The following is a 42,182-nucleotide window of genomic DNA, read 5'->3' as shown; positions in this document are numbered from 1 at the left end:
ATCGGACGAGCGCGCCGCAGCCATCAAACCCTGGACCGAAAACTACAACCTGCGCCGACCACACTCCGGAATCAAAGGCCTCACCCCTTGGTCAAGGGTGAACAACCTTCTTGGAAACGACACCTAGCCGACGGGCTGTTCGGCGAACTGGCCGCCCCTGCGGTAGCGCCACAGATAGTTGGGCACCACGGCGGCCATGCCGGTCGGCTCAATCCCCAGGTCGCCCAGACCCGTGGCACCTTCGGCCACCACATTGTCGGTCTGCATCAACAGGATCTGGTCGCGCGTCAGCACCGGCGGAATCCCGACCAGCGTCGTCAGCTGGGCCACCGAACCGATGGCCCGCGCGACGGGGAAGGGCAGGGGCAGCAACAGCCGATGCCGGCCTGTCTCGCGCGCGATCATCTTCAGCACCTCTTCAAAGGTGACGACTGTCGGCCCGCCCAGCTCGACCGTCTGGCCGGCCCACGCCGGATCGGTCGCGACGCGGGCGACGGCCTCCGCCACATCACCGACGAACACCGGCTGGAAGCGCGTCTGGCCTCCGCCAATCAGCGGCAGGGCCGGGGCAATCCCTGACATCGCCGCGAACCGGTTGAAGAAGCCGTCGCCGGGGCCGAACACGATCGACGGGCGCACGATGACCGCTCCCGGGAAGGCCTCGGCCACGGCGGTCTCGCCCTGCGCCTTGGAGCGGGCATAGGCGGACTCGCTGTTCGGGTCGGCACCGATGGCCGACATCTGAACCATGCGGCGGGCCCCGGCAGCCTTGGCGGCCTCGGCCACGGTGCGGGCGCCCTCGACATGGATCCGCTCAAAGGCTTTCGAGCCCGGGCGTTCATACAGAATGCCGACCAGATTGATGACGGTGTCCGCCCCGGCCACGGCGTTCCGCACCGTCCCGGCATCGGTGATGTCGCCATAGACGGGCATCACCTGGCCGACGTCGCCCAGCGGCTTCAGGTCGTGCGCCAGATTGGGGTTGCGTACGGCCACCCGAACCCGCAGGCCGCGCCGCGCCAGGGCGCGTACCACCTGGGTCCCGACAAAGCCGGATCCCCCGAACACAGTGACCAGACCCGAACCGGACGGCATCATCAGCCATGCTCCCTGAAAGGCCCCGACGACGGGCCGCTTGCGTTGCGGGGATAGACGATGCGCCCGCGCCGGGCAATGCGGCGGCGCGTCCTGAGCAGGGGCTGAATTGGAAAACCCCCCGCCGTGGTCCGGCGAGGGGTTTATGGTGGAGCTTAGCGGAGTCGAACCGCTGACCTCTTGCATGCCATGCAAGCGCTCTACCAACTGAGCTAAAGCCCCGAACCTTTGGCTGTCGCCGCGGGTCTGGTCCGCAGGGCCCTTTGAGGGGGTCCTTTGAGGCGGCGGAACCTATGTCAGGGCTTGATCCCGATCAAGCCCGATTCCGCCAAATATTTTCACCCTCGGGAAGGCGTGATTTTTATCAGTCGTCGTCCTTGGACGGCTTGACGATCTCGCCGTCGAAATCGTCGTCGTCATCGTCGCCGTCGTCGATGAAGGCAGCCGAGTCATCGTCGTCGTCATCGTCCAGAACGTCGTCGTCATCGTCGTTCATGCCGGCGTCGTCTTTCGACGTGTCTTCGTCATCGTCGTCGTCGGGCGTCAGGATCTTCTCATGGCCTTCCTGATCGATTTCCGGGGTCGGAGGCGTATCGTCCTCTTCCTCGTCATCGTCTGCGGCGGCCTTCTTGTCCTTGACCTGATCGTCCGTGTCGTCCTCGGCCTCTTCGGGCTCCGGCACATCGGCCGGGCGTCCGCGACGGTTGCGCAGGCGCAGGGCCTCTTCGGGATCAAACTCCGTGTCGCACTTGGGGCAGTGCGCCGGGCGGCGGTTCAGATCATAGAATTTGGCCTGGCAGTTCGGGCAGAGCTGCTTGGCGCCAAGGTCGGCTTTGCTCACGGATCGTGACCCTTCGCGACGGGGGGATTTCGGGCGGCTCCCTTGCCACCCGAATGGCCCGCTGTCAAAAGCCATCTTCGCCCGAAACCCGGTTTCTTCGTGGCTTCTCCCGTTTCCTGCCTGACCGAAAGGCCGTCCGTGGCCGCCGCTTTATCGCTCACTGCCCGCCGGGGGGCCGCCCTCACAGGCTCTGTGCCCGCCCCGGGGGACAAGTCGGTTTCCCACCGCGCCCTGATCCTGGGCGGCATGGCGACGGGCGTGACCGAGATCACGGGCCTGCTGGAAGGCGACGACATTCTGGCCACGGCGCGGGCCGTTGCGGCCTTCGGTGCTGACGTCGAGCGGCTCGGCCCCGGCCACTGGCGCGTCACCGGTCGGGGTGGTTTCAGACAGCCCGAGGGTGTCATCGACTGCGGCAACGCCGGCACCGGGGTTCGCCTGCTGATGGGGGCCGCGGCGGGCTATCCGATCACCGTGACCTTCGACGGCGACGCCAGCTTGCGCAAACGCCCGATGATGCGGGTCACCGGCCCCCTCAGCGACATGGGCGCGCGGTTTGAGTGGCAAGGCGAGGAGGACCGCCTGCCCCTGCAACTGACGGGTGGTGCCCTGGCCGGTCTGACCTTCACCCAGACGGTCGCCTCGGCCCAGGTCAAGTCGGCCCTGCTGCTGGCCGGGCTGAACGCCTCGGGCAATACCGACATCACCGAGCCCGAGCGCAGTCGCGACCACACCGAGCGCATGCTGCGGGCCTTCGGCGCTGAGGTTCAGGTGACGGAACAGGGCGAGGGCTGTCGCATCCGTTTGCAGGGCGGGCAGTCCCTGACCGGCACTGCTGTCTCCGTCCCGGGCGATCCGTCCTCTGCCGCCTTCCCTCTGGCCGCCGGCCTGATCGTGCCGGGGTCTGTGGTGACGGTCGAAAACGTCATGCTCAACCCGCTCCGCACCGGCCTGTTCGAGACCTGGCGCGAGATGGGCGCGGACCTCGAGATTACCAACCGGCGCGAAAGCGGCGGCGAGGCGGTCGGCGACATCACCGCGCGTCACTCGGCCCTGACCGGCGTGGTCGTGCCCGAGGCCCGCGCCGCCTCCATGATCGACGAATATCCGATCCTCGCCGCCACCGCCGCCTTCGCTTCGGGCCAGACGGTCATGCGCGGCATCGGCGAGATGCGGGTCAAGGAAAGCGACCGGATCGCCCTGATGGCCCGGGGCCTCGCGGCCTGCGGTGTGGCCGTCGAGGAAGAAGCCGAAGGCCTGATCGTCACCGGCGGCCCCGTCGCGGGGGGCGCCACCGTCGAAACCGCCCATGATCACCGCATCGCCATGAGCCATCTGGTGCTCGGCCTCGCCGCCGCCCGCCCCGTCACTGTCCGCGACCCCGAGATGATCGCCACCAGCTTTCCGGGGTTTGTGGCGTTGATGCAGGGGCTGGGTGCCGATATCGAGGCGGGATGAGCACCCCCGCCGACCTCATCATCGCCGTCGACGGCCCGGCTGCCTCGGGCAAGGGCACGATCGCCCTGCGACTGGCGCAGTACTATGGCCTGCCGCATCTGGACACCGGCCTGCTGTATCGTGCCGTGGGGCTGGGTGTTCTGGACCGGGGCGGGGAGCTCGGCGATGCGGCGCTGGCGGAAAGGGTGGCCCGAGCCCTCCGGCCCTCCGACCTGACCGACATCCCCCGCCTGACCGACCGGGGCGCGGGCGAGGCCGCCAGCCGCGTGGCCGGTCATCCCGGCGTGCGCGCGGACCTGCTGGACCTCCAGACCCGCTTTGCCCGACAGCCGGGCGGGGCGGTGCTGGACGGCCGCGACATCGGCACCGTCATCGCCCCCGACGCCTCGGCCAAGCTGTTCGTTACCGCCAGCCCGGAGGTCCGCGCCCGCCGCCGCTGGCTGCAGCTGACGGCGCGCGGCGAGACCATCGCCTTTGACGACATGCTGGCCGATATCCTGAAACGCGACGCCCGCGATGCCGGACGCGGGGCCGCCCCCATGGTCCAGGCCGATGACGCGGCCTTGCTGGATACGACCGATATGGATATAGAGGCCGCCTTCGATGCGGCCCGCCGTATCGTCGAGACCTCGCGAGCGCGCTGACCGGCGGGCAAATCCAACGCAAGGATCCTCGGCCACCGCGGGCGTTCGGGTTGCAGAGCGTGACCCCGGATCGATCCTCCGCCTTTTCAATCGAACGTCCGTGATGACTCCTTGTGGAGTCGCACGGTCCTGCCCTTACCTCCAACCCCAGAGTTTCATGACCGATACCCTTACCCCGACCCGCGACGATTTCGCCGCCCTGCTCGACGAGACCCTCAAGGGTCGTGACCTTGGCGAAGGCCAGGTCGTCCATGGCCGCGTCGTCGGCATCGAAAAAGACATCATCATCATCGACGTCGGTCTGAAGACCGAAGGCCGTATCTCGGCCCGCGAGTTCGGTCAGGGCGAAGGCGCCTCGATCCCCAAGGTCGGCGATGACGTCGAAGTCTACCTCGAGCGCGTCGAAAACGCCCTGGGCGAAGCGGTCATCAGCCGCGACAAGGCCCGCCGCGAGGAAGCCTGGACCCGTCTGGAAGCCGTGTTCGCCGAAGAGCAGCCCGTCATGGGCGCCATCGTCGGCCGCGTGAAGGGTGGCTTCACTGTCGACCTGGGCGGCGCCTCGGCCTTCCTGCCGGGCTCGCAGGTCGACATCCGTCCGGTCCGCGACGTCGGCCCGCTGATGGGCAAGGAACAGCCCTTCGCCATCCTGAAAATGGACCGTCCGCGCGGCAACATCGTCGTCTCGCGTCGCGCCATCCTGGAAGAAGCCCGCGCCGAACAGCGCACCGAACTGGTCGGTCAGCTGGCCGAGGGTGAAGTCCGCGAAGGCGTGGTCAAGAACATCACCGACTACGGCGCGTTCGTGGATCTGGGCGGCATCGACGGCCTGCTGCACGTCACCGACATGTCGTGGAAGCGCGTCTCGCACCCCTCGCAGGTGCTGGCCGTCGGCGACACCGTCCAGGTGCAGATCGTCAAGATCAATCCGGACACCCAGCGTATCTCGCTGGGCATGAAGCAGCTTCAAGCCGATCCATGGGACGGCGTGGAAGCCAAATATCCGGTCGGCGCCAAGATGACCGGTCGCATCACCAACATCACCGACTACGGCGCCTTCGTGGAGCTGGAAGCCGGTGTCGAGGGTCTGGTCCACGTCTCGGAAATGAGCTGGACCAAGAAGAACGTCCATCCGGGCAAGATCGTCTCCACCTCGCAGGAAGTGGATGTGGTTGTGCTGGACGTCGATTCCGCCAAGCGCCGCATCTCTCTGGGTCTGAAGCAGGCCCAGGACAATCCGTGGGATGCCTTCGTCGCCAACCACCCGATCGGCTCGACCGTCGAGGGTGAGGTCAAGAACGCCACCGAATTCGGTCTGTTCATCGGCCTCGACAGCGACATCGACGGCATGGTCCACCTGTCCGACCTCGACTGGAATGTCTCGGGCGAAGAAGCCATCCAGCGCTATCGCAAGGGCGAGATGGTCAAGGCCAAGGTGCTCGACGTCGACGTCGAGAAGGAGCGCGTCTCGCTGGGCATCAAGCAGTTGGGCGGCGATCCGATGGAAGGCGACACCTACAAGAAGGGTCAGCAGATCACCGTCACCGTCTCGTCGATCGAGACCGGCGGTATCGAGGTCAAGTTCGGCGAGGATGACGCGCCGGTCACGGCCTTCGTTCGCAAGTCGGACCTGTCGCGCGACCGTGCCGAGCAACGTCCCGAGCGCTTCGCCGTCGGCGATCGCATCGACGCCATGATCACCGGCATCGAAAAGGCCACGCGCCGCGTGTCGGTCTCGGTCAAGGCGCTCGAGATGAAGGACGAGCAGGAAGCCATCGAACAGTTTGGGTCTTCGGACTCCGGTGCTTCGCTGGGTGACATCCTGGGCGCCGCCCTCCGCGAAAAGGGCACGACCAAGGACTAACGTCGGTATCTCTGCAAAATGGGGGCGGTCAGAGCGATCTGGCCGCCCTTTTTGCTGTTTCCGGCGCCAATTTGTGTCCGTTACCGTACACTAAGCCCGTTAATGATGCTTAATCTGCGTATCCCCCCTTTATTCCCCGGCCACGCGAGGTCTAGGGTGGGCCCAGCCGCCGGGGGGCCGGTTTGGCAAGCGCGATGGATGCCGCACCGCGATGTGCGCCGTCGGCACGAGAAGGGGGCTGATGTGATCAAGTCCGAGTTGATTGAAAAACTGGCGGCCGAGAACCCGCATCTGACCCAGGCCGAGGTCGAACGTCTGGTCAATGTGGTGCTGGGCCGAATGGTCGAAACCCTGTCCGACGGCGGGCGGGTCGAAATCCGGGGCTTCGGTGCCTTTTCCGTCCGACATCGCCCCGCACGTCAGGGCCGCAATCCGCGCACGGGCGAGACCGTCGATGTGCCGGCCAAGGCGGTGCCCTTCTTCAAGAGCGGCAAGGAGCTGCGCGAGCGGCTGAACGCCGAGAACTGAGACGCTTCATGCAGCCCGGCTGGCGGATCCTTCCGGCGGACTTTGACGATGCCCGGCTTCAGGCACTCCTGACCCTGCACCTCGACGGCATGCGCCGCTACTCACCCGCATGCGGCGTCCACGCACTGGACCTGTCGGGTCTCAAGGCACCGGGCGTAACCCTTTACACCCTGTGGCATGACCAGGCCCTGCTGGGCATGGGGGCCCTGCGTCTCGATCCGGACGGTGTGGCCGAGATCAAATCCATGCGCACCCATCCGGATCATCTCGGCCGGGGCGTGGGCCGTGCCCTGCTCGAACATTTGATCGCCGAAGCCTGCCGTCAGGGATATCGCCGCCTCAGCCTCGAAACCGGCTCAGGTCCCGCCTTCGATGCGGCGCTGAACCTTTACGGCGCGCGGGGATTCAAAAAGGGCGAGGCGTTCGGCGGCTATACGGCCAGCGACTTCAACCAATTCTATCGCCTCGATCTGAAGCCGGCCTGAGCGCCGCACCGGATCGCATCACATCACGGAGAATGACATGGGGCTGTTTCAGGAATTTCGCGAGTTCGCCGTGCGCGGCAATGTCGTCGATCTGGCGGTCGGCATCATCATCGGCGCGGCCTTCAACGGCATCGTCAAAAGTCTGGTCGATCAGATCATCATGCCGCCCATCGGTCTGGCCATGGGGGGCGTGGACTTTTCCGAGCTGCAGTGGGTGCTGAAGCCCGAAGACCCGGCCACCGAGGCGGTCGAACTGGTCGCCATCCAGTACGGCGCCTTTGCCAATGCAATCCTTCAGTTCGTCATCGTGGCCTTTGTCGTCTTCATGCTGGTCAAGGGCATCAACAACATGCGCCGCAAGCAGGCCGAGGAGCCCCAGGCCGCACCCCCCGCCCCGACCCCCAGCGAAACCCTGCTGACCGAAATCCGCGATCTGCTGAAATCGAAAGACTGACGTCCTCCGCGAAGCTCTTTTCCCCGCGCACCGGCTCCCCGGCGCAGGCCGGGGTCCAGGGAGGCGTGCGGGGGCTTTGGCCTCATCTTCATTGCAGGTCGGCCACCACCCTGCCGGTCAGGGCGTTGTTCTGGGCCCCGGCCTGCGCCGGGGAAGCGGGGGAGTGGTGGGTCGAAGGCTTCAGCTATGAAATTAGCCGCCCAAAACCCCCTGCCTCTTCAACATCCCCGCCGCTTCTCGGACCGTTCTGCCCGCCTTGGTGCGCGGACGATGCATACTGTCCGGTTACCCATGCCGCCGGAGAGGCTCGACATGATTTCAGACCATTCAGACCATTCAGACGGTATTTTATTCACTCGCCCCCGGACGATTTCAGACGGTTCAGACGGTTCAGACGGTGTTTTCGGGCGCCGCCGCGAACGGGTACCCACACCTCAGTAACCTTAGGCCTTGTCCGGGTTTGAGGATCGTGGTCGAAATGCGCCTTCGTGCGCCGAGTGGGGCGTCGCAAGAGGGAGTAGGCCGTTGTCAAAAGCGGACATCAGGGGCGCGGGTCTTGCGCCTGACCGGGGGAGGAACCGGACATGAATATCGTCATCATCCTGGGCTTGATCATCACGCTGATTACGGGCGTGCCGGTGCTGTTCCAGATCCTGAAGCATCACCCCAAGGGGCTGATCATCCTGTTCTTCGCCGAGATGTGGGAGCGCTTCTCCTACTACGGCATGCGCGGCATCCTGATCTTCTATCTGACGCAGCATTTCCTGTTCGACGACTCCACGGCGGGCGCGACCTACGGCTCCTACACCTCGCTGGTCTATCTGCTGCCACTGGTCGGCGGCATTCTCGCCGACCGCTATATCGGCACGCGCAAGGCCATCGCCTTCGGGGCCCTGCTGCTGGTCGCCGGCCATGGCCTGATGGCCTATGAAGGCAGCCCGGCAACCGAAACCCTCACCTATGCAGGGGCCCAGTATGAGGTCGTCGGCGAGGGGCGCGGCGCGGCGCGTGAAGTGGGCATCATGGTCGATGGCCAGCTCTATGCCTTCGGCGCCGCCGAAAGCGGCGGTCTGCAACTGACCGATCTTCCGCCAGGTTCCAGCCTGCCGGCCGTGCTTGAGCCCGGCACCTATGAGATGGAAGCTGCTCGTGACACCCGGGCGGAAATGAGCTTCTACCTCGCCCTTTCGCTGATCATCATGGGCGTCGGCTTCCTGAAGCCGAACATCTCGACCATCGTCGGACAGCTGTATCCGCAGGGCGATCCCCGGCGCGATTCCGGCTTCACCCTCTACTATTACGGCATCAACCTCGGTGCCTTCTGGGCGGCGGTGCTGTGCGGTTATCTGGGCCAGACCGTCGGCTGGTGGGCCGGCTTCGGGCTTGCCGGCGTCGGTATGGCGCTCGGCTTTATCGTCTTCGTCCTCGGCAAGCCGTTGCTGCAGGGGAATGGCGAGCCGCCCAACCCCGAACTGCTCAAGAAGCCTCTGTTCGGTCCCATCAACCGCGAATGGCTGATCTATATCCTGGCCATCCTCGGGGTCGGCATCGTCTGGTTCATGGTCCAGCGCAACGCCCTGGTCGGCACTGTTCTGACCATTTCGACCCTTCTGTCGCTGGCCTTCATCGCCTGGATCATTGCCTTCCTGTGCAAGACCTGGGTCGAGCGTCAGCGGATGATGCTGGCTGTCGTGCTGATCTTCGGCGCGGTGGTCTTCTTCACCCTGTTCGAACAGGCCGGCACCTCGCTGAACCTGTTCGCCGACCGGAACGTCGACCTGACCATCACACCGATGGCCATGCAGTTCCTCGGCATCACCATCGGTACGCCGGCCCAGCTGGCGGCGGCGGGCATCACGCCCACGGGCTTCTGGATCGATGCGACCATCACGGCCGCCCAGGTCCAGTCCTTCAACGCCGGCTTCATCCTGATCTTCGCGCCGATCTTTGCGGCGCTGTGGGCCTGGCTGGCCTCGAAGAAGATGGACCCCGACCCGACCATGAAGTTCGGCCTCGGCATCATGCAGGTCGGCCTCGGCTTCCTGGTGGTGGTCTGGGCGGCCGGGTCCGGCATGGTCAGCAGCGCCTTCCAGATGCCGCTGATCATCCTGGCGCTGCTCTACATGCTGCACACGACTGGTGAGCTGTTCCTGTCGCCGGTGGGCCTGTCCGAGATCACCAAACTGTCGCTGCCCTCCGTGGTCAGCTTCATGATGGCGGTCTGGTTCCTGGCCAGTTCGATCGCCCAGTTCGTGGGCGGTCAGATTGCCGGCCTGATGGGCACGGAAACCGTCGGGGGCCAGGTTCTGGACCCCGAAGGCGCGCTTGCCACCTCGCTTGACGGCTTCGGCAAGCTGGGCTGGTGGGGCGTCGGAATCGGTGTGGCCTTCATCCTGATCAGCTTCCTGATCAAGGGCTGGTCGCACGGTGCCAATGACGCCGGAAACCACCCCGGTCCCGATCTGACCGATCGCGGCCAGCAGGATGCCAGCATCACCAGACCCGATCAGGTCTGACGTCAGGCGTCTGACACGACAGAGGGGGGCGGGGCCGGTCGGCTCCGCCCCTTTTTCTGTAGGTTAACCCTCAGATTGTCTTGCGGATTTGCAGGAACAGCCACGACCCGCGGGCCTGGGAATAGGTCTCGCGCAGCGACAGCGGCGCGCTGTCACGCGGCCCGGCATAGATGTCCCGCCGCCTACGTTCCTCGGCGTCCGTCAGGTTGCTGAAGTCGACCCGCACGCTCAGATCGTCCGATGGCTTCCACTGGACAAAGGCATTGAACGGCGGCTCGGATTCGTTGAAGCGCAGCTCCCGCACCCGGTAGCTGGTGCCGGCGTCGATGTCGCAGCTGTGGTTCATGCCCCACGCCCAGCGACCGCCGTCCAGATCCTGGGTGAAGGTCACGCCGCAGCCAAAGCCGTCGTCGCCGGAAAAGCGTCGGGATTCCCCGGTCAGCGGGTCCTCGATGTCGGTCTCGCGGAGCGCAGCCCTCGCGATCAGGCGGCCCCCGGGGATCCCCGCGCGGTCGGTCGGCAGGGTGGCCTGCACCTCGAACTCGGTCCGGGTGCCTGTGCCGATGTTGCCCAGCGCCTCGAACCCGCCGACCAGCGGGATCACGTCGATGTAGTCCTCGACCTCTGTATGGGTCAGGCGGGCGCTGACCACGCCCTGCTCCCAGAAGCGGCGCTCATAGACCGCCTCATAGGCCGTGGTCTTGCTGGGCTCCAGGTCGGCGTTGCCGGCCTCCACCTGGCCCAGGTCGACCTCGGCCGAGGCGGCAAAATCGCCAAAGTCCAGCTGTCCGACCTGCCGCTCGATGCGGAACCGGAACTGATGGTTGGGCATGGGGGTCCAGGTCACCAGCAGCCGGGGCTTGGGGTAGACGAAGGACTTGGCGCTGTCGGTGTCGCCGGACTGCCGGATCTCGGACACCTCGACCCTGAGACCCCCCTCGACTGTCAGGTTCGGGCCCGGGCGCCAGGTCGCCTGACCCGAGGCTTCGCCGCGCAACTCCTCGACCAGCAGGGCGGACCCGGGCAGGGCGATCGGAACGCCGTTCTCCTCATAGGCGCTGTCGGTGTCGAGGAAGTTGTAGGCGACCTCGGCCCCCCCTTCATACGACCAGCGGTCGTCGCGCCGATAGCGGACCACGCCGCGCCCGATCGTCTCGCCCGAGGTCGAAACGCTGGTGAACAGCCCGGTCCGCCCGGTCCGGATAAAGCCTGACTCGACGGTCGAGGCCTCCAGCCGCTGCAGGCCGGTCAGTTCCAGTTCGGTGTCGGGGCCGAGCGGGCGCGTCCAGCGGGCGCCGACCTCGCCGCTCAGTTCCTCAAAGCCCTGCTCGCTGAAGTCGTCATCCCCGGCGCCGGAGCGGATGAAGATGTCCTGCTCCTGATCATTGTTGAAGTAGGAGGTGACCGCATTGACCCGCAGCAGGCCCCCGCCCCGGGGCCGCTGGACGGCGCCCGACGCACGGACATTGCGGAACCGGTCCCACGACTGGATTTCAGCGTTCTGGATCAGGGCGCCCGAGGGATCAAAGCGCTGGCGCCGCCCTTCATTGGTGCCGTCCGTGCGGTCGACCGTCGCGCTGAGCGCCCCTTCAATCTGATGGTCTCCGGCTCGCCGCGAATACTCGGCCTGAACGATCGGTCCGATGTAGCCGTCCTCATAGATGTAGGCGTCGAACCCCAGCACCCGCTCGACCGTGATCGCGTCCTTCAGTACGACGTTGGCGACGACCGAGCGCCCCTGCATGTCGATGCCCGGCGCGCCGCCCCGGATCAGTTCGACATAGGCCACGCTGTCAGCGGAAATCCGGCTCAGCAGATTGTCGAGGCCCTCGCTCTTGGTGGAGGGGTGCCGCCCATCGATCAGCACATTGCCCGCCGTCCCGGCCAGTCCCCGTGTACCCGAGCTGCCGCCGTTCAGGCCGAAGCCCGGCAGGCGCTGGACCATATCGAGGGCGGTTCGGGGCCGCGTATCAGCGAAGAAGACGGGGTCGAAGATCAGAACGCCGGGGCGCTCGGGGTCCTGACGCGCCTCGATGCCCGCTCCGGCCGTGTCCTGCGCGACTGCAGGCAAGGCAAGGCCCAGCCAGAGCGTTGCCGCTGCGGTGCTTGCCAGCCAGACGGATCGTGTCATGTCGCCTCCCGTTGATCCGGCCACCCATAACGCCCGAACCGTCAATCGCCAGTTACAAGACGGAAAGGTGGCCGGATTGCGGGGCTCAGAAGGTCTTGCGCAGCCGCACCGAGAAGAAGGTCCGCGGATCAATTTCGCGCCGCTCGATGAAGGCGATGGGGCGTGGCGGTGTCCGGCCGGCATACACCGTCCGCTCGGTATCGAAATTGTCCCACAGATTGACCTGGGCGCGGATCGACAGGCTGTCGGTCGGCTTGTATTCGGCCGCCAGCTCGAAATAGTCGCTGCCCTTCCAGGCGAAGGTCTGGTCCGGGTCATAGGTGGCCTGGCCCAATACCGGGATCCACGCCACGCTCCAGTTGACGCGCCATGTGGTGATGTCCTGGGCGAACGAGATCACCGGCTGACGGGCGCGCACGCCCGAGATCGGACGCTTCTCGCCGGTGGTCGGGTCGGTGACCTCGGTGCTGTTCCAGTCGTTGCGGAAGCGGAACTGGCCCCCGCTGATGCCGGCCTTGTCGGTGGGGATGATGATGTTGACCGACAGCTGATCCAGCGTGCCGTCGCCGATGTTGCCCACGGCCGACAGGCCACCCGCCAGAGGAATGCGGTCGATGACATTGCCGATCTCGTCGTGGCGTAGACCGATGCTGACGATGCCGTCGCCCCAGAACCGGCGTTCGAAGGTGACCTCACTGATCCAGCGGTCCTCGGGTTCCAGGTCGGCGTTGCCGCCCAGCACATTCTGGCTGTCCAGTTCGGCGCTGGCGGCAAAGTCGCCAAAGTCCAGCTGCCCCACCTCGCGCTCAAACCGGGCGCGCACCTGGGTATCGGCCATCGGTGTCCAGCTCAGCTGCACCCGCGGCTTGGCGAAGAAGAAGGACTTCTCGTTCTCGGTGTCGCCCGACTGGCTGATGGTCGAGGACTCGAGCCGGAGGCCGCTTTCGAGCGACAGGGTTGGCGACACGCGCCAGGTGCTCTTGCCGAACAGTTCGCCGCGCGTCTCCTCGACCACGACCGAGGCCGAGGGCAGGACCACCGGCGTTCCGCCGACCGAGAAGGCCTGTTCGGTGTCGAGGCGGTTGTAGGCGATCTCGCCGCCGCCCTCGAAGGTCAGGGCCTCGGATCGTTCGAAACGGACCAGGCTGCGCGCGATGGTTTCCGACGCCTCGCCCGTCGACTGGAAGCGCTGTTCCGGTTCCGGTCCACCGCCCATGTCGGCGTTATAGGTAGACACCGAGTCGAAGTCAGAGAACTCGTGAATGAACCGGGTCTCCATCGACAGGCGCGCGCCGAGGGGGCGGGTATAGACGGCGCCGAATTCGCCCGACGTCCCGTCGTTATCGAAACGGCTTTCGCGGAAGGTGCCGGTACCCGTCAGCTGTTCAAAGCTGTGGAAGTCATTGACGCCATAGCGCGCCGTCAGGTCGACCTTGCCGCCCAGCAGGGGGGCGGCATAGTTGCCCCGGATGCCCGAGCCGCCGCCGTAGGCATCGTTGTAGAAGTCCTCCTGCCGCAGCAGGGTACCGTCGGCGGCACGGCGCGTTGCCGGACCAATTCCGTTGGAATCGCTCATGCCGATACCGTCTGACAGGGTGAAGCCCCAGGTCCGGTCGCCGTCACGGGCGGTAAACTGGTAGGAGCCGCCGTATACGTCCCTGCCGCCATCAAAGAAGGTGGCATTGGCATTGATCACCGTCTGGCGGCTGCTCTCATTCTTCAGGATCACGTTCACGACGACGGAATAGCCCTGCATGTCGATGCCGGGAGCGCCGCCCCGGATCAGTTCGATGCGCTCGACCTGGGCCACCAGGGTCCGTGACAGGACCGAGGACCCACTGTCATTCTTGGAGGCCGGGCGCGCGCCGTTGATCAGGATGTTTCCGACAGCGCCTTCGAAGCCGCGCCCGCCGTCACCGTCACTCACCGAAAAGCCCGGCACGCGCTGGACCATGTCCAGAGCCGTATTGGGGTTCTGGTCGGCAAAGAAGTCGGGCGTGAAGATCAGGATGCCCTGATCCGTGGCGCTGGCGCCGGCTGAGCCATCGCCCTGTGCATCTTGGGCCAGCGCCTGGGGCGCGAATGCCATAGCCAGGGCGGCAACGGTTGTGGTGATCAACAGTGTTTTACGCGTCATGAATATTCCCCTCGTCTGTGAAGGGAGGTGTCGTCTTTCAAGTTGACGCCGGCCAGTTACAAGTTCGATAAGTAGATTAAATCGCTTTCATGACAGGCAATACATGATGTTACTTGGGCGTAATGTTTGGGGCGGCAGGATGGCATGGGCGTCCATGGCGCTGATTGCCTGTGTGTCGGCGGTGGCCATGGCACCTCCGCGCGCCGCAGCGCAGGACGTCGAGACGACGGTGGACGAGATCATCGTCACGGCCCGTCGCTCGGGCGCGCCGATGTGGGAGGTGACCCGGGGCAACGCTACCGTCCTGCTGGTCGGTGCGATCCAGGCGGTGCCCGCCGGCATTGAATGGCGTCCTGATGCTCTTGAGCAGGCCACGCGTCAGGCTCAGCGGGTCTATTTCCCTCAGCAGGCCAATGTCTCCCCGGCCGACATCTTCCGGGTCATCTGGCGGTCACGCACCCTGACCCGCATGCCGGAAGGCAAGACCAGCGCCGACTATCTGTCGCCGGAATGGCAGGCCCGTCTCGACGTGCTCGAGGCGACCTATGATGAGGACTGGTCCCGGGACAGCTTTCTGATTCTGAGCAGCGAACTGCTGTCGGACCGGCTGGGCCTGCGCGATCGTGGAAATCAGGAGGTGGGGGAGGTTGTGCGACGCGCTGCCCGGCGCGGTCGGGTGCCAGTCACCTCCATCGGCAGTGTGCGGGGCGACACCTTGATCGACGACCTGCTGACCCGCCCGCCCGAAACCTGGGTTCCCTGCGTGCAGGCTTCGATTGCGGCCACTGAAGCCGGATCGGGAGCGGTGCAGGCACGAGGGCTGGCCTGGACGCGGTTTGATGTTCCGGCGGTCATGGCGTCGCCCATCGAGGCGGCCATGATGCAATGCTGGCCCTGGGGCGATCCGGCTCTGGGCACCCTGTTGCGTGGGCAGTGGATCAGCGCCGTTGAGGGCGCCCTGCGCGAGCCGGGAGTGACGCTGGCTGTCGCGCCGCTGCGGGTGCTGGCCGAGACCGGCGGAGTTCTGGACGATCTGGAACGGCGCGGTTTCGAGATTGTCGGCCCCGACTGGCGGGCCGATCAGGCCGAGGACTAAAGCGCGGTCCCGCCCACCGTCAGGCCGCCGATCTTCAGGCTGGGCTGGCCGATACCGACCGGCACGCCCTGGCCGCCCTTGCCGCAGACACCGACGCCGGGATCAAAGGCAAAGTCGTCGCCGATCATGCTGATGTTGGTCAGGGCCGTGGCGCCATCCCCGATCAGGGTCGCGCCGCGCACGGGGGCGGTGATCCTGCCGTCCTCGATCAGATAGGCCTCGGTGCACTGGAAGACGAATTTGCCATTGGTGATGTCCACCTGGCCGCCGCCGAAGTTCGCGGCATAGAGGCCGCGCCTGGTCGAGGCGATCATGTCGGCGCGGCTGTCCTTGCCGCCCTCCATGAAGGTGTTGGTCATGCGGGGCATGGGCGGGTGGGCAAAGGACTGGCGGCGGGCGTTGCCGGTGGCCCGGGCGCCCAGTTTCCGCGCGCTCAGCCGGTCGTGCATCAGCCCGACCATGATGCCGTCCTCGATCAGCACGGTGCGCGAGGTGGGCGTGCCCTCATCATCGACAGTAAGCGACCCGCGGCGCCCGGCGATCGAGCCGTCATCGACCACAGTCACCCCGGGGGCGGCGACCCGCTTGCCCATCATGCCGGAAAAGACGGAGCTGCCCTTGCGGTGGAAGTCCCCCTCGAAGCCATGGCCGACCGCTTCGTGCAGCAGCACCCCGGGCCAGCCTGCGCCGAGGACCACATCCATTTCGCCCGCCGGGCAATCGACGGCCTCGAGGTTCACGAGCGCCTGACGCAGGGCTTCGTCCACCTGGGCCTGCCAGTGCGCCGGGGCGATCCAGGCGTCGAAACCAGCGCGGCCCCCGGCTCCGGCCGAGGCGCTTTCGCGGCGGCCGTTCTGTTCGACCGTGACCGAGACGTTCAGCCGCACCAGCGGGCGGATGTCGCGCACGCCGCGTCCATCGGCCCGCAGGATCTCGATGTCGCGATGCTCGCCCGCCATCGACACGGATACCTGGACGACACGGGGATCGCGCGTCCGGGCCCAGGCATCGATTTCGGACAGCAGGGCGATCTTGTCCGAGAAGGCGGGCGAGGCCAGCGGGTCAATCGGGGCATAGAGCTGCTGGTTGGTCGACACCGGCGCTTCGGCCTGCACGCCGGTGCGGCCCTGGGTGGCCAGCGAGGCCGTCTCGGCCGCCCGTGCGATCGCGGCCGCGTCGACGACGCTGGAGTGGGCATAGCCTGCGGTCTCGTCCGAAACCACGCGCAGGCCAAAACCCTCATGGGCATCATAGGAGGCCGTCTTCAGCCGACCATCGTCGAAGACCAGCGATTCGGTCTCGGCCCGCTCCAGAAACAGCTCGCCGTCGTCGGCGCCGGTCATGGCACCGGACAGGATCGACCGCGCCGCCTCTGGCGACAGGTCGGCAGCCTCAAGGAGAGAGGGCGAAAGGGCGGGGGAGGAGGACTGGGTCATGCCCCTATCTAGGCACGCCGTGCGCCCGCGTCACCCGCCCGGTCCGCTCAGGGCTGACGAATGTCGCCCGAGCCGGACACCCGGCTGTCGAGGCTTTCCGGACGGCGGGTCAGGGTGACGTCGCCCGAGCCGGAGATGGCCACGGCGGCGCGCCCGGTGGGGCCCAGCCGCGCCTCGCCCGAGCCGGAGACCGTCACGTCTGCGTCGGCCAGCTCGAGAGCCTCCAGATCGACCTCGCCCGAGCCCGAGATATCGAGGGTCAGGGCGCGGGTGCGACCCTCGGCCTCGATTTCCCCCGATCCCGAGATGCCGAGGTCCATCTGGTCCTGATCGTAGGCGCGGATGTCCATATGACCCGAGCCGTTGAGGCGGAAGCGGGTGACGTCCGGCGCGGTCACCACCACGCGCAGCCGGTCGCGGGGGCTCCAGGCGCGGAGGCCTCCGTCGCCCCAGTTGACGTAGACCTGGTCCTCGCCGTCCTTCAGGCGAATGCGGCCCTGGGTGATCTCGACCCGGTCGACCAGCTCCTGGGTGCCGGTGACGGTGACGCCCGCAGTCTCGCCCTGAACATATTCAACGTCGCCGCCGAAATCCATGACGAGGGTGTCGGTCCCGTCCCAGGTCAGGGTGCGGGTGACCTTGGGGCCGGCATCGCGGCCGTCGCTGTTCTGGACCCGCTCGAAGCGGACGGACTCGCCGTGACCGTCCCCGAGGGTCCAGATCCAGTTGTTGTTGGCCAGATCGCGTCCGCCGAGGGCGAATGCTCCCCCCAGGCAGATAAGGGTCAGAACCAGCCCGGCGGCGGCAATGATCAGGGATGTGCGGATCATGATGTTTCTCCGGGAAAAGGGGTCAGGCGACCTGTGGCTCAAGCGCGGGCTTGAGCAGGCGATAATGAAGGCGGGCGAACCAGACGACGCCGTTGACCAGCCAGATGGTCAGCACGGTCAGCAGGGCGGCGCCCGTGACGGACGCAGCCATCAGGCCCAGTCCGGCGAGGATGGCGGCCAGGGGACCGCCGGGGGCTCCGGCGATGGGGCCTGCCACCATGAGGATGACTCCCGCAATGAAGGTGCCCAGCGCGGCGGCATAGCCGCCCAGAATGACGCCGACGATGCTCATCAGCAGCGGCAGCAGGATCAGAATGTCGATGGCGCCCAGTCCCAGCACCGCGAGAATGGCGGCCGTGGCAGATGAGGGGTTCTGTTCCTGATGCCAGCGGCGGATACCGGCCTCGGCCTTCAGCTCGCGGGCGAGGCGGTCCGGATTACCGAGGGCTGCGGCCACCTCGGCCTCGCTGCGGCCCTCAGCCAGACCGTCATCGAAATGGGCCTCATAGTCGTTGAGGACTTCGGCGGCGGCGCTGGTCGGCATGCCGACCAGACCCTTCTTGAGCCGGGACATGAATTCGGCGCGTGTCATTGGGCAGCTCCCCCCTCTTGCGTGTCTGTGGTGGCGGGCACGGGCGTGTCCGCCTCGGTGATCAGGTCATCGACGGCCTTGGCAAAGCGGCGCCATTCGCGGCCCTGGTCTTCCAGAGCGCGTCGGCCGGCATCGGTCAGGCGGTAGTATTTACGCGAAGGGCCGGCGGGTGATTCGACCAGATAGGTCTCGACCCAGCCATCCGTCTGCATGCGGCGCATCAGGGGATAGATGGTGCCTTCGCCCATATCGATCGCATCGGACAGGCGACTGGCGATCTCGTAGGCGTAGCTGTCATCACGGGCCAGAAGGGCCAGGACGCACAGGCCCAGCACCCCCTTCTTCAGCTGTATTTCAATCGGCTCGGGCAAATCGGCCTCCTTTGATGACCCATTCTCTATCGCAAGCTATTGGGTGATGCAAGGTAGCTTGCGAAACATGACGACGATTTAATTTCCGGGTGCGGCGTCATGGAGCGGCATTGATGACCCTCCATCGCTTGGCAAGCGCGAAGCGGGGGGATAAGGACCGGCCATCACACTACGCCCGAGGGGCCGGGTGCGTCTGCGATCCGTTCGCAGATCGCTCGTAGGAAAGACTGAGATGAGGACGTCTGCGATGGCATCGGGCATTCGCGCCCTTAAGGCAGCCACGGCGGCAATGACCGCTTCGATCGGCGCCACGATCATGGTGGGGGCCTCGGCCATGCCCGCCATGGCCCAGGAACTGCTGGGTCAACCGACTCCGGGGGCCGGGGGTATTGCCCTTCAGCCGGCGGCGTCCGAGCTCAAGCACGACGCCATCTGGTTCCACGACGTGATCCTGATGCCGGTCATCACGATCATCAGCCTGTTCGTACTGGGCCTGCTGATCTGGGTGGCAATCCGCTACAACAAGAAGGCCAATCCGGTCCCGGCCAAGTGGAGCCACAACACCCTGATCGAGGTGATCTGGACCATCGTGCCCGTCGTGATCCTGCTGGTGATCGCGATCTTCTCGTTCCGGCTGCTGTACAAGTATGAGGCCATGCCCGAGCCGGACCTGACCGTGAAGGTCACCGGCAACCAGTGGAACTGGGGCTATGAATACCCCGACCAGGCTGTCCCCGAGTATATCTCGAACATGCTGCCGGAAGACGAGGCCCAGGCCCGCAACGTGCCGTATCGTCTGGCTGCAGACGAGGCCATGGTCGTGCCGGTCGGCAAGACGGTGCGTCTGCTGATCACGGCGTCGGATGTCATTCACTCGGTCGCCCTGCCGGCCTTTGGCCTGAAGACCGACGCCGTCCCGGGCCGCACGAATGAGACCTGGTTCAACGCAGAGCGCACCGGCGTCTACTACGGCCAGTGCTCAGAGCTGTGCGGCGTCGATCACGCCTTCATGCCCATCGAAATCCGCGTGGTGACCGAAGCCGAGTTCGCCGCCTGGGTCGCCTCCAAGGGCGGTTCCATGACGGCTGCTGCGGCTGAAGCCGCCGCCGCTGAGGTCGCTCCGGCCGCCGAAGCGACAACCGATACGGCGGCTGATGCCGCCACCTCCGAACCGGCGGCAACGCCCGCCGCCGCCCAATAAGTTACGCGAGAGCCCCGAAACGACCATGGCCACCGCACACGCCGCCCACGACGATCACGACCACAAGCCCGGGTTCTTCACCCGCTGGTTCCTGTCGACCAATCACAAGGACATCGGCACCCTGTATCTGCTGTTCGCCATCATGGCGGGCATCGTCGGCGGCGCCCTTTCGGGCCTGATCCGCTGGGAACTGGCCGAGCCGGGCATGCAGGTGTTCGTGCAGGGCGGTCTGATCGAGCAGCTGGGTCTCGTTGAGGCGTCCAAGCACGGCTATAACGTCACCGTGACGGCCCACGCCCTGATCATGATCTTCTTCATGGTCATGCCCGCCATGATCGGCGGCTTCGGCAACTGGTTCGTGCCCATCATGATCGGTGCGCCGGACATGGCCTTCCCGCGCATGAACAACATTTCGTTCTGGCTGCTGGTCGCGGCCTGGATCCTGCTGTGCATGTCGATGTTCGTCGACGGTGGCCCGGGCAAGGGCTTTGGCGGGGGCTGGACCATCTATCCGCCGCTGTCGACCATGGGCCACACCGGCCCGGCCATGGATCTGGCGATCTTCTCCCTGCACGTCGCGGGCGCCAGCTCGATCCTCGGCGCCATCAACTTCATCACCACCATCTTCAACATGCGCGCGCCGGGGATGACCCTGCACCGCATGCCGCTGTTCGCCTGGTCGGTGCTGATCACCGCCTTCCTGCTGCTGCTGTCGCTGCCGGTCCTGGCGGGCGCCATCACCATGCTGCTGACCGACCGCAACTTCGGCACCAGCTTCTTTGACCCCGCCGGCGGCGGTGATCCGGTGATGTTCCAGCATCTGTTCTGGTTCTTCGGTCACCCCGAGGTCTACATCCTGATCCTGCCGGGCTTCGGCATCATCAGCCACATCGTCTCGACCTTCTCGAAGAAGCCCGTGTTCGGCTATCTGGCCATGGCCTACGCCATGGTGGCCATCGGCTTCATCGGCTTCGTCGTGTGGGCCCACCACATGTACACCGTCGGCATGACCGTGAACCTGCGGGCCTATTTCATCGCCGCGACCATGGTCATCGCTGTTCCAACCGGGGTGAAGATATTCAGCTGGATCGCGACCATGTGGGGCGGGTCCATCGACTTCAAGACGCCCATGCTGTGGGCTGTCGGCTTCATCTTCCTGTTCACCATCGGCGGCGTGACCGGCGTGGTGCTGGCCAATGCCGGCATCGACTACAGCTTCCACGACACCTATTACGTCGTCGCCCACTTCCACTATGTGCTGTCGCTGGGCGCCGTGTTCGCTATCTTCGCGGGCTTCTACTACTGGTTCGAGAAGATGTTCGGCGTGAAGTACAATGAGTTCCTGGGCGCGCTGCACTTCTGGATCATGTTCGTCGGCGTGAATGTGATCTTCTTCCCGCAGCACTTCCTCGGCCTGCAGGGCATGCCGCGTCGCTACATCGACTATCCGGAGGCCTATACCTTCTGGAACCAGGTGTCGTCGTGGGGCTATGTGATCACCGTGGTCGGCGTCGTGGTCTTCCTGATCGTGCTGATCGAGGCCGCCATCCGTCGTCGCCCGGGCGTTGCCAATCCGTGGGGCGAAGGCGCCACGACCCTGGAATGGACCCTGTCCTCGCCGCCGCCGCATCACCAGTTCAATGAGCTGCCGGTGGTCAAGGACGAGAAACACCACTGACCCGAGGGCGCATCCGCGCCGGACGGCCTGATCCGAAGTCCCCGGGACCGTCCCTTCCTTGTGAAGGGACGGTCCTGACCTTTCATAGAACGACACGGTCTCCCGACCCATGACCGACACGCGGCCCAGACTGTCGACTGCCCAGCCCGGTGACTATTTCCAGCTGCTGAAGCCGCGCGTCATGTCGCTTGTCATCTTCACGGCGGTGACGGGCCTGGTCGTTGCACCAGGTCAGCTGAATCCGCTGGTCGCCGCCATCGCCATCCTGTGCATTGCGGTCGGCGCCGGCGCCGCCGGGGCCCTCAATATGGGGCTGGAGGGCGAGACCGATGCCCTGATGAAGCGCACCCGGGGTCGGCCCGTCGCCGCCGGTCGCGTCAACAAGAACGACGCCCTGGCCTATGGCGCGGTCCTGTCGCTGTTCTCGGTCATGCTGCTGGGCATGAACACCAACTGGTTCGCGGCCGGCTTGCTGGCGCTGACCATCGTCTATTACGCCGGCTTCTACACCCTGATGCTCAAACGCCGGACGCCGCAGAACATCGTCATTGGCGGGGCGGCCGGAGCATTCCCTCCGGTGATCGGCTGGGCCGCCGTGACCGGCGATGCGCCGTGGCAGGCCTGGCTGCTGTTCCTGATCATCTTTCTGTGGACGCCGCCGCACAGCTGGGCGCTGGCCCTCTATTCGGCCGGTGACTATGCGCGGGCGGGAATTCCCATGATGCCGGTGGCGCGGGGGGCGAAGTCGACCCGCCTGCAGATCCTGCTCTACAGTCTGGTTCTGGTGCCGGTCGCCATCCTGCCGGGCGTGACGGACCTCGGGGGAGCGATCTATCTGGGTGTGTCGCTGATCGGCGGCCTGTTGTTCCTGCTGCTGGCCTTTCGGCTGTGGCGCAGCCGGGCAGGGGATCAGCCCGAGGCCGACCGAACCCATGGCGGTCCCGCTGTGGGACGAGAGGCCGCATTGTATGATGTGCGGATTGACGCCAAACCGGCTCGCAATCTGTTCGCCTATTCGATCCTGTATCTGATGCTGCTGTTCCTGGCGCTCCTGCTCGAGAACCTGCCCGCATCCACCCTGGTATGCCCCTCATGCGCCTGACCGAAGAAGAACTGACCGCCCGCAAGCGCCGCAATCTGTGGATCGCGCTGGGACTGGTCGCCTTCATGGTGCTGGTCTTTCTGACGACCTTTCTGCGCCTGAAGCAGAACATCTCTGACTCGTCAGCCGCAAGAGCTGTCGCCGAGGCCCCGGCCCAGCCGACCGGCCCCGGTAGCAAGGGCGCCTCATGAATCGCAAGAATCTGATCGCCCTGATCTGCGGCGGTGTGGTCATGCTGATGACCGGTGCCGCGTTTGCCGCCGTGCCGCTCTATCAGCTGTTCTGTCAGGTGACCGGCTTTGACGGCACGGTGCGCAAGGCCGACAAGGCCCCGGACGTCGTGCTGGACGAGACGGTGCTGATCCGCTTCGACACCAATGTCCGCAACTTGCCGATGGAGTTCAAGGCCGAGCAACTGCAGCAGCGCGTGCGAATCGGCGAGACGGGCATGGCCTATTTCGAGGTGACCAACACCTCCGATCAGCCGATCGGCGCCACGGCCGCCTATAATGTCGTGCCCGAGCGGGCCGGGGCCTATTTCCAGAAGCTGCAATGCTTCTGTTTTGACGGTCAGGTCATCCCCGCCGGCGAGACGATGCGCTTTCCGGTGCAGTATTTCGTGGCCCCCGAACTGGCCACCGATCCCGAAGGCAGGGGCGTGACCCAGATCACGCTCAGCTATACGTTCTACCCGACCAAGGATTTTGACCCCGCTTCGGTGACGGCAAACTCTGGCGCGTCGGGATCGTGAGCGCTATAGGGCCAATCACGAGTCTATCCGAGAGCAAGAGACCCCAGAATGGCTGACGCGCACGCCGCTCCTCATCACGACTATCACCTGGTCAATCCCAGCCCGTGGCCGCTGGTCGCCTCGATCGCCGTCACGGTGATGATGGTCGGCGCGGTTGCCTGGATGAAAGGCGTCTTTGGTCTTGAGGCCGGGACCCAGTGGCTGTTCTTCGCCGGTCTGGCGGGCGTGCTCTATTCCATGTTCGGCTGGTGGAGCGACGTGATCAAGGAAAGCCGTCAGGGCGATCACACGCCGGTCGTCTCGATCGGCCTGCGCTACGGCATGGTGCTGTTCATCGCGTCGGAAATCATGTTCTTCGCGGCCTTCTTCTGGATGTTCTTCGAAATGTCCGTCTACAACGAGGTGCGCGCACACATCCCGGCGATCAGCTTCTGGACCGACACGGCCACCGCGTGGACCAATGCCGATGGTACGAGCCTGTGGCCGCCCAAGGGCGTCGAGGTGCTGGATGCCTGGCAACTGCCGCTGCTGAACACCGTCATCCTGCTGCTGAGCGGTACGACGGTCACCTGGGCCCACCACGCGCTTCAGGTCGGTGACCGCAAAGGCGCCAAGCTGGGCCTGCTGATCACGGTTCTTCTGGGGGTGCTGTTCACCGGCGTTCAGGCGTACGAATATTACCACATCATCCACGAGAACCTGTTCTTCAACGAGGAAGCGGTGAACTCGGGCCTGTACGGGTCGATCTTCTTCATGGCGACCGGTTTTCACGGGTTCCACGTGCTGATCGGCACCCTGTTCCTGGCCGTCTGCCTGCTGCGGCTGATGGCGGGCCAGATGTCGCCGAAGAAGCATTTCGGCTTTGAGGCCGCGGCCTGGTACTGGCACTTCGTCGACGTGGTCTGGCTGTTCCTGTTCGCCTTCGTCTACGTCATCTACGGGTGATCAACGGGCCCACAGGGATCGATCTTCAGCCGGCGCGGATCAACCCGATCCGCGCCGGTTTGCTTTGCCGGTGCCCGGCCTGCGGCGAGGGCAAACTGTTCGCCGGCTTTCTCAAGGTGGTGGATTGCTGCGCGGTCTGCGGCACCGACTTCACCCGGCTGAACACCGGCGATGGAGCATCCGTCTTCATCATGCAGATCTCGGGCGGCATCTCGGCGTTTCTTGCGCTGGGCCTGCAGATCGCCTTTGCGCCCCCGCTGTGGGTGTTGCTGATCGTGGCGGTGCCGCTGGTTCTGGCCCTGTCCTTCGGCTTGATGCGTCCGGGCAAGGGGCTGATGATTGCCCTGCAGATCCGCGATCGCCACCATGGAGTCGCGCCCCATGTCTGAACACAGGACGGCCCGCTTTCCCTGGGGGCTGACCATCGTCTCGCTTCTGGCTTTCGTCCTGCTCGTGTCGCTGGGCGTGTGGCAGGTTCAGCGCCTTCAGTGGAAGCAGGGCCTGATCGCTCGCGCCGAGGCCGCTGCCGACCTGCCGCCGGTGTCTCTGGAGGCCCTCGCGCAGATGCCGGATCCGGAGTTCCGCACGGCCGTGCTCGTCTGTGATTTCCAGAACGGCCGGTGGGTAGAGCTTCAATCCATCCAGGACGGAGAGGTGGGCGTGCGTCTGATCTCCAGCTGTGACGGCTGGCTGGTCGACCTGGGCTTTGTGCCCGAAACGGTGAGCGCCCGCCCGGCGCAACAGCCCGCTGCCATCCCCGCCATCACCGCCCAGGCCCGGCGGGTGGAAGTGCCCGGCGCCTTTGCCCCGCCGCCGGAGGGTAACCGCTTCTACGCCCGCGACACCGAGGCCATGAGCCGGGCGCTGGGCGTCGAGGGCCCGGTGCCTCCCTATGTGCTGTTTGCCACCGGCTCGGCATGGCCGGGTTGGGAGGCACTGCAACCCTCCGCCCCTCCCGCCGCGTTTTCAAATAACCATCTGGGCTATGCCCTGACCTGGTTCGGCCTGGCGCTTGCGCTGGCCGGATTCTACATCGCTCTGCTCCGCCGGAAGCTGACATCCTGACCCTGAAATCCCACACCCTGCCGAATGGCGTCCGCGTCGTCTGCGATCCAATTCCGGGTCTGCAGACCGTGGCTGTCTGCGTGGCCATCGCCGCCGGCGCGCGGCACGAAAGCCCCGAGCATTCCGGCTGGTCCCATTTCCTGGAGCACATGGTGTTCAAGGGGGCGGGCGACATGTCGGCCCGCGAGATTGTCGAGCGGATCGAGGCCGGGGGCGGCTCGATCAATGCCTCGACCGGCTATGAGCGGACCGTCTTCGAGGTCCGGGCCATGGCGGACGGGCTGGAGACCGCACTTCAGGTGATCTCCGACCTGATCTTCCGCCCGGTGTTCGATTCGGATGAGGTCGAACGCGAAAAGGACGTCGTCGCTCAGGAAATCGCCGAGGCGTTTGATACCCCCGACGACCACGTCTTCGAAATGGCGCAGTCGCGCGCGTTCGAGGGCCAGCCTCTGGGACGCGCCATCCTCGGTCAGGTTGAGACGCTGGCCCCCATCGACCGCGAAGCCATCCGGGCCTTCCGTGCGGACATGTACCGGCCTGACCGGATCGTGGTGTCCGTATCGGGGAATGTCGATGAGGCGCGGCTTCTGGCCCTGGTCGAGCGCGGCTTTTTGGAAGGCGCCGCCCGCGCGGCGTCGCCTGTGCCGTCCGGGACGTTCATGGGCGGTGAGGCGCGGCTGGCTCGTCGGATCGAGCAGGCGAATCTGGTCTTCCTGCTTCCGGGCCTCAGCCATACCGACCCGCGCCGGCCCGCGCTGAGGCTGGGCGTCGAGATTCTGGGGGGTGGCATGGCCTCGCGCCTGTTCCAGACCGCCCGGGAAGAGCGGGGACTGGCCTATGCCATCGACGCCTACCACGAGAGCTATGCCGACTGCGGCCTGCTGGGCATCTATGCGGGCTCAGCTGCCGACCGGGCGGCTGAACTGGCCCGGGTCTGTGGCGAGACGATCCGGGCGCTGGTGACCGACGGTCCGACCGACCGCGAACTCGACCGCGCCCGCGCCGTCGCCCGGGCCGGCATCCGCATGGCCGACGAAAGCCCCGTCGCGCGCGCCGGGCGACTGGCAACCCAGTCGCTGATCTTCGGCCATCCGGTCAGCAGCGACGCCATGGTCGACGAGGTCATGTCCCAGAGCCGTGAGGATGTGCGGCAGGCCCTGGCAAGCTGTCTGGCGCCGGGCCTGACGGCCACGGCGGTGCTCGGACCGAAGGCCGGCCTGTCAGCGGGCCTGCTGTTCGAGCGCGCCCTGACAGGATAAGCCTGACCGATGGCTATTCTGGACTGGATCAGCGAGCGGTCTGGCCCGACGCTTCAGTCGGAGGGGGTTGTGCTGCGTCCGCCGCGTTCGGCGGACTATGAAGCCTGGGCCGCGCTCCGGGCGGTGTCACAGGCCTATCTGGCGCCCTTTGAGCCCGCCTGGCCCGAAGACGATCTGACCCGACCCGCCTTTCGAAGGCGTCTGGCTCTTTACGGCCGAGAGATGGACCTCGGCACGGCCTGGCCGTTCTTTGTGTTCGAAGCCTCCAGCGGCCAGCTGGCCGGTGCGGTCACCCTGTCCCACATCCGCCGAGGCGTCAGCGAGGCCGGGACCCTCGGCTACTGGATCGGCCAACCCCATGCCGGGAAGGGCTATTGCACGGCTGCGGTCCGGGGCATGGTCGCCTTTGCGTTCGACACGCTGAACCTCCACCGGGTCGAGGCGGCCTGCGTGCCGTGGAACGTCGCCTCGCGCCGGGTCCTGGAAAAAGCCGGGTTTGAGTCCGAAGGAATGGCCCGGGCTTATCTCAAAATTAACGGCGCATGGGCAGATCATCTTCTGTTCGGACGTGTCGATGATCGACACGAGGATGGCGCTGGCAAAGCGCCGGGTGAGGATCGTTCAGGCGGGTGAGTACGCGGCAATCAGCCCTGGCCTGGGATGCCTCGATGGCCATCGAGGCGCTGGCAGCGGCTGACTCGGCCCTGTGGGTCTGGACCCCGTCCGAGGACCGCTTGCGCGTGACCGGGGCCAGCCGACCGCTGGGACTGGGCCCGCTGGCCCCCGAATGTTCCGGCGCCGCCTTTGCCGCAGTGGCCATGCCGCAGGACCGGGCATTGGCAGAGGCCCTGCTCAAGCCCCAGGCGGAAGGCACCGAAATCGCCGTGCGTCTGCGCATGCGGGATCATCCGACCTGTCTGTGGCGCGGTGTCTGGCTGGAAGACGGTCTGCGGGCCGCAGGTGTGGTCGCGCTGGAGACAACCTTTGCCGGATCGGACCGTGATCCCTTGACCGGATTGCTGGACCGGCGCTCCTTCCTCGCGCGGGTCGGCGAGACCCTGACGCGGGCCGGAGACTATGAGCTGGTGGTCGCCGATGTGGATCGCCTGCGTCGTCTCAACGAGGCGCTGGGCCATGAGCGGGTGGATCGGGTGTTGTCTGCCCTGGGCTCCCGTCTGGCAGCAGCTTTCTCGGGCGACGACCTGCCTGCCCGGATCGGCGAGGATGAGTTCGCGGTTCTGGTTCGCAAGGGCACCGGCCATGTCCCGGGCCGCCTGCGTCAGGCGCTGGAACAGCCGCTGCGGGTCGCCGGCTTTGACATCTATCCGACGGTCTCGATCGGGGCCGTGACGGCCGAGGGCGGGCCCGATGCCCCGGATCCCGGCGAACTGCTGCGTAGGGTTGAGCTAGCGGTCGAGCAGGCCAAGTCGGCTGGCCGCGGCGGCGCTGCCGCCTATGGTCGGGCGTTGGAAACCGACAGCCTGTCGCGACTGGCGCTGGAGTCTGACCTGCGCAATGCCTTTGTGCGCGGCGAGATCGAAGCCTTCTATCAGCCCATCGTGAACCTCAAGACCGGCGCCGTGGCCGGGTTTGAGGCTCTGTGTCGTTGGCGTCACCCCAAGCGGGGGCTGGTCCCGCCCGACGAATTCCTGACCCTGACCGACGAAATGGGTCTGATGAACGAGCTGGGTCTGCTGATGATGACCCAAGCCGCGCGCCAGCTGGCCGAATGGCTGAAGCGCCACCCGATGGCCGGCAAGCTGTTCTGCAGCGTCAATCTGTCGGTCGGCGAGATCGAGCGCCCCAATCTGGTCGAGGACGTGGCCCGTATCATCGAAGAGACTGGCCTGCCCCGCGGTGCGCTGAAGCTGGAGGTCACCGAAGGTGACATCATGCGCGACACGGCCAGTGCTGCGGTGGTGCTGGCGCGCCTGAAAGAGGTCGGGGCCTCGCTGGCGCTGGACGACTTCGGCACCGGTTTCTCGTCACTCAGCTATCTGGCGCGTCTGCCGTTCGATACGCTCAAGATCGACCGCTATTTCGTGCTGACCATGGATCGGGACGAGGGCTCAGCCAAGATCGTGCGCTCGGTCGTCAATCTCGGGCGTGACCTGTCGCTGGAGGTCGTGGCCGAGGGCGTCGAGAACGCCGGTCTGGCGGCCCTGCTGCTGCAGGACAACTGTCACTACGGGCAGGGCTTCGGCTATGCCCCGGCCCTGCCTGCGCAGGAAGCCGAGGTTTACCTGAACGAGTCCCTGTCCGATGGGGCCGCCCCCATCCGCGCCCGCTCGGCCTGAGGTCTAGCTCTTCCGGGCACGCTTGCGATTGCGCCGCCGCAGCAGTCGGTCGGATATCGCCTCAGCGTGTTTGAGCGTGAAGTTCAGCGCGGCGGGGCTGCCGCGTTTGGCGCCCACACTGTCGGCGACGATGGCGCCACGCTCGCCGATCGGCTCCGGCTCGCCAACGGTCGTGTCGACGGCCGTCTGGTGCTCGATCTCGGCGTTCAGCTCGGCGCCCATCAGGATGATCTGCACGGTCAGCCAGGTCCACAGCAGGAAACCCATCATAGCCGCCAGCGGGCCAAAGCTGTCAGTCCTCACGAAATTTTGCAGATACCAGCTGAACACAGCCGACAAGCCCAGACTGAGGGTGGCCGCCATCACGGCGCCGGGCGTCAGCCAACGCCAACGCGCCCGCGCCCGGCAGGGGCCATGCCTGTAGATGACCGTCAGCGCCGTAATGTAGACAACATAGAGCACGAGCCAACGCAGGGGAGCCAGTGGCTCCAGATGGGTGGCGAGACCCAGGGGCCCCAGAACCAGCGGCACCCCGACCACCAGGGCTGCGGTCACCAGAACCGCCGCCAGACCCGCCAGGGTGAACCCCATGCACAACAGATTGTAGTGGACGACATTGCGTCGCTCGACCTCGTGATAGGCGATGTTCAGCCCGTAGAAGAGCGTCTTGATGCCGTTGTTGGCGACCCAAAGCGACAGGGCCAATGTGCCGATCAGCGTCACCGTCAAGCGCGGCCGGGAGTCCTCGGCCAGCCTCTGCATCTCACCGCCGATGAACTGCGCCACGCCGGAGGGCAGGACGGAATAGAGGAAGCGCAATCTTCCCCAGGCGTCCTCGGGGTCCGCGAACAGGCCATAGACAGTGACGATGGTAGCCAGCGTCGGAAACAGGGCCAGCAGCACAAAGAAAGTGACTCCGCCCGAAACGAATCCGACCCGGTCCCCGAAATAGCTGGCGCCGGTGCGCCACAGGATGTCGGTCCAGCCCTTACGCGGTATCTGGCCGGGCTTTTGCGCCACCCTTCCGCGCCCGGGTTCCCGGGCCTCATAGTCCTCGGGCGTCGGGGGCAGAGGTTCGGCGGGCTCGGGGCGGTAGCGGCGCAAATCCACGCCGACCTTGTGGCCTTTCCGATGCAGGAGGTGCGCGGCACCGGCCCCCGCGGCCAGACCGCCGAACAGGGCCGCCGCCAGCCCGACCAGCGGGCCGCCCATGCCGGGCGGTTTCGAGGAGGATGACGCCATGGTCCGCTAACGGCCACGCTGGCCTGCCGTTCCGCTTGAATTTTCGTGCCGAGCCCCCCAATCAACGCCCATGTCCGACACACCGACGCTGCTCACCACCTGGAAGACCGCCCAGACCCGTCTGAAGGCGGGCCGCATCGACAGCCCGTCGATCGATTCCCGCCTGTTGCTGGAAGCCGCCTGCGACGTCAGCCGCCTCGACATCCTGACCGATCCCTACCGGGCGGTGACGGCCGAACAGGCCGCGGCCTATGAGGCCATGATCGACCGCCGGCTGAAGCGCGAACCCGTCTCGCGCATTCTGGGCCGCAAGGGCTTCTGGAAGATCATGCTCAGCGTGACGCCGGATGTGCTGAGCCCGCGTCCGGACACCGAGACGCTCCTGGACGTGGGTCTGGCCGCCTTTGCGCCGCATCAGGCGTTCCAGATTGCGGACCTCGGGACTGGCTCGGGCGCCATCCTGCTGGCCTTTCTGGCGGAGCGGGCAGGGGCGACCGGCGTCGGCACCGACATCTCGACCGAGGCGCTGGCTGTGGCTCGTGACAATGCTGCCAGTCTTGGTCTGGAGGGTCGTGCGGCCTTCCTCCGGACAGAGTGGGCGACCGGGTTTGAAGACCAGAGCTTCGATCTTGTGGTGTCGAACCCGCCCTATATCCCAACGGCTGACATCGCCGGGCTGGACCCGGAGGTTCGAGACCATGATCCGCACCTGGCGCTGGACGGCGGCCCGGACGGGCTTGAGGCTTACCGCCAGCTGGTGCCCGAGATCCGCCGCGTCATGAAGCCGGACGGGATCTTTGCGGTCGAGATCGGCTGGGACCAGGGCGATGCGGTCAAGGCCCTGTTCGACGAGGGCGGGTTCGACGATGTGAAGGTGGTGCTCGACCTGGCCAATCGCAGTCGGGTGGTGACAAACGGTCCCGATCCGCGTGCACAGGCGCCGGATATGTCTCTCCTTTCCTGAGCCGGCCCCTCGCAGGGCGCCGGAAAAAGACCCCTTGGAATGCCGGCCAAGGCGCGCTAAGTCTTGTCTGTCTCCCACCAATCGCATCTCCGTGCGCCCTTCCGGGCCAACTGACAGGCGAGCGGCATGCGCGACGACCCGATCCCTGACACGGGCCCGGGTGGACCGCGCGGGTGACAACGGCTTCCGATGACATTGATGGCGGGATTCCTCCCGAACCACGGACAGACGAAACAAAACCCGGCCTCGACAGTCACCTGTGTCGGCCACCCTCCCGGAACGGTAGAGTCTATGAGAGATTTCAAGGGCATGAAGCGCCAACGCGGCCGCAACAGGAAGCCCGGTGGCAACAACAATGCCAACAGCGCCAATCCGAACCGGTCATGGGATTCGCAAGGCCCTGAGAACATCAAGGTCCGCGGCAATGCCCAGACCGTCTATGAGCGCTATATGCAGCTGGCGCGCGACGCTGCCTCTGCCGGTGATCGCGTCCTGGCCGAGAACTATCTGCAGCACGCCGAGCATTATTTCCGCGTACTGAGGGCGCTGCAGCCGCAGCGGCCAGTGTCGGAAATCGCCCAGCGCGAACTGTCCAATCAGGGCTTCGACATCGACTTCGAAGATGAAAGTGGCGCCCAGGCGGCCGCCTTCCTCGCGGCCCAGCAGGCTCAACAGAACAACCAGCAGAACAACACCGGCAATCCGAACGGCGGCAATCCGTCCGGTCAGCAGCCGCAAGGCCAGCAGCCCCAGACCAATGACCGGGACCGCGATCGTGACCGTGACCGTGACCGGGACCGGGACCGGGATCGCGACCGTGACCGTGACCGTGACCGCGACACGGACGGCGAGGCCCGCAGCGAGGGCGACGGCGGCGGTCGCCGCGAGACTCGTCGCGAACGCTGGGAGCGCCGCAAGGACGAACAACGCGGCCGCAGGCCCTCTCAGGACGGCGAGTCCGACGTGTCCGAGGACCGTTCCAACGAGGAGCCGCAAACCTCGGAGGGACCGTCCGACGACGCGCCCGAGGCGCGCACCGAGGCGCCGGCCCGTCCCGCCCGCAAGCCGCGTCGCCCGCGCGAGGATGCCCCCGTCCGGGAGACGTCCGACGCAGACGCCCTGCCGGGCTTTCTGACCCGCCCGACCCCGCGCGTCTCCGAGGCTTCGTCGGACACGGCCTCGGACGAGGCCGCGCCGGCTCGTCGTCGCGCGCCCCGCAAGAAGGCCGCCGAGACCGCCGACAGCGGCGAATAGACCCTCCGGCCTTGACCTCCGCGCTTCGCCCGGGCCCACTGGCCCGGTCCTGACGAGAAGGGGTTGCCATGTCCTATGCCCGCCACGTCCGCACGGTCGGACTGACCGCGCTGGCGGCCCTGATCCTGTCGGCTTGCGCTTCGGCGGGTGGAGGCTATGCCCCGCCGCCCCCGCCTCCGCCACCGGATGGGTCCGGCCCGGTCCTGCGGGACTGGCGCACCATCATCACCAGCTATGATCGCGACCGCTATGGGCGCGTCGATGCTGCCTGGCGTCTGGCGCTGGAACAGGCGCGTCGACAGGAGGGGTCGGGCGACCTCGGCTCGCTCGGCGCCTTGCTTGATCCGGATGCAGGCGTTGGCGGTGTCACCCCGCCCGAGGGCGACTATCGCTGCCGCACAGTCAAACTGGGCTCCCAAGGCGGTGAGGGTGGCCTCGGCTATGTGGTCTATGGCTGGTTCGACTGCCGGATCGAGCGCACGCCGGCGGGCCTGAAATTCTCCAAACTGACCGGATCGCAGCGGCCCTCCGGCCTGCTGTTTCCGGAGAACGACCGCGAGATGGTGATGCTAGGCTCCATGGCGCTGGGGTCAGAACCGCCCGCGAACTCCTATGGTCAGAACTCCGACCGGGACATGGTGGTTGTGCTGGAACGCATCGGCTCGCGCCGCTGGCGGCTTGTCATCCCTTGGCCGCAGTATGAATCCAACCTCGACATCATTGAACTGGTGCCCAACTGACCGGAACCGCTTGACCTGAGGGTCGTGTCCCCCCAGCCTTACGGCGTCTCAGTCGGAGGGTTCAGGACATGCGTGGCACGGGTTTCAGTATCTTGGTGGTGGTGGCCATCATTCTGGTGGGTGCGGCCTTCCTGATCGGCATGCCGACCTACAACGTTTATTCCAAGACCATGGCGGGCAAGGCGGCCTATGAAGAGGCCGTCCAGAACCGGCGCATCCGCGTGCTGGAAGCGCAGGCTTTGCTGGATGCCGCCGAACTGACGGCCCAGGCCGAGGTGGCGCGCGCCAAGGGCACCAATGAGGCCAACCGCATCATGGCCGAAAGCCTGGGCGGTCCGGAGAACTATCTGCGCTGGGCCTATATCAACATGCTGCAGGAAACGGCCGGCAGCGGCGATCGCCAGATCATCTACCTGCCGACCGAGGCGGGCATGCCGATTCTTGAAGCCGGCCGCCGTCCCCCCGCCAACTGACGCTGGACGTCAGACCGGCTCTGCGGGCGCACCTACTTCGTCCTCGACGATCCGCGCCACGGCCATGTCTGCGGTGACATTGCCGACGGTGCGGAAGATGTCCGGGATCACCTCGACCGCCAGCAACAGCGGCAGGATCTCGAGCGGCACGCCCATGGCGATACAGATCGGGGCGATCGAGACGAAGAAGCTGATCTGGCCCGGCAGGCCGACCGAGCCGATGCTGACCAGCACCGCCGTCAGGCCCGCTGCGACCAGCTGCCCCATGGTGGGTTCTATACCGAACAGATGGGCGCAATAGATGACCACGCCCAGATTGGCGACCGGGCTGGTGATGCGGAACACCGCCACGGCCAGCGGTAGCACCAGACCCGCTGTGGGGCGTGAGACGCCCAGCGCATCGACCGCGCGTTCGACCATGACCGGCAGGCTGGCCAGCGAGGACTGGGTCGAAAAGGCGACGACCTGGGCCGGGGCCACGCCGCGCGCAAACCCGGCCAGGCTGACCTTGCCGAACGCCACCACCAGCGGATAGCACAGCAGGGTGATGCCGATGGTCGCCAGCGACACAATGGCGACATAGTGGGCCAGGGTTCCGGCGGCACCGACGCCCGCCGTCAACCCGACGCCCAGCGCCAGGGCGAACACGCCGACCGGCGCGGCCATCAGCACCCAGCGCACGATCACGATCATGGTCTCGGCCACGGCTTCAAAGAAGGTCACGAGCGGCAGGCGCAGCCGGTCGGGCAGGCGGGTGGCAGCAAAGCCGAAGAAGACGGCGAACACGACCAGGCCCAGGATGGCGTCCTCGGCGGCAGCGCGGATCGGGTTGGCCGGAGCCAGCGTTTTCAGGAACTCGCCGAACGGAGCACCCGGTCCTACCCCTTCAGGGCTGGGCGGTGCTCCGGCAATCAGGCGCGCGCCGCCTTCGGGGTCGATCGGCCAGATGGCGTGCAGTCCATAGGCCGCGCCGATGGCATAGACAGTCGCGACAACGATCAGGATGGCAAACACCATCAGCGCCCGCCCGGCCAACAGGCCCGCCCGGCCCGGTCCGTGCGCAGCCCCGGCGATAGAGGCGATGCCTGTCACCAGCAACGAAAAGACCAGCGGTACGATCGTCATCTTCAGGGCATTCAGCCAGAGCTGGCCCAGGGAGCCGATGAAGCTGGCGGTCTCGGCCCCGCCCGGCAGGCCGCGTGACTGGGCGATGGCTCCGACGATCAGGCCCAGCGCCAGCGCTGCCAGAACCTGCAGGCTCAGAGAGGGAAGAAAACGGCGTCCCTTGGTCAGCGTCATGGGTTCGGCCTCTCATCTCGCCCCAAAACGAGGCCGGACGGACGATATAGGGATGTCTGACCCGTTTCGCCAAGCGGAGGTGGAACGCCACGGCAAAGCTGGGTATTGATGGACCATGGTCAATGAACTCACCGAGCTGCAGGACGCAGCGGTCCTGCGGCTTGGGGGCATTTCCCTGACGTTGGGCGGACTGCTCACCGCCGCCATCATCATCGCTGTTGCCGGGGCCTTGTCCTGGGCCGCGACCCGAGCCATCCGGCGTTTGCGGTACAAGGCTACGCGTTCGACCCAGGCGCTGTACCTGCTCGAAAAGATGACGGGCTACGGCATTCTGATCGCCGGTCTTTTCATGGCCCTGTCGGCCGCGGGCCTGAACCTGTCGTCGCTGGCGGTGTTTGCCGGGGCCATCGGCATCGGGCTGGGCCTGGGACTTCAGGGCGTGGTCAAGGAGTTTGTCTCCGGCCTGTTCCTGATCTTCGACCGGATGGTGTCTGTAGGCGACTATGTCGAGCTCGACGATGCGCGCGGCGCCATTGTCGAGATCGGGCCGCGGGCGACCCGCATCCGCACCAATGACAACATCAACATTATCGTCCCGAACTCCAGCCTGATCGAAGGCAAGGTCACCAACTGGACGCTCAAGGGCGACACCCGCCGCATCCATGTGCCGTTCTCGGTGGCCTACGGGGCCGACCGTGCCGAGGTCCGGGACGTGGTGCTCAAGGCCGCGCGCGCCATCCCCTTCACCCTGCCCGAGACCGAGGCCCGCAAATGCCAGGTCTGGCTGGTCGGCTTCGGCGAGTCCGGGCTCGACTTCGAGCTGCTGGTCTGGCCGACGCAGGATGCCGTCAAGCGGCCCGCCGCCATGCACGCCGCCTATACCTGGGCCATCGCCGAAGCCCTCGACGAAGCCGGTATCGAGATTCCGTTCCCGCAGACGGATCTGCGCATCCGCAGCGTGTTTGGTCGTGAGGGTGATGACGCGCTGGAAATCCTCGGCCGTGCTCCCAAGGGCCGCAGCCGCAAATCAGCGCCGTCCGAGGCGACACCCAAGGCGGCAGCTCAGGGGTCCAATGACGCGGTCGAGGACCTGCTGCGCCCCAGCTCTGATCCGGTCGAGAAAGAACGGCTGTCGGGCGAGGATCGCTAGAGAGCGACGCCACTCTCCACTTGAAAGGCGGCCTGAATTTTCAAAGCCTGAACCGTCTCGCGCACATCGTGCACGCGGATGACCGACGCGCCCTTCCGAGCGGCCGCAAGCGCGAGTGCCAGCGATCCGCCCAGCCGGTCGCACGGGTCGCTCGCGAAGGGGTCGATGGCCTGGATCATCCGCTTGCGGCTCGCCCCGAACAGCACGGGAAAGCCGGTCTCGACCAGCGCGCCCAGCCCGGCCACCAGCGCCAGATTGTGTGTTAGCGTCTTGCCAAAACCGAGGCCGGGATCCAGCCAGATACGCTCGCGCTCAACCCCCGCTTCGAGGGCGACCTGCGCCCGTGCCATCAGCGCATCGCGAACCTCGGACACGACATCTGCATAGCGCGGATCGGCCTGCATGGTCCGAGGCTCACCCTGCATATGCATCAGCACGACGTCACAACCCAGTTCGGCTGCGACCGCCGGACTGTCGGGGGAGGACCCCAGCGCGCTGACATCGTTCCACATCGTTGCGCCGGCCCCGACCGCCGCGCGGGCTATGGCGGGCTTGACCGTGTCGATGCTGATCGGGCCGTCCCATTGCGCGCGCAGTCCGGCGATGACCGGCATCACGCGGTCCAGTTCCTGGGCCTCTCCGACCGGCTCGGCGCCGGGTCGGGTGCTTTCGCCGCCGACATCCAGAATGTCCGCCCCCTGCTCGACCAGCCGCATCCCATGCACGATTGCCGCCTCGACCGTCGCCAGCTGTCCCCCGTCCGAGAAGCTGTCGGGCGTGACATTGACGATACCCATGACGCGGGGCCGGGTCATGCGCCACCGCCGATCAGGCCGCTCAGCGCCTCAAGGTAGGCCGCAAACGCCCGCCGCCCGTCCTTGGTAATGGTGACCTCGGTGAGGGGCTTGTTGTCCCGGAAGCTCTTGTCGATGGACACATAGCCCGCCTCGGCCAGCTTCTTCAGGTGGACGGACAGATTGCCCTGGGTCGCTTCCAGCGCGGTCTTCAGTTCAGTGAAGTCGGCGGTCTCGACATCGGCGAGATAGACCATGATCCCCAGCCGCATGCGACCGTGGATCACCTCATCAATCTGTCCCAGACCGGCCAGACCCATGGTGGCTCAGGCCGCCGTGCGCGGCGTGCGGGCCTCGAGGTACATGATCAGGCCCGGTCCCGCGAACAGCAGGAACAGGGCCGCGGTGCAGACGCCGAGGTAGGCTACCGGCTCGCGCACCAGTACGCCCAGTGCCACCGCCGTCAGCCAGCCGCCCAATGAGGTCGCCAGCATCCAGCGCTTCTTCTTCAGGCTCCAGCCGACGAACCAGGCCGCGCTCTGCAGCGCGAAGATGATGGCGGGATAATAGAGCCAGACGGCAAAGTCCTGATCGCGCATCGCCCCGACGCCGAAGATGATGATCACCGCCGCATTGGCCATGCCGGTGCCGCTGAGGGCGGCATTGACGGCGCGGTTGGACGTGGTGCCCTTGCGGGTGCCACCCTGCTTGTTGTCCCGGTGGATCGCCCAGATCAGCACGATGAAGAAGGCGACGCTGATCCCGACTACAAAAGCGAGGCTGGGCACCGGCCCCCACAGGATCAGTCCGGCGGCCTGTCCCATGTGAAACAGACACTGAAATCCATACAGCAACCCGCCAGCCAGATAGCAGATGGCTGCCGACATCGGCATCCGGCCGCCGCCCTCCACGATCGAGCGCATGAAGGCCAGATCAGCCTCTGCAGACGGGGTTCTCAGCTTGGTCGCCATGGGTCGGTTCTCCTTGGACCGGCTTGTCCGTGGGTGGACGAGCCGACCGGGCTTGGCAAGATGTTATTCGGCGGGCGCCGGGGCCGGTTCGGCCTGACGTTTCCAGGGAATGCGCCGCCCGTTCAGCCAGCGTCCGATGAAGCTGTGGCGCACCAGCAGCTCATAGGTGATCAGGCTGACCAGCATCGTGCCGCCGATCACCAATGAGGCCTTGAGCCACCAGGGCGCGGCAAGACCCAGCACCAGGGTCTGGCCGACCATCACCAGCGGCAGGTGGACGATGTAGATCCAGTAGGACGCGTCGGCCAGATAGCGACGCACAGGGCTCCTGCGGCTGAACAGCTGCAGCGCCAGCGACATGGCGGCCATGGCACCGCTGAAAACTGCCAGCGCCATCAGGGTGGCCAGCGCAGCCTTGGCCGACGGGTCGGTGACGGGGGTCAGGTCGGGCACCGGGCCTCCGGCCAGCATCAGGGCGCCCGCGCCGGTTCCGAAGGCCACCACGGTGAACACCGGCCACAGCCTGCGAATGCGCTCCAGCAGGTCGCGCCTGCGGTCCAGCAGAAAGCCGAACAGGAAGGCACTGCCAAAGCCGGTCAGCGCTACGGCATTGGGCACCAGCCCCGTATCCGGCGTCGGAATGGCGAAGAAGGCGGTCCAGTTCGGGTGCAGATAGAAGGCCAGCGCCAGCGGTGCCGCCAGCACCGCAGGGGTCCACGGCCCGACCAGCGCGGCGGTCAGGCGGTCGACCATCCGGCCCCAGCCCCCGTTCCGGTCCAGCAGGGCGAACGGCGCCCGCAGCATCAGCATGGCCACATAGAAGATCAGCAGCACCCAGAGGAACCACAGATGGGTCAGGGGAAAGGTCTCGACTGTCAGGGGCGGCGGGGGCGGACCGTCCGTGGGCAGGCTGCCGCCGTTCTGGATGGCGACGTTCCACAGCAGTACGGCGATGATCGCGGCCAGCGCCAGCCACCACAGGCCAAGCAGGGGCCCGGCGATGCGGATCAGCCGGTCCTTGGCAAACCCCCACAGGCCTTTGCGGCCCAGCATCATATGGGCGAACAGGCCGGCGATCAGGAAGAAGGTCGTCATCCGGAACAGGTGGATGGCAAAGAAGATCGTCGAGGCGACCGGCGAGGTCTGGTCATCGACCACCACCCAGATCGGAACCGGGAAGAAGCTCATCAGGGTGTGCAGCACCACACCGAGCAACAGGGCGATGCCGCGCAGGGCATCCAGTCCGTGCAGGCGGTCGTCAGACAGGGGGGAAGCGGTCAGGGACATGATCTGATCTCCAGCGATATGGAGGTCGGATACAGCAGACATGTTTATAATGCAAACAGGTTCATCAAAGATATGCCCCCTCCGGTAACGAAGGGGGCATGCGGAGCCTTAGCTGGCGGTGACGGCGGCGGGTTTCTGACCCGGACGGCGACGACGGCGCTTCAGTTGCGACACCGGCGCGGGGGCCGAGCTTTCCGGACGGTCGCCGGCCATCGGGTTGTAGTGGGGACGGTCAGGCGAGCGGCCGGGGCCGCGTCCACCCGCGTGGGCACCGCCGGGCTTGGGACCCCGGCGATTGCGGTTGCGTCGGCCTTCACTGTCGCCATCCCGGGCCGGGCGATCCTCACGCTCGGGCAGGGTGGCCTTCTTGCCGACGCCGGCGGCGCTGATGGCGGCATCAAGCGCACCCAGCGCCTTGTCGTTGCGACGGTCGATCGCCGGGATCTTCTGGCGCGTGACCTTTTCGATGTCCTTCAGCAGCTTCATCTCGTCGCCGGCGACGAAGCTGATGGCGGTGCCATCGGCGCCCGCGCGGGCCGTCCGGCCGATGCGGTGCACATAGGCCTCCGGCACATAGGGCAGCTCGAAGTTCACGACGTGCGAGACGCCGTCCACGTCGATGCCGCGCGCGGCGATGTCGGTCGCCACCAGCACCCGCAGCTTGCCCTTCTTGAAGGCTTCCAGAGTGCGTTCGCGCTGGGGCTGGCTCTTGTTGCCATGGATGGCGCCGGCTTCAACGCCGCCCGCTTCCAGATAGGCGGCAACCTTGTCGGCCCCGTGCTTGGTCTTGGTGAACACCAGGCAGCGGGTATAGCCCGGATCGCTGAACATCTCGGTCAGCAGGGCGCGCTTGCGGCCCTGTTCAACCCAGATGATCGACTGTTTGATGCGCTGGACGGTGGTCGCCTGCGGCGTCACCTGGACCCGCTTGGGATCCTTGAGCAGTTCAGCAGCCAGCTTGCCGATCTCGCCCGGCATGGTGGCCGAGAAGAACAGGTTCTGGCGCTTGGCCGGGATGCGGCTGACGATCTGGCGGATGGGCTTGATGAAGCCCAGGTCCAGCATCTGGTCGGCCTCGTCCAGCACGAAGATTTCCGTGGCCGACAGGTCGAGGTTCTTTTGCTGGATATGGTCCAGCAGGCGACCGGGCGCGGCCACCAGAATGTCGAGCCCCTGATTGAGGGCGCGTTCCTGACCGCCGTATTTCACGCCACCGAAGATCACGGCGACGCGGAAGCCCAGATGCTTGCCATAGGTCTTGAAGCTCTCGGCGATCTGGGAGGCCAGTTCGCGCGTCGGCGACAGCACCAGACAGCGGGTCGTGCGGGGCAGGGGGGCGACGCGGTTGGCCGCCAGCCGGTGCAGGATCGGCAGGGCAAAGGCGGCCGTCTTGCCGGTGCCGGTCTGGGCGATACCCAGCAGGTCGCGGCCCGTCATAACATCGGGGATGGACTGGGCCTGAATCGGCGTAGGGATGGTATAGTTTTCAGAGGCCAGAGCCTGCAGCAGGGCCGGGTTCAACCCCATATCTGCAAAGGTTTTCGGCAGGGCCTGGGTTTGGGTCGTTGCGTTCATTACGCGTGTGTCTTTCGATCACCGGAGCAGGATGCATCTTGGACACGCCGGACCATCGGTCCGGGGGTGCGCGCATCCTCGCCTCCGGTCCGGCATCAGGCCGGAAGGGAAGTTTGGGTGCCGCCCCCGCGTGACGGGCGACTATGAATGTCAGAAGATGATCCGGTTGCAGCCAGGAAGGTTCAGAAAACAGAACCCCACGCGTCGGGCGCAGTTCGGGTATCGCAAGAGGCGACGGTGGGGAGATGGGCCCGGAACATGGCCAAGTCAAGGCGCGCGGCCGCGATTTGTGTGCGTCTGCGAAAAGGCCTCGACTTACGCCGGGTCATCACGGAATGTTACAGGCGCCCGAAACTACCGGAGACTGCCCATGCCTGTTCGCGCCGATCTGACCGTCGCCCCTGTCCTTGCCGCCTTCGTGGAGCAAGAGGTTCTGCCGGGTCTGGGCATCGAGGCTGGGCAGTTCTGGACGGGGGTGCGCACCCTGCTGGATTGGGCGGTGCCCGAGAACCGGCGACTGCTGGCGGTGCGCGATGACCTTCAGGCCCGCATCGACAGCTGGCACGTCGAGCGGAAAGGCCAGCCCTATGACGTGGCCGCCCAGCGCGATTTCCTGAAACAGATCGGCTGGCTGGTCGACGCGCCTGCGCCCTTCGCCATCGGCACGCAAAATGTGGATGCGGAGATCGCCACCCGCGCCGGGCCGCAACTGGTCGTGCCGGTGCTCAACGCCCGCTTCGTGCTGAATGCCGCCAACGCGCGCTGGGGCAGCCTGTATGACGCCCTCTATGGCACCGACGCCCTGGGCGACCTGCCGCCGTCGGGCGGCTATGACGCGGATCGCGGCGCCCGCGTCGTCGCCCGCGCCAAGGCGTTTCTGGACGAGGCCCTGCCGCTGGTCGAAGGCTCCTGGGCCGACCTCAGCCATCCGCATCAGGGCATCGCCCTGCGCGACAGCAGCCAGTATGTTGGCCAGACTGAGCGGAGCCGTCTGTTCCGCCACAACGGCCTGCACATCGAAGTGGTGTTCGACCCCGACCACCCGATCGGGCGCACCGATCCGGCCAGCATTGCCGACGTCGTGCTGGAATCGGCCCTGACCACCATCGTTGACCTCGAGGACTCGGTCGCCTGCGTCGATGCCGAGGACAAGGTCGCCGCCTATCGCAACTGGCTGGGCCTGATGAAGGGCGACCTGGCCGAGACCTTCGACAAGGGCGGCAAGACCCTCACCCGCCGGCTCAATCCGGATGTCGCCTATGTTGCGCCGGACGGAATCGAGGCCACCCTGCCGGGCCGGTCGCTGCTGTTTGTGCGGAACGTCGGCCATCTGATGACCACGCCGACCGTCCTGCTTCCCGACGGGGCCGAGGCGCCGGAGGGCATCCTTGACGCCATCCTCACCAGCCTGATCGGCCTCTATGACTTGCGTGGCACCGGCCCCTTCCGCAACAGCTGCGAAGGGTCGATCTACATCGTCAAACCCAAGATGCATGGCCCCCAAGAGTGCGCCTTCACCAACCGGCTGTTCGACGCGGTCGAGGACCTGCTGGGGCTGGACCGGCACACGATCAAGGTCGGCGTGATGGACGAGGAGCGCCGCACCTCGGCCAACCTCGCGGCCTGTATCCACGCAGTGAAGGACCGGATCGTCTTC

The 42,182-nt window shown here is 66.2% G+C and carries 41 protein-coding genes and 1 tRNA gene (1 of these 42 only partly in view); 26 read left to right on the top strand and 16 right to left on the bottom strand.

All coding sequences use genetic code 11. The annotated features are described in order from the left end of the window. Window positions 1-127: integrase core domain-containing protein (locus EG854_RS00435; protein ID WP_164461734.1), on the top strand; the 127-nt coding region annotated here is incomplete at its 5' end. Here EG854_RS00435 and EG854_RS00430 read toward each other — a convergent pair. From EG854_RS00430 to EG854_RS00420, 3 genes are all read right to left on the bottom strand, one after another. Further along, window positions 124-1,098 carry a complex I NDUFA9 subunit family protein gene (locus EG854_RS00430; protein ID WP_164461733.1) on the bottom strand — a complete coding sequence of 325 codons (975 nt, stop codon included), beginning with the start codon at window positions 1,096-1,098 and terminating at the stop codon, window positions 124-126. The two genes, EG854_RS00435 and EG854_RS00430, sit on opposite strands and share 4 nt — an antisense overlap. Before the next feature lie 143 nt (window positions 1,099-1,241). Further along, a tRNA-Ala gene (locus EG854_RS00425) sits at window positions 1,242-1,317 on the bottom strand. 142 nt (window positions 1,318-1,459) lie between these two features. Beyond that, entirely contained in the window at window positions 1,460-1,936 is a 477-nt protein-coding gene (locus EG854_RS00420) for a TIGR02300 family protein (RefSeq protein WP_123285762.1), read from the bottom strand. A 138-nt stretch (window positions 1,937-2,074) separates the two neighbouring features. Here EG854_RS00420 and aroA point away from each other — a divergent pair, with 138 nt between their 5' ends. The 7 genes from aroA to EG854_RS00385 all read left to right on the top strand — a co-directional run bounded on the left by aroA (window position 2,075) and on the right by EG854_RS00385 (window position 9,882). Beyond that, window positions 2,075-3,394: a 3-phosphoshikimate 1-carboxyvinyltransferase gene (gene aroA, locus EG854_RS00415; RefSeq protein WP_123285761.1), complete on the top strand. Its 1,320-nt coding sequence runs from the start codon at window positions 2,075-2,077 to the stop codon at window positions 3,392-3,394. After that, window positions 3,391-4,038, top strand: a complete 648-nt coding sequence (cmk, locus tag EG854_RS00410; protein ID WP_123285760.1) for a (d)CMP kinase — start codon at window positions 3,391-3,393, stop codon at window positions 4,036-4,038. The genes aroA and cmk overlap by 4 nt, the downstream gene beginning before the upstream one ends. Before the next feature lie 157 nt (window positions 4,039-4,195). Beyond that, a complete protein-coding gene (rpsA, locus tag EG854_RS00405; RefSeq protein WP_123285759.1) occupies window positions 4,196-5,899 on the top strand; it encodes a 30S ribosomal protein S1 in 1,704 nt (567 codons plus the stop codon). A gap of 243 nt (window positions 5,900-6,142) precedes the next feature. Beyond that, on the top strand, window positions 6,143-6,427 hold the full coding sequence (locus tag EG854_RS00400; protein ID WP_123285769.1) for an integration host factor subunit beta: 285 nt from the start codon (window positions 6,143-6,145) through the stop codon (window positions 6,425-6,427). Between the two features lie 8 nt (window positions 6,428-6,435). Further along, window positions 6,436-6,912, top strand: a complete 477-nt coding sequence (locus EG854_RS00395) for a GNAT family N-acetyltransferase (RefSeq protein WP_123285758.1) — start codon at window positions 6,436-6,438, stop codon at window positions 6,910-6,912. Window positions 6,913-6,949: 37 nt separating this feature from the next. Continuing rightward, window positions 6,950-7,366: a large-conductance mechanosensitive channel protein MscL gene (gene mscL, locus EG854_RS00390; RefSeq protein WP_123285757.1), complete on the top strand. Its 417-nt coding sequence runs from the start codon at window positions 6,950-6,952 to the stop codon at window positions 7,364-7,366. A gap of 584 nt (window positions 7,367-7,950) precedes the next feature. Continuing rightward, window positions 7,951-9,882, top strand: coding sequence for a peptide MFS transporter (locus EG854_RS00385; protein ID WP_123285756.1), 1,932 nt, complete (start codon window positions 7,951-7,953; stop codon window positions 9,880-9,882). 70 nt (window positions 9,883-9,952) lie between these two features. On the opposite strand, the gene EG854_RS00380 is transcribed toward EG854_RS00385, so the two are convergent. Beyond that, the gene (locus EG854_RS00380; RefSeq protein ID WP_123285755.1) at window positions 9,953-12,013 is read right to left on the bottom strand and encodes a TonB-dependent receptor plug domain-containing protein; all 2,061 of its coding nucleotides are present in this window, start codon (window positions 12,011-12,013) and stop codon (window positions 9,953-9,955) included. An 85-nt stretch (window positions 12,014-12,098) separates the two neighbouring features. Next, window positions 12,099-14,150 carry a TonB-dependent receptor plug domain-containing protein gene (locus tag EG854_RS00375; RefSeq protein ID WP_123285754.1) on the bottom strand — a complete coding sequence of 684 codons (2,052 nt, stop codon included), beginning with the start codon at window positions 14,148-14,150 and terminating at the stop codon, window positions 12,099-12,101. Between the two features lie 154 nt (window positions 14,151-14,304). On the opposite strand from EG854_RS00375, the gene EG854_RS00370 reads away from it, so the two are divergent. Continuing rightward, window positions 14,305-15,246 carry a TraB/GumN family protein gene (locus EG854_RS00370; RefSeq protein WP_164461732.1) on the top strand — a complete coding sequence of 314 codons (942 nt, stop codon included), beginning with the start codon at window positions 14,305-14,307 and terminating at the stop codon, window positions 15,244-15,246. Here the strand turns inward: EG854_RS00370 and tldD are convergent. The 4 genes from tldD to EG854_RS00350 are packed head-to-tail and all read right to left on the bottom strand — an operon-like array spanning window position 15,243 to window position 18,475. Continuing rightward, the gene (gene tldD / locus EG854_RS00365; protein ID WP_123285752.1) at window positions 15,243-16,682 is read right to left on the bottom strand and encodes a metalloprotease TldD; all 1,440 of its coding nucleotides are present in this window, start codon (window positions 16,680-16,682) and stop codon (window positions 15,243-15,245) included. The genes EG854_RS00370 and tldD overlap by 4 nt on opposite strands. Before the next feature lie 47 nt (window positions 16,683-16,729). Next, a complete protein-coding gene (locus tag EG854_RS00360) occupies window positions 16,730-17,512 on the bottom strand; it encodes a GIN domain-containing protein (RefSeq protein WP_123285751.1) in 783 nt (260 codons plus the stop codon). A gap of 22 nt (window positions 17,513-17,534) precedes the next feature. Beyond that, window positions 17,535-18,104 (bottom strand): DUF1700 domain-containing protein, encoded by a 570-nt coding sequence (locus tag EG854_RS00355; RefSeq protein ID WP_123285750.1) that lies wholly within the window; start codon window positions 18,102-18,104, stop codon window positions 17,535-17,537. Further along, window positions 18,101-18,475 (bottom strand): PadR family transcriptional regulator, encoded by a 375-nt coding sequence (locus EG854_RS00350; protein ID WP_123285749.1) that lies wholly within the window; start codon window positions 18,473-18,475, stop codon window positions 18,101-18,103. The genes EG854_RS00355 and EG854_RS00350 overlap by 4 nt, the downstream gene beginning before the upstream one ends. 289 nt (window positions 18,476-18,764) lie before the next feature. Here EG854_RS00350 and coxB point away from each other — a divergent pair, with 289 nt between their 5' ends. The 11 genes from coxB to EG854_RS00295 all read left to right on the top strand — a co-directional run bounded on the left by coxB (window position 18,765) and on the right by EG854_RS00295 (window position 28,776). Beyond that, window positions 18,765-19,676 carry a cytochrome c oxidase subunit II gene (coxB, locus tag EG854_RS00345; protein ID WP_241153056.1) on the top strand — a complete coding sequence of 304 codons (912 nt, stop codon included), beginning with the start codon at window positions 18,765-18,767 and terminating at the stop codon, window positions 19,674-19,676. A gap of 25 nt (window positions 19,677-19,701) precedes the next feature. Beyond that, window positions 19,702-21,354: a cytochrome c oxidase subunit I gene (gene ctaD, locus EG854_RS00340; protein WP_123285747.1), complete on the top strand. Its 1,653-nt coding sequence runs from the start codon at window positions 19,702-19,704 to the stop codon at window positions 21,352-21,354. Between the two features lie 109 nt (window positions 21,355-21,463). Continuing rightward, window positions 21,464-22,456, top strand: a complete 993-nt coding sequence (gene cyoE / locus EG854_RS00335) for a heme o synthase (RefSeq protein ID WP_123285746.1) — start codon at window positions 21,464-21,466, stop codon at window positions 22,454-22,456. Next, complete coding sequence (locus EG854_RS00330; RefSeq protein ID WP_123285745.1) at window positions 22,447-22,647, top strand: hypothetical protein; 201 nt, start codon at window positions 22,447-22,449, stop codon at window positions 22,645-22,647. Before cyoE ends, EG854_RS00330 begins: the two co-directional genes overlap by 10 nt. Beyond that, window positions 22,644-23,207, top strand: coding sequence for a cytochrome c oxidase assembly protein (locus tag EG854_RS00325; protein ID WP_123285744.1), 564 nt, complete (start codon window positions 22,644-22,646; stop codon window positions 23,205-23,207). Before EG854_RS00330 ends, EG854_RS00325 begins: the two co-directional genes overlap by 4 nt. Before the next feature lie 48 nt (window positions 23,208-23,255). Further along, window positions 23,256-24,152, top strand: coding sequence for a cytochrome c oxidase subunit 3 (locus EG854_RS00320; RefSeq protein ID WP_123285743.1), 897 nt, complete (start codon window positions 23,256-23,258; stop codon window positions 24,150-24,152). Beyond that, on the top strand, window positions 24,149-24,541 hold the full coding sequence (locus EG854_RS00315; RefSeq protein WP_123285742.1) for a DUF983 domain-containing protein: 393 nt from the start codon (window positions 24,149-24,151) through the stop codon (window positions 24,539-24,541). Before EG854_RS00320 ends, EG854_RS00315 begins: the two co-directional genes overlap by 4 nt. After that, on the top strand, window positions 24,534-25,217 hold the full coding sequence (locus tag EG854_RS00310) for an SURF1 family protein (RefSeq protein ID WP_123285768.1): 684 nt from the start codon (window positions 24,534-24,536) through the stop codon (window positions 25,215-25,217). The genes EG854_RS00315 and EG854_RS00310 overlap by 8 nt, the downstream gene beginning before the upstream one ends. Further along, window positions 25,148-26,479: a M16 family metallopeptidase gene (locus EG854_RS00305; protein ID WP_420886897.1), complete on the top strand. Its 1,332-nt coding sequence runs from the start codon at window positions 25,148-25,150 to the stop codon at window positions 26,477-26,479. The genes EG854_RS00310 and EG854_RS00305 overlap by 70 nt, the downstream gene beginning before the upstream one ends. 9 nt (window positions 26,480-26,488) lie before the next feature. Further along, the gene (locus EG854_RS00300) at window positions 26,489-27,112 is read left to right on the top strand and encodes a GNAT family N-acetyltransferase (RefSeq protein ID WP_123285740.1); all 624 of its coding nucleotides are present in this window, start codon (window positions 26,489-26,491) and stop codon (window positions 27,110-27,112) included. Between the two features lie 35 nt (window positions 27,113-27,147). Beyond that, window positions 27,148-28,776, top strand: a complete 1,629-nt coding sequence (locus tag EG854_RS00295) for a putative bifunctional diguanylate cyclase/phosphodiesterase (protein WP_123285767.1) — start codon at window positions 27,148-27,150, stop codon at window positions 28,774-28,776. 3 nt (window positions 28,777-28,779) lie between these two features. Here the strand turns inward: EG854_RS00295 and EG854_RS00290 are convergent, their stop codons facing one another. Further along, window positions 28,780-30,018: a YihY/virulence factor BrkB family protein gene (locus EG854_RS00290; protein ID WP_123285739.1), complete on the bottom strand. Its 1,239-nt coding sequence runs from the start codon at window positions 30,016-30,018 to the stop codon at window positions 28,780-28,782. 70 nt (window positions 30,019-30,088) lie between these two features. Between EG854_RS00290 and prmC the strand changes: the two genes are divergently transcribed. The 4 genes from prmC (at window position 30,089) to EG854_RS00270 (ending at window position 33,449) form a co-directional block, all read left to right on the top strand. Then, complete coding sequence (gene prmC, locus EG854_RS00285; RefSeq protein WP_123285738.1) at window positions 30,089-30,982, top strand: peptide chain release factor N(5)-glutamine methyltransferase; 894 nt, start codon at window positions 30,089-30,091, stop codon at window positions 30,980-30,982. 309 nt (window positions 30,983-31,291) lie between these two features. After that, window positions 31,292-32,236, top strand: a complete 945-nt coding sequence (locus EG854_RS00280) for a DUF4167 domain-containing protein (RefSeq protein WP_241153054.1) — start codon at window positions 31,292-31,294, stop codon at window positions 32,234-32,236. Between the two features lie 68 nt (window positions 32,237-32,304). After that, window positions 32,305-32,976, top strand: coding sequence for a DUF4893 domain-containing protein (locus EG854_RS00275; RefSeq protein ID WP_123285736.1), 672 nt, complete (start codon window positions 32,305-32,307; stop codon window positions 32,974-32,976). Between the two features lie 68 nt (window positions 32,977-33,044). Then, window positions 33,045-33,449 (top strand): SPFH domain-containing protein, encoded by a 405-nt coding sequence (locus EG854_RS00270; protein ID WP_123285735.1) that lies wholly within the window; start codon window positions 33,045-33,047, stop codon window positions 33,447-33,449. Window positions 33,450-33,458: 9 nt separating this feature from the next. Here EG854_RS00270 and EG854_RS00265 read toward each other — a convergent pair whose 3' ends face one another. Then, a complete protein-coding gene (locus EG854_RS00265; RefSeq protein ID WP_123285734.1) occupies window positions 33,459-34,748 on the bottom strand; it encodes a dicarboxylate/amino acid:cation symporter in 1,290 nt (429 codons plus the stop codon). A 115-nt stretch (window positions 34,749-34,863) separates the two neighbouring features. Here EG854_RS00265 and EG854_RS00260 point away from each other — a divergent pair, with 115 nt between their 5' ends. Then, on the top strand, window positions 34,864-35,898 hold the full coding sequence (locus tag EG854_RS00260) for a mechanosensitive ion channel family protein (protein ID WP_123285733.1): 1,035 nt from the start codon (window positions 34,864-34,866) through the stop codon (window positions 35,896-35,898). Here EG854_RS00260 and folP read toward each other — a convergent pair. From folP to EG854_RS00235, 5 genes are all read right to left on the bottom strand, one after another. Beyond that, a complete protein-coding gene (gene folP / locus EG854_RS00255) occupies window positions 35,895-36,713 on the bottom strand; it encodes a dihydropteroate synthase (protein WP_123285732.1) in 819 nt (272 codons plus the stop codon). The two genes, EG854_RS00260 and folP, sit on opposite strands and share 4 nt — an antisense overlap. Further along, on the bottom strand, window positions 36,710-37,012 hold the full coding sequence (locus tag EG854_RS00250; RefSeq protein WP_123285731.1) for a winged helix-turn-helix domain-containing protein: 303 nt from the start codon (window positions 37,010-37,012) through the stop codon (window positions 36,710-36,712). Before EG854_RS00250 ends, folP begins: the two co-directional genes overlap by 4 nt. Window positions 37,013-37,018: 6 nt before the next feature. Beyond that, a complete protein-coding gene (locus tag EG854_RS00245; protein ID WP_123285730.1) occupies window positions 37,019-37,663 on the bottom strand; it encodes a hypothetical protein in 645 nt (214 codons plus the stop codon). A gap of 63 nt (window positions 37,664-37,726) precedes the next feature. Next, a complete protein-coding gene (locus EG854_RS00240; RefSeq protein ID WP_164461731.1) occupies window positions 37,727-38,950 on the bottom strand; it encodes an acyltransferase family protein in 1,224 nt (407 codons plus the stop codon). Between the two features lie 108 nt (window positions 38,951-39,058). After that, on the bottom strand, window positions 39,059-40,525 hold the full coding sequence (locus EG854_RS00235) for a DEAD/DEAH box helicase (RefSeq protein ID WP_241153053.1): 1,467 nt from the start codon (window positions 40,523-40,525) through the stop codon (window positions 39,059-39,061). Window positions 40,526-40,895: 370 nt separating this feature from the next. Between EG854_RS00235 and EG854_RS00230 the strand changes: the two genes are divergently transcribed. Next, window positions 40,896-42,182 carry the 5' portion of a malate synthase G gene (locus EG854_RS00230; protein ID WP_123285728.1) on the top strand. 813 nt of this gene lie beyond the right edge of the window, so only the first 1,287 of its 2,100 coding nucleotides appear in the window; its start codon is at window positions 40,896-40,898; its stop codon lies beyond the right edge, outside the window.

Source organism: Brevundimonas halotolerans, assembly GCF_003730275.1.
In the GTDB taxonomy this organism is placed as follows: Bacteria; Pseudomonadota; Alphaproteobacteria; order Caulobacterales; family Caulobacteraceae; genus Brevundimonas; species Brevundimonas halotolerans.
Note: the sequence above shows the minus strand (reverse complement) of the source record. Positions and strands in the feature narration are given on the sequence as shown.

What these genes read in the sequence shown, in the direction of transcription:
- EG854_RS00430 (WP_164461733.1), bottom strand. Translation starts at nt 1,098, where the DNA reads ATGATGCCGTCCGGTTCGGGTCTGGTCACTGTGTTCGGGGGATCCGGC.
- cmk (WP_123285760.1), top strand. Translation starts at nt 3,391, where the DNA reads ATGAGCACCCCCGCCGACCTCATCATCGCCGTCGACGGCCCGGCTGCC.
- rpsA (WP_123285759.1), top strand. Translation starts at nt 4,196, where the DNA reads ATGACCGATACCCTTACCCCGACCCGCGACGATTTCGCCGCCCTGCTC.
- EG854_RS00395 (WP_123285758.1), top strand. Translation starts at nt 6,436, where the DNA reads ATGCAGCCCGGCTGGCGGATCCTTCCGGCGGACTTTGACGATGCCCGG.
- mscL (WP_123285757.1), top strand. Translation starts at nt 6,950, where the DNA reads ATGGGGCTGTTTCAGGAATTTCGCGAGTTCGCCGTGCGCGGCAATGTC.
- EG854_RS00385 (WP_123285756.1), top strand. Translation starts at nt 7,951, where the DNA reads ATGAATATCGTCATCATCCTGGGCTTGATCATCACGCTGATTACGGGC.
- EG854_RS00380 (WP_123285755.1), bottom strand. Translation starts at nt 12,013, where the DNA reads ATGACACGATCCGTCTGGCTGGCAAGCACCGCAGCGGCAACGCTCTGG.
- EG854_RS00375 (WP_123285754.1), bottom strand. Translation starts at nt 14,150, where the DNA reads ATGACGCGTAAAACACTGTTGATCACCACAACCGTTGCCGCCCTGGCT.
- EG854_RS00370 (WP_164461732.1), top strand. Translation starts at nt 14,305, where the DNA reads ATGGCGCTGATTGCCTGTGTGTCGGCGGTGGCCATGGCACCTCCGCGC.
- tldD (WP_123285752.1), bottom strand. Translation starts at nt 16,682, where the DNA reads ATGACCCAGTCCTCCTCCCCCGCCCTTTCGCCCTCTCTCCTTGAGGCT.
- EG854_RS00360 (WP_123285751.1), bottom strand. Translation starts at nt 17,512, where the DNA reads ATGATCCGCACATCCCTGATCATTGCCGCCGCCGGGCTGGTTCTGACC.
- EG854_RS00355 (WP_123285750.1), bottom strand. Translation starts at nt 18,104, where the DNA reads ATGACACGCGCCGAATTCATGTCCCGGCTCAAGAAGGGTCTGGTCGGC.
- coxB (WP_241153056.1), top strand. Translation starts at nt 18,765, where the DNA reads ATGACCGCTTCGATCGGCGCCACGATCATGGTGGGGGCCTCGGCCATG.
- ctaD (WP_123285747.1), top strand. Translation starts at nt 19,702, where the DNA reads ATGGCCACCGCACACGCCGCCCACGACGATCACGACCACAAGCCCGGG.
- cyoE (WP_123285746.1), top strand. Translation starts at nt 21,464, where the DNA reads ATGACCGACACGCGGCCCAGACTGTCGACTGCCCAGCCCGGTGACTAT.
- EG854_RS00330 (WP_123285745.1), top strand. Translation starts at nt 22,447, where the DNA reads ATGCGCCTGACCGAAGAAGAACTGACCGCCCGCAAGCGCCGCAATCTG.
- EG854_RS00325 (WP_123285744.1), top strand. Translation starts at nt 22,644, where the DNA reads ATGAATCGCAAGAATCTGATCGCCCTGATCTGCGGCGGTGTGGTCATG.
- EG854_RS00320 (WP_123285743.1), top strand. Translation starts at nt 23,256, where the DNA reads ATGGCTGACGCGCACGCCGCTCCTCATCACGACTATCACCTGGTCAAT.
- EG854_RS00310 (WP_123285768.1), top strand. Translation starts at nt 24,534, where the DNA reads ATGTCTGAACACAGGACGGCCCGCTTTCCCTGGGGGCTGACCATCGTC.
- EG854_RS00300 (WP_123285740.1), top strand. Translation starts at nt 26,489, where the DNA reads ATGGCTATTCTGGACTGGATCAGCGAGCGGTCTGGCCCGACGCTTCAG.
- EG854_RS00295 (WP_123285767.1), top strand. Translation starts at nt 27,148, where the DNA reads ATGGCCATCGAGGCGCTGGCAGCGGCTGACTCGGCCCTGTGGGTCTGG.
- EG854_RS00290 (WP_123285739.1), bottom strand. Translation starts at nt 30,018, where the DNA reads ATGGCGTCATCCTCCTCGAAACCGCCCGGCATGGGCGGCCCGCTGGTC.
- prmC (WP_123285738.1), top strand. Translation starts at nt 30,089, where the DNA reads ATGTCCGACACACCGACGCTGCTCACCACCTGGAAGACCGCCCAGACC.
- EG854_RS00280 (WP_241153054.1), top strand. Translation starts at nt 31,292, where the DNA reads ATGAAGCGCCAACGCGGCCGCAACAGGAAGCCCGGTGGCAACAACAAT.
- EG854_RS00275 (WP_123285736.1), top strand. Translation starts at nt 32,305, where the DNA reads ATGTCCTATGCCCGCCACGTCCGCACGGTCGGACTGACCGCGCTGGCG.
- EG854_RS00270 (WP_123285735.1), top strand. Translation starts at nt 33,045, where the DNA reads ATGCGTGGCACGGGTTTCAGTATCTTGGTGGTGGTGGCCATCATTCTG.
- EG854_RS00265 (WP_123285734.1), bottom strand. Translation starts at nt 34,748, where the DNA reads ATGACGCTGACCAAGGGACGCCGTTTTCTTCCCTCTCTGAGCCTGCAG.
- EG854_RS00260 (WP_123285733.1), top strand. Translation starts at nt 34,864, where the DNA reads ATGGTCAATGAACTCACCGAGCTGCAGGACGCAGCGGTCCTGCGGCTT.
- folP (WP_123285732.1), bottom strand. Translation starts at nt 36,713, where the DNA reads ATGACCCGGCCCCGCGTCATGGGTATCGTCAATGTCACGCCCGACAGC.
- EG854_RS00250 (WP_123285731.1), bottom strand. Translation starts at nt 37,012, where the DNA reads ATGGGTCTGGCCGGTCTGGGACAGATTGATGAGGTGATCCACGGTCGC.
- EG854_RS00245 (WP_123285730.1), bottom strand. Translation starts at nt 37,663, where the DNA reads ATGGCGACCAAGCTGAGAACCCCGTCTGCAGAGGCTGATCTGGCCTTC.
- EG854_RS00240 (WP_164461731.1), bottom strand. Translation starts at nt 38,950, where the DNA reads ATGTCCCTGACCGCTTCCCCCCTGTCTGACGACCGCCTGCACGGACTG.
- EG854_RS00235 (WP_241153053.1), bottom strand. Translation starts at nt 40,525, where the DNA reads ATGAACGCAACGACCCAAACCCAGGCCCTGCCGAAAACCTTTGCAGAT.